General features: G+C 60.7%; 64 protein-coding genes and 1 tRNA gene (2 of these 65 cut by a window edge). 29 read left to right on the top strand and 36 right to left on the bottom strand.

Annotation, left to right across the window (positions count from 1 at the left end; all coding sequences use genetic code 11):
• Window positions 1–522, top strand: partial view of a YoaK family protein gene (locus V3W39_RS26015; protein ID WP_177048974.1) — the 3' portion only. 183 nt of this gene lie to the left of the window's left edge; the window shows 522 of its 705 coding nt (coding positions 184–705); the start codon falls outside the window, past its left edge; it ends in the stop codon at window positions 520–522.
• A gap of 139 nt (window positions 523–661) precedes the next feature.
• Here V3W39_RS26015 and V3W39_RS26010 read toward each other — a convergent pair whose 3' ends face one another.
• Entirely contained in the window at window positions 662–1,015 is a 354-nt protein-coding gene (locus V3W39_RS26010) for a hypothetical protein (RefSeq protein WP_177048973.1), read from the bottom strand.
• A 109-nt stretch (window positions 1,016–1,124) separates the two neighbouring features.
• Between V3W39_RS26010 and V3W39_RS26005 the strand changes: the two genes are divergently transcribed.
• Window positions 1,125–1,385: a hypothetical protein gene (locus V3W39_RS26005; RefSeq protein WP_010171431.1), complete on the top strand. Its 261-nt coding sequence runs from the start codon at window positions 1,125–1,127 to the stop codon at window positions 1,383–1,385.
• 123 nt (window positions 1,386–1,508) lie between these two features.
• Here the strand turns inward: V3W39_RS26005 and V3W39_RS26000 are convergent, their stop codons facing one another.
• From V3W39_RS26000 to V3W39_RS25990, 3 genes are all read right to left on the bottom strand, one after another.
• A complete protein-coding gene (locus V3W39_RS26000; protein ID WP_177048971.1) occupies window positions 1,509–1,820 on the bottom strand; it encodes an AzlD domain-containing protein in 312 nt (103 codons plus the stop codon).
• The gene (locus tag V3W39_RS25995; RefSeq protein WP_177048970.1) at window positions 1,817–2,512 is read right to left on the bottom strand and encodes an AzlC family ABC transporter permease; all 696 of its coding nucleotides are present in this window, start codon (window positions 2,510–2,512) and stop codon (window positions 1,817–1,819) included. Before V3W39_RS25995 ends, V3W39_RS26000 begins: the two co-directional genes overlap by 4 nt.
• A 72-nt stretch (window positions 2,513–2,584) precedes the next feature.
• Window positions 2,585–2,800, bottom strand: coding sequence for a hypothetical protein (locus V3W39_RS25990; protein ID WP_177048969.1), 216 nt, complete (start codon window positions 2,798–2,800; stop codon window positions 2,585–2,587).
• A gap of 176 nt (window positions 2,801–2,976) precedes the next feature.
• Here V3W39_RS25990 and V3W39_RS25985 point away from each other — a divergent pair, with 176 nt between their 5' ends.
• From V3W39_RS25985 to V3W39_RS25960, 6 genes are all read left to right on the top strand, one after another.
• Complete coding sequence (locus tag V3W39_RS25985) at window positions 2,977–3,333, top strand: metalloregulator ArsR/SmtB family transcription factor (RefSeq protein ID WP_177048968.1); 357 nt, start codon at window positions 2,977–2,979, stop codon at window positions 3,331–3,333.
• Between the two features lie 18 nt (window positions 3,334–3,351).
• Window positions 3,352–4,635 carry an arsenic transporter gene (locus V3W39_RS25980; protein WP_330213627.1) on the top strand — a complete coding sequence of 428 codons (1,284 nt, stop codon included), beginning with the start codon at window positions 3,352–3,354 and terminating at the stop codon, window positions 4,633–4,635.
• A 13-nt stretch (window positions 4,636–4,648) separates the two neighbouring features.
• Window positions 4,649–5,119, top strand: coding sequence for an arsenate reductase ArsC (locus tag V3W39_RS25975; RefSeq protein WP_177048966.1), 471 nt, complete (start codon window positions 4,649–4,651; stop codon window positions 5,117–5,119).
• A gap of 9 nt (window positions 5,120–5,128) precedes the next feature.
• On the top strand, window positions 5,129–5,812 hold the full coding sequence (arsH, locus tag V3W39_RS25970; RefSeq protein ID WP_442968429.1) for an arsenical resistance protein ArsH: 684 nt from the start codon (window positions 5,129–5,131) through the stop codon (window positions 5,810–5,812).
• 51 nt (window positions 5,813–5,863) lie between these two features.
• Entirely contained in the window at window positions 5,864–6,655 is a 792-nt protein-coding gene (locus tag V3W39_RS25965; protein ID WP_177115928.1) for an AraC family transcriptional regulator, read from the top strand.
• Window positions 6,656–6,729: 74 nt separating this feature from the next.
• Window positions 6,730–7,341, top strand: a complete 612-nt coding sequence (locus V3W39_RS25960; RefSeq protein ID WP_177048964.1) for a LysE family transporter — start codon at window positions 6,730–6,732, stop codon at window positions 7,339–7,341.
• 864 nt (window positions 7,342–8,205) lie between these two features.
• Here the strand turns inward: V3W39_RS25960 and V3W39_RS25955 are convergent.
• Window positions 8,206–9,513, bottom strand: coding sequence for an MFS transporter (locus V3W39_RS25955; protein ID WP_330213625.1), 1,308 nt, complete (start codon window positions 9,511–9,513; stop codon window positions 8,206–8,208).
• A 412-nt stretch (window positions 9,514–9,925) separates the two neighbouring features.
• Here V3W39_RS25955 and V3W39_RS25950 point away from each other — a divergent pair, with 412 nt between their 5' ends.
• The 5 genes from V3W39_RS25950 to V3W39_RS25930 all read left to right on the top strand — a co-directional run bounded on the left by V3W39_RS25950 (window position 9,926) and on the right by V3W39_RS25930 (window position 14,769).
• Window positions 9,926–10,219 (top strand): hypothetical protein, encoded by a 294-nt coding sequence (locus tag V3W39_RS25950; protein WP_330213624.1) that lies wholly within the window; start codon window positions 9,926–9,928, stop codon window positions 10,217–10,219.
• Window positions 10,220–10,464: 245 nt separating this feature from the next.
• Window positions 10,465–13,179 (top strand): magnesium-translocating P-type ATPase, encoded by a 2,715-nt coding sequence (gene mgtA / locus V3W39_RS25945; RefSeq protein ID WP_177041946.1) that lies wholly within the window; start codon window positions 10,465–10,467, stop codon window positions 13,177–13,179.
• A 59-nt stretch (window positions 13,180–13,238) separates the two neighbouring features.
• The gene (locus tag V3W39_RS25940) at window positions 13,239–13,442 is read left to right on the top strand and encodes a hypothetical protein (protein WP_256348032.1); all 204 of its coding nucleotides are present in this window, start codon (window positions 13,239–13,241) and stop codon (window positions 13,440–13,442) included.
• A 31-nt stretch (window positions 13,443–13,473) separates the two neighbouring features.
• Window positions 13,474–13,821, top strand: a complete 348-nt coding sequence (locus V3W39_RS25935; protein WP_177041945.1) for a DUF2493 domain-containing protein — start codon at window positions 13,474–13,476, stop codon at window positions 13,819–13,821.
• Between the two features lie 144 nt (window positions 13,822–13,965).
• On the top strand, window positions 13,966–14,769 hold the full coding sequence (locus V3W39_RS25930) for a hypothetical protein (RefSeq protein ID WP_330213623.1): 804 nt from the start codon (window positions 13,966–13,968) through the stop codon (window positions 14,767–14,769).
• Window positions 14,770–14,946: 177 nt separating this feature from the next.
• Here the strand turns inward: V3W39_RS25930 and V3W39_RS25925 are convergent, their stop codons facing one another.
• The gene (locus V3W39_RS25925) at window positions 14,947–15,666 is read right to left on the bottom strand and encodes a tellurite resistance TerB family protein (RefSeq protein WP_330213622.1); all 720 of its coding nucleotides are present in this window, start codon (window positions 15,664–15,666) and stop codon (window positions 14,947–14,949) included.
• A 124-nt stretch (window positions 15,667–15,790) separates the two neighbouring features.
• Between V3W39_RS25925 and V3W39_RS25920 the strand changes: the two genes are divergently transcribed.
• Window positions 15,791–16,318, top strand: a complete 528-nt coding sequence (locus V3W39_RS25920) for a DinB family protein (protein ID WP_177076327.1) — start codon at window positions 15,791–15,793, stop codon at window positions 16,316–16,318.
• A gap of 1 nt (window position 16,319) precedes the next feature.
• On the opposite strand, the gene V3W39_RS25915 is transcribed toward V3W39_RS25920, so the two are convergent.
• On the bottom strand, window positions 16,320–16,775 hold the full coding sequence (locus V3W39_RS25915) for a GFA family protein (RefSeq protein WP_177129047.1): 456 nt from the start codon (window positions 16,773–16,775) through the stop codon (window positions 16,320–16,322).
• A gap of 232 nt (window positions 16,776–17,007) precedes the next feature.
• Between V3W39_RS25915 and V3W39_RS25910 the strand changes: the two genes are divergently transcribed.
• Complete coding sequence (locus V3W39_RS25910; RefSeq protein ID WP_177041935.1) at window positions 17,008–17,292, top strand: hypothetical protein; 285 nt, start codon at window positions 17,008–17,010, stop codon at window positions 17,290–17,292.
• Window positions 17,293–17,535: 243 nt separating this feature from the next.
• Here V3W39_RS25910 and V3W39_RS25905 read toward each other — a convergent pair whose 3' ends face one another.
• The 9 genes from V3W39_RS25905 to deoR form a co-directional block, all read right to left on the bottom strand.
• Window positions 17,536–17,727 carry a DUF2188 domain-containing protein gene (locus V3W39_RS25905; protein WP_259199032.1) on the bottom strand — a complete coding sequence of 64 codons (192 nt, stop codon included), beginning with the start codon at window positions 17,725–17,727 and terminating at the stop codon, window positions 17,536–17,538.
• Between the two features lie 87 nt (window positions 17,728–17,814).
• The gene (locus tag V3W39_RS25900; RefSeq protein WP_330213621.1) at window positions 17,815–18,498 is read right to left on the bottom strand and encodes an HAD-IA family hydrolase; all 684 of its coding nucleotides are present in this window, start codon (window positions 18,496–18,498) and stop codon (window positions 17,815–17,817) included.
• 10 nt (window positions 18,499–18,508) lie between these two features.
• Window positions 18,509–19,537, bottom strand: a complete 1,029-nt coding sequence (locus tag V3W39_RS25895) for an ABC transporter permease (RefSeq protein ID WP_177041930.1) — start codon at window positions 19,535–19,537, stop codon at window positions 18,509–18,511.
• Window positions 19,534–21,030, bottom strand: a complete 1,497-nt coding sequence (locus V3W39_RS25890; RefSeq protein ID WP_177076335.1) for a sugar ABC transporter ATP-binding protein — start codon at window positions 21,028–21,030, stop codon at window positions 19,534–19,536. The genes V3W39_RS25895 and V3W39_RS25890 overlap by 4 nt, the downstream gene beginning before the upstream one ends.
• Window positions 21,023–22,009: a sugar-binding transcriptional regulator gene (locus V3W39_RS25885; protein ID WP_330213620.1), complete on the bottom strand. Its 987-nt coding sequence runs from the start codon at window positions 22,007–22,009 to the stop codon at window positions 21,023–21,025. Before V3W39_RS25885 ends, V3W39_RS25890 begins: the two co-directional genes overlap by 8 nt.
• Window positions 22,006–23,526 carry an FGGY-family carbohydrate kinase gene (locus tag V3W39_RS25880; RefSeq protein WP_330213619.1) on the bottom strand — a complete coding sequence of 507 codons (1,521 nt, stop codon included), beginning with the start codon at window positions 23,524–23,526 and terminating at the stop codon, window positions 22,006–22,008. The genes V3W39_RS25885 and V3W39_RS25880 overlap by 4 nt, the downstream gene beginning before the upstream one ends.
• Window positions 23,527–23,625: 99 nt before the next feature.
• Complete coding sequence (locus tag V3W39_RS25875; protein WP_256390366.1) at window positions 23,626–24,642, bottom strand: galactitol-1-phosphate 5-dehydrogenase; 1,017 nt, start codon at window positions 24,640–24,642, stop codon at window positions 23,626–23,628.
• A 95-nt stretch (window positions 24,643–24,737) separates the two neighbouring features.
• The gene (locus tag V3W39_RS25870; RefSeq protein ID WP_330213618.1) at window positions 24,738–25,712 is read right to left on the bottom strand and encodes a substrate-binding domain-containing protein; all 975 of its coding nucleotides are present in this window, start codon (window positions 25,710–25,712) and stop codon (window positions 24,738–24,740) included.
• 171 nt (window positions 25,713–25,883) lie between these two features.
• Window positions 25,884–26,642 (bottom strand): DNA-binding transcriptional repressor DeoR, encoded by a 759-nt coding sequence (gene deoR, locus V3W39_RS25865; RefSeq protein WP_177041920.1) that lies wholly within the window; start codon window positions 26,640–26,642, stop codon window positions 25,884–25,886.
• Window positions 26,643–26,785: 143 nt separating this feature from the next.
• On the opposite strand from deoR, the gene deoC reads away from it, so the two are divergent.
• Window positions 26,786–27,466 (top strand): deoxyribose-phosphate aldolase, encoded by a 681-nt coding sequence (deoC, locus tag V3W39_RS25860; RefSeq protein ID WP_330213617.1) that lies wholly within the window; start codon window positions 26,786–26,788, stop codon window positions 27,464–27,466.
• 129 nt (window positions 27,467–27,595) lie between these two features.
• Here the strand turns inward: deoC and V3W39_RS25855 are convergent, their stop codons facing one another.
• From V3W39_RS25855 to V3W39_RS25830, 6 genes are all read right to left on the bottom strand, one after another.
• Complete coding sequence (locus V3W39_RS25855; protein WP_177041916.1) at window positions 27,596–28,015, bottom strand: TonB family protein; 420 nt, start codon at window positions 28,013–28,015, stop codon at window positions 27,596–27,598.
• 63 nt (window positions 28,016–28,078) lie between these two features.
• Window positions 28,079–28,501, bottom strand: a complete 423-nt coding sequence (locus tag V3W39_RS25850) for a hypothetical protein (protein ID WP_330213616.1) — start codon at window positions 28,499–28,501, stop codon at window positions 28,079–28,081.
• A gap of 103 nt (window positions 28,502–28,604) precedes the next feature.
• Complete coding sequence (locus V3W39_RS25845; protein WP_330213615.1) at window positions 28,605–29,453, bottom strand: sugar phosphate isomerase/epimerase family protein; 849 nt, start codon at window positions 29,451–29,453, stop codon at window positions 28,605–28,607.
• A gap of 1 nt (window position 29,454) precedes the next feature.
• Window positions 29,455–30,696, bottom strand: coding sequence for an NAD(P)/FAD-dependent oxidoreductase (locus V3W39_RS25840; RefSeq protein WP_330213614.1), 1,242 nt, complete (start codon window positions 30,694–30,696; stop codon window positions 29,455–29,457).
• Window positions 30,697–30,714: 18 nt separating this feature from the next.
• Complete coding sequence (locus V3W39_RS25835) at window positions 30,715–31,035, bottom strand: MocE family 2Fe-2S type ferredoxin (RefSeq protein WP_330213613.1); 321 nt, start codon at window positions 31,033–31,035, stop codon at window positions 30,715–30,717.
• Between the two features lie 40 nt (window positions 31,036–31,075).
• Window positions 31,076–32,176 carry a fatty acid desaturase family protein gene (locus V3W39_RS25830; protein ID WP_330213612.1) on the bottom strand — a complete coding sequence of 367 codons (1,101 nt, stop codon included), beginning with the start codon at window positions 32,174–32,176 and terminating at the stop codon, window positions 31,076–31,078.
• Between the two features lie 184 nt (window positions 32,177–32,360).
• Here V3W39_RS25830 and V3W39_RS25825 point away from each other — a divergent pair, with 184 nt between their 5' ends.
• Complete coding sequence (locus tag V3W39_RS25825) at window positions 32,361–33,410, top strand: LacI family DNA-binding transcriptional regulator (protein ID WP_330213611.1); 1,050 nt, start codon at window positions 32,361–32,363, stop codon at window positions 33,408–33,410.
• Here V3W39_RS25825 and V3W39_RS25820 read toward each other — a convergent pair.
• The gene (locus tag V3W39_RS25820; RefSeq protein WP_330213634.1) at window positions 33,390–35,381 is read right to left on the bottom strand and encodes a sigma-54-dependent Fis family transcriptional regulator; all 1,992 of its coding nucleotides are present in this window, start codon (window positions 35,379–35,381) and stop codon (window positions 33,390–33,392) included. The genes V3W39_RS25825 and V3W39_RS25820 overlap by 21 nt on opposite strands.
• A gap of 199 nt (window positions 35,382–35,580) precedes the next feature.
• Between V3W39_RS25820 and V3W39_RS25815 the strand changes: the two genes are divergently transcribed.
• The 4 genes from V3W39_RS25815 (at window position 35,581) to V3W39_RS25800 (ending at window position 39,039) form a co-directional block, all read left to right on the top strand.
• Window positions 35,581–36,603, top strand: a complete 1,023-nt coding sequence (locus V3W39_RS25815; protein WP_177114696.1) for a Gfo/Idh/MocA family oxidoreductase — start codon at window positions 35,581–35,583, stop codon at window positions 36,601–36,603.
• Window positions 36,600–37,388, top strand: a complete 789-nt coding sequence (locus V3W39_RS25810) for a TIM barrel protein (RefSeq protein ID WP_177076345.1) — start codon at window positions 36,600–36,602, stop codon at window positions 37,386–37,388. Before V3W39_RS25815 ends, V3W39_RS25810 begins: the two co-directional genes overlap by 4 nt.
• Before the next feature lie 36 nt (window positions 37,389–37,424).
• The gene (locus tag V3W39_RS25805) at window positions 37,425–38,351 is read left to right on the top strand and encodes a sugar ABC transporter substrate-binding protein (protein ID WP_330213610.1); all 927 of its coding nucleotides are present in this window, start codon (window positions 37,425–37,427) and stop codon (window positions 38,349–38,351) included.
• Window positions 38,352–38,550: 199 nt separating this feature from the next.
• Window positions 38,551–39,039, top strand: a complete 489-nt coding sequence (locus V3W39_RS25800; protein WP_330213633.1) for a DUF2569 domain-containing protein — start codon at window positions 38,551–38,553, stop codon at window positions 39,037–39,039.
• Here V3W39_RS25800 and V3W39_RS25795 read toward each other — a convergent pair.
• The 5 genes from V3W39_RS25795 to V3W39_RS25775 all read right to left on the bottom strand — a co-directional run bounded on the left by V3W39_RS25795 (window position 39,023) and on the right by V3W39_RS25775 (window position 41,289).
• Window positions 39,023–39,223 (bottom strand): DUF1737 domain-containing protein, encoded by a 201-nt coding sequence (locus V3W39_RS25795; protein ID WP_330213609.1) that lies wholly within the window; start codon window positions 39,221–39,223, stop codon window positions 39,023–39,025. The genes V3W39_RS25800 and V3W39_RS25795 overlap by 17 nt on opposite strands.
• A 72-nt stretch (window positions 39,224–39,295) precedes the next feature.
• Complete coding sequence (gene arr, locus V3W39_RS25790) at window positions 39,296–39,712, bottom strand: NAD(+)--rifampin ADP-ribosyltransferase (protein WP_330213608.1); 417 nt, start codon at window positions 39,710–39,712, stop codon at window positions 39,296–39,298.
• 82 nt (window positions 39,713–39,794) lie between these two features.
• The gene (locus V3W39_RS25785; protein WP_177114748.1) at window positions 39,795–40,112 is read right to left on the bottom strand and encodes a hypothetical protein; all 318 of its coding nucleotides are present in this window, start codon (window positions 40,110–40,112) and stop codon (window positions 39,795–39,797) included.
• 5 nt (window positions 40,113–40,117) lie between these two features.
• Entirely contained in the window at window positions 40,118–40,279 is a 162-nt protein-coding gene (locus V3W39_RS25780; RefSeq protein WP_177076347.1) for a hypothetical protein, read from the bottom strand.
• Window positions 40,280–40,389: 110 nt separating this feature from the next.
• Window positions 40,390–41,289: a LysR family transcriptional regulator gene (locus V3W39_RS25775; RefSeq protein WP_330213632.1), complete on the bottom strand. Its 900-nt coding sequence runs from the start codon at window positions 41,287–41,289 to the stop codon at window positions 40,390–40,392.
• Between the two features lie 183 nt (window positions 41,290–41,472).
• Here V3W39_RS25775 and V3W39_RS25770 point away from each other — a divergent pair, with 183 nt between their 5' ends.
• Window positions 41,473–42,483 (top strand): zinc-dependent alcohol dehydrogenase family protein, encoded by a 1,011-nt coding sequence (locus tag V3W39_RS25770; RefSeq protein ID WP_177041891.1) that lies wholly within the window; start codon window positions 41,473–41,475, stop codon window positions 42,481–42,483.
• A 95-nt stretch (window positions 42,484–42,578) separates the two neighbouring features.
• On the opposite strand, the gene V3W39_RS25765 is transcribed toward V3W39_RS25770, so the two are convergent.
• From V3W39_RS25765 to V3W39_RS25735, 7 genes are all read right to left on the bottom strand, one after another.
• Complete coding sequence (locus V3W39_RS25765; RefSeq protein ID WP_177041889.1) at window positions 42,579–43,040, bottom strand: anti-virulence regulator CigR family protein; 462 nt, start codon at window positions 43,038–43,040, stop codon at window positions 42,579–42,581.
• A gap of 52 nt (window positions 43,041–43,092) precedes the next feature.
• Complete coding sequence (locus V3W39_RS25760) at window positions 43,093–43,269, bottom strand: hypothetical protein (RefSeq protein ID WP_330213607.1); 177 nt, start codon at window positions 43,267–43,269, stop codon at window positions 43,093–43,095.
• The gene (locus tag V3W39_RS25755; protein ID WP_330213606.1) at window positions 43,266–44,417 is read right to left on the bottom strand and encodes a PepSY-associated TM helix domain-containing protein; all 1,152 of its coding nucleotides are present in this window, start codon (window positions 44,415–44,417) and stop codon (window positions 43,266–43,268) included. Before V3W39_RS25755 ends, V3W39_RS25760 begins: the two co-directional genes overlap by 4 nt.
• 94 nt (window positions 44,418–44,511) lie before the next feature.
• Entirely contained in the window at window positions 44,512–46,614 is a 2,103-nt protein-coding gene (locus V3W39_RS25750) for a TonB-dependent siderophore receptor (RefSeq protein WP_330213605.1), read from the bottom strand.
• A gap of 313 nt (window positions 46,615–46,927) precedes the next feature.
• Window positions 46,928–47,014: transfer RNA gene (locus V3W39_RS25745), tRNA-Leu, on the bottom strand.
• Window positions 47,015–47,858: 844 nt separating this feature from the next.
• Window positions 47,859–48,467, bottom strand: a complete 609-nt coding sequence (locus V3W39_RS25740) for a LysE family translocator (protein ID WP_177114686.1) — start codon at window positions 48,465–48,467, stop codon at window positions 47,859–47,861.
• 153 nt (window positions 48,468–48,620) lie between these two features.
• Window positions 48,621–48,743, bottom strand: a complete 123-nt coding sequence (locus V3W39_RS25735) for a DUF1993 family protein (RefSeq protein WP_256390365.1) — start codon at window positions 48,741–48,743, stop codon at window positions 48,621–48,623.
• Window positions 48,744–48,841: 98 nt separating this feature from the next.
• On the opposite strand from V3W39_RS25735, the gene V3W39_RS25730 reads away from it, so the two are divergent.
• The 7 genes from V3W39_RS25730 to V3W39_RS25700 all read left to right on the top strand — a co-directional run bounded on the left by V3W39_RS25730 (window position 48,842) and on the right by V3W39_RS25700 (window position 53,837).
• On the top strand, window positions 48,842–49,798 hold the full coding sequence (locus V3W39_RS25730; protein ID WP_330213604.1) for a glycoside hydrolase family 6 protein: 957 nt from the start codon (window positions 48,842–48,844) through the stop codon (window positions 49,796–49,798).
• Window positions 49,799–49,804: 6 nt separating this feature from the next.
• Window positions 49,805–50,125 carry a hypothetical protein gene (locus V3W39_RS25725; protein WP_259199017.1) on the top strand — a complete coding sequence of 107 codons (321 nt, stop codon included), beginning with the start codon at window positions 49,805–49,807 and terminating at the stop codon, window positions 50,123–50,125.
• A gap of 326 nt (window positions 50,126–50,451) precedes the next feature.
• Window positions 50,452–50,757 (top strand): DUF6124 family protein, encoded by a 306-nt coding sequence (locus tag V3W39_RS25720; RefSeq protein WP_177041877.1) that lies wholly within the window; start codon window positions 50,452–50,454, stop codon window positions 50,755–50,757.
• Window positions 50,758–51,005: 248 nt separating this feature from the next.
• Complete coding sequence (locus V3W39_RS25715) at window positions 51,006–51,386, top strand: DUF1090 family protein (protein ID WP_177041875.1); 381 nt, start codon at window positions 51,006–51,008, stop codon at window positions 51,384–51,386.
• A gap of 97 nt (window positions 51,387–51,483) precedes the next feature.
• On the top strand, window positions 51,484–51,756 hold the full coding sequence (locus V3W39_RS25710) for a hypothetical protein (protein WP_330213603.1): 273 nt from the start codon (window positions 51,484–51,486) through the stop codon (window positions 51,754–51,756).
• Window positions 51,757–53,172: 1,416 nt separating this feature from the next.
• The gene (locus tag V3W39_RS25705) at window positions 53,173–53,382 is read left to right on the top strand and encodes a hypothetical protein (protein ID WP_330213602.1); all 210 of its coding nucleotides are present in this window, start codon (window positions 53,173–53,175) and stop codon (window positions 53,380–53,382) included.
• 92 nt (window positions 53,383–53,474) lie between these two features.
• On the top strand, window positions 53,475–53,837 hold the full coding sequence (locus V3W39_RS25700) for a hypothetical protein (protein WP_177076366.1): 363 nt from the start codon (window positions 53,475–53,477) through the stop codon (window positions 53,835–53,837).
• Window positions 53,838–53,845: 8 nt separating this feature from the next.
• Here the strand turns inward: V3W39_RS25700 and V3W39_RS25695 are convergent, their stop codons facing one another.
• On the bottom strand, window positions 53,846–53,929 hold the 3' end of the coding sequence (locus V3W39_RS25695; protein ID WP_330213601.1) for an acyltransferase family protein. 1,053 nt of this gene lie beyond the right edge of the window; only the last 84 of its 1,137 coding nucleotides appear in the window; the start codon falls outside the window, past its right edge; the stop codon is at window positions 53,846–53,848.

Below are 53,929 nucleotides of genomic sequence, written 5' to 3'. Positions count from 1 at the left end.
GCCGTGGCGATCAGCGAAGGTGACCTGGGCCTGACAGGTCGCTTGACCTTGCTGGTGGCGACGTTTATCGCCGGCAACGCGCTGGGGGTGATGGTCAGCCGCCTCAGCCGGCGCCATGCCTTGCCGTTGCTGCTGTGCATCGCCACCTTGCTGTGCGGGGCCGCGGCCTGGCCGTTCGAGGATCAATTGCCGGCGTTGCTCGCAGCGATCATCGCCATGGGCATGCTGAACGCCGCCGTCGAAGAAGTGAATGGATTGCCGGTGGGACTGACTTATGTCACCGGGGCGCTATCTCGGTTTGGGCGCGGGCTGGGCCGCTGGATGCTCGGTGAACGGCGCAACGGCTGGCGCGTGCAACTGATCCCCTGGGCCGGGATGTTTGCCGGGGCGGTGATCGGCGCATTGCTGGAACATCACATGGGGATTCGTGCGCTGCTGGTCAGCGGGCTGCTGTCGGCACTGTTGGGGCTGGTGTCGCTGAAAATTCCCCGGCGCTGGCACCTGGGATATATGCCGCGCTAAAAAAGCTGCCCTCCCGACGCGCCGGCCTCGACGTCCCTGTACCGGTAAAGAGCCGCCACGCCGGGTGAGCACGCAAATACTAAGGCAATGCCCGCGAGGCTGTCCGCAGGGCATTTCTGAATTTTTCTAACGCAATGGACTACAGGCAAGTCGCCAGTGCGGCGAGCCGGCGCTTGGCGGGATAGTCATCCTGGGCCGCGTAATAGTTGACCGTGGCGCCGGCGCCCGCAGTGCGCACGTCGACAAAGTAGTCACCTGCCGTGGTGTAGATGGTGAAGCCGCCGGCCTGTGCAGGCTCCATGAAGCCACCGGCATCCACGCCAAACACCGCTTCGTCCTGCCAACCGAACTGGATGCACTGGGCAACCACCAGTGGGGCCTTGTCCGAGGCCAGGGTTTTGTAGGGCGTACCGGTACGCGCCTCTTTCATCTTCGAGCCCGCGCAACCGGCCAGCGATGCCAGTACCAAAGCGCCAATTACCACCATCCGCATACCGAAGCTTCCTTGGAAAAAACGCGACTGTACCATTAGCAGGCGACACCGAATGATTATTGCGTCACCCTGCCGCCTACTTACGAACCCGCTTTTACCCGGAAACCCCATGACACCCAACGCCGAGCGCTACAACCCCTCCACCGACTACGCCGACAAGCTGATCAGCCGCATTGGCCAAACGCCTTCGTGGATCGCCAAACGCATCGGCGTGACCGACAAGCGCATCCGCTACATCCTCGACGGAATGCGCACCGTCAAGGGCGAAAGCACCCCGATCCAGATGACCTACACCGAGCAGTTTGCCCTGGAATGCCTGGCCGCCGAGGCCAAGGCCAACAAGAAAGCCGCCGCCCCGGTTATCGAATAGCTGACAGATTCATGAACTTTGTTTCACTGTGAAGGGAGACCTTGGCGCCTATAGTCGGCAGGCTCATTTTTAAGAAGTCTCCCTTCTAGCTCGCCCTCCCGCGGGCTTTTTTTTGCCTGTTTTTCAGAGCAGCCAGCGGAACAGATAGAACAGCGCCATGCTCAGCAGCACCGTGATCAGCACGCTGCGGGTCCAGAACATCAATGCCACGGCGCTGATTCCGGCCAGCAGGTAGGGATTGCCCAGGCTCAGGTTGAGTTGGTGATCGGCCAGGAAAATGATCGGGCCGCAGATGGCGGTGAGCATCCCCGGCACGGCAAACCCGAGAAACTCACGCGCCCCGCGATTGAGGCGCACCGGCAGACGCGGCTCGATAAACAGGTAGCGGTTGAAAAACACGATCAGGCCCATGCCAAAAATCATCACGAAGATCATTGCTGCCCTACTCCCAGCCGCTTGCAGGCAAACCCCGCGCTCATCCCCAATACACCCGACACCACCACCGCCGACTCCCAATGCAGGTAGCTCAGCCAGACCGAGCACAACAACGACACGGCCACACAGACGACAGTCGGCACGTCACGCACCACGGGGGTGATCAGGGCGATAAAGGTCGCGGCAATCGAGAACTCCAGGCCCAATTGATCCAGCCCGGGAATGCTTTTGCCGAGCACGATGCCGGCGAACGTAAATACGTTCCAGATGATGTAGAACGTCAGGCCGACGCCCAGGGCGTACCAGCGGTTGAAGGTCTGACGGTCGTATTGGCTGACCAGGGCGAAGAATTCGTCGGTCAGCAAAAACCCCAGGCTCATGCGCCACCGGGCCTTAAGCGGCGACAGCGTGGGACGCATGTGCATGCCATAGAGCAAATGCTGGGAGGTCAGCAGCAAGGTGGTCAGCAAGATGGAAATCAGGCTGGCGCCGCTCTTGACCATGCCGATGGCCACCAGTTGTGCAGCGCCGGCAAACACGATGGTCGACAGCCCTTGGGCTTGCAGCGGGGTGAATTGGGCATCGATTGCAGTGGAACCGGCCAGCAATCCCCAGGGCGCACAGGCCAGGGACAACGGAATAATCGCAATCGCGCCACGGGAAAAGGCGTTTAGAGGCAGAGCATTGGGCATACACAACAGGCTCATCGACAGTCAGTCGACAAGCATGCCAGTGGTATCAGGGATTGTCTTGAACGATCGTGCTCAAGCCAGCTTGACCGACACCCGCTCCACCGCATCCCGGGCTTCGCGCAGTTCGTGGGCGTCCTGGTTGAGACGGTGGATGGTATTGAGCAGGCGCTGGCGCAAAACTTCATCGCTGAGTTTTTCGACGGCACGCATCAGGTCAAAGGCCGCGGTTTCATTATTGTCCGCGACGGCATCGAGGGTCTTGCGCAGGTTGCGAGTGGCACGGGTCACACGTTTTCTTCCTTCATCACCAATGGGCAGGCACTTTAGGACATTTGTGTTTCAGTTTAATTTCAACCACTTGTCGTCGATTGTCGGCCCGTTGACCCAGATCAATCGAAACAAGGTTTGACCGATACATATGGAAATACGTATATTCGTATTTCCATATGTATTAGGCCACGAGCATGCCAGACCTTTTCTCCCCGCCCAACGTCTTCAAGTGCCTGGCCGATGCCACTCGCGCGCGGCTGACGTTATTGATCCTGCGCGAAGGCGAACTTTGCGTGTGCGAGTTGATCCATGCTCTGGACGACAGCCAGCCGAAAATCTCCCGCCACCTGGCGCAACTGCGCAGTTGCGGGTTGCTGCTGGACCGTCGCCAGGGCCAGTGGATTTACTACCGCCTCAATCCGGCCTTGCCTGAGTGGGTGACGGCGGTGCTCGACACCACCCTGCAAGCCAACCAAGCCTGGTTAAAAACAGACGCCCAGCGTCTGCAGACCATGGGTGACCGACCACAACGGGCCAGCGCCTGCTGCTGATCCTGCGGAGAGCTTTTCATGCTTGTAGCCGTTGCTATCTTTCTGTTCACCATCATCCTGGTCATCTGGCAGCCCAAGGGCCTGGGCGTTGGCTGGAGCGCCACGATGGGCGCGATCCTGGCCCTGGCGCTTGGCGTTATCAGCCTGGCGGATATTCCGGTGGTGTGGCACATCATCTGGAACGCCACCGGGACGTTCGTCGCACTGATCATCATCAGCCTGCTGCTGGATGAGGCGGGCTTCTTCGCCTGGGCCGCCTTGCACGTGGCGCGCTGGGGCCGTGGGCGCGGACGGCGATTGTTCGCGTACATGGTGCTGCTGGGAGCGCTGGTGTCGGCGTTGTTCGCCAATGACGGCGCGGCACTGATCCTCACCCCCATCGTGATGTCGATGCTGCTGGCGCTGCGCTTTTCACCGGCGGCCACCCTGGCGTTTGTCATGGGCGCAGGGTTTATTGCCGACACCGCGAGCCTGCCGCTGGTGGTGTCCAACCTGGTGAACATCGTCTCGGCCGACTATTTCAAGATCGGCTTCAACGAATACGCCGCCGTGATGGTGCCGGTGAACCTGGTGAGCGTCGCCGCCACCCTCTTGGTATTGATGTGGTTTTTCCGCCGCGACATTCCGCAAACCTACGACCCGGCAGACCTCGACGATCCCGCCAGTGCGATCCACGACCGTGCGACGTTCCTCGCCGGCTGGTGGGTGCTGGGTATTCTGCTGGTGGGCTGCTTCGCCCTGGAACCGCTGGGCATTCCCATCAGCGCGATTTCCGCCGCCTGCGCCACCCTGCTGCTGGTGATCGCCGCCAAGGGCCACAAGATTTCCACCCGCAAGGTATTGAAGGAAGCGCCCTGGCAGATCGTGATTTTCTCCCTGGGCATGTACCTGGTGGTCTACGGCCTGCGCAACGCCGGGCTGACCAACTACCTCGTTACCTGGCTCGATGCCTTTGCCGGCTACGGCGTATGGGGTGCGGCATTGGGCACTGGCGTGCTGACCGCGCTGCTGTCTTCGGCGATGAACAACCTGCCAACGGTACTGATCGGCGCACTGTCCATCGAGGCCAGCCATGCCGTGGGCGTGGTCAAGGACGCGATGATCTACGCCAACGTGATCGGCAGCGACCTCGGCCCCAAAATCACCCCTATCGGCAGCCTGGCCACCTTGCTCTGGCTGCATATCCTGGCGCGCAAAGGCATCACCATCACCTGGGGTTACTACTTCAAGGTCGGCATTGTGCTGACCCTGCCGGTGCTGTTGATCACCCTCGCCGCCCTCGCCCTGCGCTTGAGTTTCTGACGGAGTCCGCTTAATGAAAGTCCTGTTCATGTGCACCGCCAACAGCTGCCGCAGCATCCTCTCGGAAGCTTTGTTCAATCACCTGGCGCCAGAAGGTTTCCAGGCCATCAGTTCCGGCAGCTTTCCCAAGGGCCAGGTGTTGCCCCGCAGCCTGACGACCCTGGAGGCCGCCGGCATCAGCACCGAAGGTTTGTACAGCAAGGGCAACGACGCCTTTGAAGGCAGCCCGCCGGACATCGTGATCACCGTGTGCGACAAGGCTGCCGGTGAAGCGTGCCCGGTGTATTTCGGCCCGGCGCTCAAGGCGCACTGGGGGCTGGAAGATCCGTCGGATGCTCAAGGCGATGACGCCCAGGTTCATGCAGCCTTCCAGGCCACCCTGGCAATCATCGAACGCCGCTGCCGAGCGTTTTTCGAAGTCCCGTTCGCCAGCCTGAGTCCCATCGAGATCAAGGCCGAGCTTGATCGCATCGCCGCGCTGTAACTGGAGCACCTGATGAGCACCCTGCCCAACCTGAACCACACCCTGTCTGCCCCGCAGAAACTGGAGCAACCGCCGCGCATCCTGCTGCTCTACGGCTCCACCCGCCCGCGCTCGTTCAGCCGCCTGCTGGTGGAAGAAGCTGCGCGCCTGTTGCGCCACTTCGGCGCCGAGACACGCATCTTCAACCCGTCGGGCCTGCCGCTGCCGGATGATGCGCCCAACGATCACCCCAAGGTCCAGGAACTGCTGGAACTGATGCAGTGGTCCGACGGCCAGGTGTGGTGCTCGCCGGAGCGGCATGGCTCGATGTCGGCGGTGTTCAAGGCACAACTGGATTGGGTGCCATTGGCCCTCGGCGCGGTGCGTCCGACCCAGGGTAAAACCCTGGCAGTGATGCAGGTGTCCGGCGGCTCGCAGTCGTTCAATACCGTCAACCAGTTGCGGGTGCTGGGACGCTGGATGCGCATGTTCACCATCCCCAATCAATCGTCGGTGCCCAAGGCCTTTATGGAGTTCGACGATCAGGACCGCATGAAGCCCTCGGCCCTGTATGACCGGGTGGTGGATGTGATGGAAGAGCTGGTGAAATTCACCCTGCTGCTGCGGGACCGCCCGGACCTGGTGGACCGCTATTCGGAGCGCAAGGAGAGCAGCGAAGAACTGTCGAAACGGGTCAATCAACGGTCGATCTGAAGCGTGTTTGCGGCGTATGCTCGCGGCTAACCATCACTGCGAGCCACCTCCATGAGTTCCATGCAGCACGCCTGGCTGGGCAACTACGAAGTCAGCAGCACGTCCTGCACCGGCCTGACGTTTGCCCGCCACAGCCACGATGAATGTGTGATCGGCGTCAACCTGCTTGGCGAGGAACAGGTGTGGCTGGACCGCCGCACCTTCGAGGCCGGCCCCGGCAGCATTACCTTGTACAACCCGGGCCAGATTCAGGGCGGCGGCGCGGCCGAGGGGCAGCCGTGGCGGTTTGTCAGCCTGTATGCGACCGCTGACCAATTGGCGGCCGACCTGGGCCTGGTGCACCTGGAGTTCGACCGCTCGCTGTGCTTCCAGCCGGAATTGGCGATGAAGCTGGCCGGCGCGATCGAAGGCTCATTGAGTGCCGATCCGATCGCCCGGGAGCTCAGTGAAGAAGCCCTGGTGGTGCTGCTCGGTGAAGTGGTCAGTTGCAGCGGCGTACGCCTGCCCGGCAGCACCGCAGTGGGTCGTGGGCTGGTGATCAAGGCCCAGGAACTGCTGGCTGAAAACCTGCATCAGGCGGTAGCCCTCGAGACGCTCGGTGACGAGTTGGGCCTGTCGAAATTCCATCTGCTGCGGGCCTTTCAAAAAGAAACCGGGTTGAGTCCGCGCCAGTGGGCGATGCAACTGCGTACCCGGCGTGCCAAGGGCCTGCTGCGTTCAGGGATTGCAGCGTCGCAGGTTGCCCACGCCCTTGGGTTCGCCGACCAGAGCCATCTCAATCGGCATTTCCGGGCGGCTTACGGCATCACTCCGGGGCGCTATCAAAGCGTGCTCAAAGGCTGAAAAGCGCAATCTGGTTCAAGACGACTCACCTGCCCTCGCGCAAAATGCCGGCCATCACTTGAAGGAAGGCAGGCATGTTGACGATCTTTTTTTCGGCGCTGGTATTTGGTTTTGTGTTTTGCCTGTCACCGGGGGCGGTGTTGGCGGAGACGCTGCGCCGTGGGCTGTTGCATGGGTTTACACCGGCGCTGCTGGTGCAGATTGGATCGCTGGTGGGGGATGCCGTGTGGGCGGTGATTGGGCTGACGGGTATGGCGTTGTTGATCCAGCATGAGTCGGTGCGGGTGCCGCTGACGGCGGTTTGTGGGTTGTATCTGGCCTGGCTCGGGGTTCGCAGCTTGATGGATGCCTGGCGCTTGCCAGAGGCCGAGAGTACGCCGGCCAGGTCCGGGCAGAATGCGCTGGTGGTGGGGGCGGCTATTTCGTTGGCTAATCCGAAGAACATTGTTTATTGGGGGGCGCTGGGCAGTGCGTTGTCGGGGATTGTCGGGGCGACGCCGAGCCATGGGCAGACGTTGATGTTTTTTGCGGGGTTTATGGTGGCGTCGGTACTTTCGTGCTTTCTGATTGCGGCACTGGTGAACCTGCTGCGCCAGAACGCGTCGCCCATATGGCAGCGTGTCAGCTATGGGGCGTGTGGTGGGGTGTTGTTGTATCTGGCGGTCCTGGCGTTGTGTGCGATTTGAGTAGGGGGTGAGTACATATCCGTTATTTAGGTAACGGCTACTTATGGTTCCGCTCTTACAGCGGGTCACTTTTGGCAAACGCCCGGAATGCCGGCCCAGCCAAAAGTAACCAAAAGGTCTTTGCCCCACCACTCGGTGCCTCGCCTAGGCTCGGCATGCCGGAACGAAGGCCCGTCTCCGCGGGCCGCCGCGCCGGGCCATCCATGGCCCGGCGCGGCTAAATCGGCATCCCTGCCGATTTACCCGCTCCACCGTGCCTGCTTGCGGCCATCGTGGTTAACGGGGCCCGCAGATCAAAAGCAAGATCAAGAGCACGGCGGCCTGAAAGCCGACCTGAGTGTTAAAAGCAAGATCCAGAGCGAAAGCAGAGCTGCTTTTCTGTAGGAGCTGGCTTGCCGGCGATGCAGGCGACTCGGTGCATCAGGTACACCCAGTTGATGCCATCGCCGGCAAGCCAGCTCCTACAGGGGATTGTGCTCGCTTTAGATGTTGATTTTGCTTTTGCTTCACCACACTCAAGCCGGCCTGTAGGCCGCTGTGCTCTTGATCTGCTTTTGATCTTGATCTTAGGCGCCCCGTTAAACCACGCTGGCCGAACGCAGGTAGTACGGAGCGGGTAAACCGGCAGGACGCCGGTTTAGCCGCGACGGGGCAGGGACGCCCCGTCGCGGCGGCCCGCTTCGTGCTGCCTGCGTTCGGGCACACCGAGCCTAAGCGAGGTGCCGAGTGGTGGGGCAAGAGCGTTTTGCTTACTTTTGCGCTTTTCAAAAGTGAGCCGCTGTAAGAGCGGAACCCATTTCAGCAACACCCGAAAAAACGGATATGTACCCACTCCCCCCCGGCAAAATCAAACCATACCTCTGATCAAGCCGGCCAACGACGGTGCAGATCATCGATAACATAATCGTGCCCGTGCACCCCGCCATGGTTAAGTGCCAAATGCGGGTGCCCCACCGGCAGATCATCGTGGCGATGCGATACATGGACTTGCTCATGAACCGGCCGCCACAAAACTACACAAGCCATCAGCGCCAACACCGCAATCACCGCCATCGCGCCAAACGACGCCACCAGCCCGACATTGGCACTCAACCAACCCACCAGCGGATACGTGACCAACCAGCACACGTGTGACAGCGCAAATTGCGCAGCAAACAACGCCGGGCGATCCTGCGCATGAGCAGAACGACGCAACAAACGCCCTCCCGGGGTTTGCGCCAGCGAATAGCCAACCCCCAACACACCCCACACCACCAACAACTGGCCGTAACCCGACAGCTGGGTACCGGCACTCAACCCCAGGATCAACAGCCCGACACCCGCCAGCATCGCCACCCGGTCACTGACGTTCTTCAGGAGCCCCGGCAACGCCAATGCCGCAATCATCGACCCCGCACCAAACGCCGCCAGCGCCATGGCCGTAAACCGTTGCGGCAAGGCAAAGTGCGACTGCACCAGCACCACGGTGTTGACGATGACCATGGAACTGGCCGCCGCCACCGCCAGGTTCAACGCCAACAGGCCGCGCAAACGTGGTGTCGCAAGGAAGATCCGTACACCACGGGTGGTGCGCTCATAGATACTGCGGGGCACCGCCGCCCGCGCCTGGGGCAGCAGCACCGAAGACACCAACAGCGCCGACACCACAAACCCCACCGACGTACCGGCAAACAGGCTGTGGAAGCTGATCACCGTCAGCAACGCAGCCGCCAGCATCGGGCTCACCACGCTTTCCATGTCGTACGCAAGGCGGGCCAGGGACAGTGCCTTGGTGTACTGCACTTCATCGGTGAGGATGTCCGGGATGGTGGCCTGGAACGTCGGGGTAAACGCCGCCGAGGCCGACTGCAGCACAAAGATCAGCAGATAGATCTCCCACACCTGCGTCACAAACGGCAACGCCAGCGCCACCAGCGCCCGGGTCAGGTCCAGGGTTACCAGCATCGCCCGACGCGGCAGGCGCTCGGCAAAGGCCGCGGCCACCGGGGCAACGCCGATATAGGCGGCCATCTTGATCGCCAGCGCCGTGCCCAATACCACACCCGCCTGGGCTCCCGCCAGGTCGAACGCCAACAAGCCCAGCGCAACCGTGGTCAAGCCGGTGCCGATCAGCGCGATGATCTGTGCCAGGAACAAATGGCGATAGGTTCTATTGCCGAGAACATCGAACATGGGAAGTTGCCTCGTGCGCACACACATCAGAAGTTATTGCGGCATTGTGACTCCGCGTTATCCACCCAGTACAGATCATTTATCAATAAGTGCACTTGATACTAGAACTTCCCTCCCCCTTTTGTCTGAACGAACTCTGAACCGGTAACAAATTAAGTCATTAAACGTTGACATCCGGCAACTGCCTGAGTAGATTGCCCGTGCCTGCAACTCAGGGCCATTTTTTAACCTCACAAAAGAAGCCAATGGACACAGTATCTAGTCGCTGTCCGATCACCGTGTATGCGGCGAATCGGGCGCAAAACCCAGAGAATATGACGGGACTCGCCTTTCCGGCAGAGTAAGCTGCGCTAGAGCCTGACGCTCCAACGTAACTGCCTCACCGGATACCAGTCCGGTCCCGAGGTGTGTTATGACCTTTCAACTGATTGCTTTGCCTGATCTGCGTACGCTGGCTGCGGCCCTGCGTGCCAAATTGTGCCGCGAGCCCGTTGGCTTTTCGCCTACCCGCAGCGCTTTTGTTACCTCCTCCCCCCGCGTGTGCCCGGCGCCCCTGGCCCACTGGCGTATCTGCCCCACCACCGGCCACCTGGTCCAGCAATGGGACCATGCCGACCCTCAAGACCCGCAGAGACGGAACGTTTCCAGCCTGATCGCGCAAGCGAGCCTGATGCTGAGCCTCTACGTGGACGCTCGCGCGGCGTAAGCCGGCTGGAAACAGCAACTTTCTGATAACTCGTTAATTATTCAGCTGGAGTTCTCTATGGACGAAGCCAGTAGTAGCCCGCTGCGCGCTAGTTAACTAATGCGCTGTTAGCGGGCCTGTAGAAAGTTACCCAACACTTTATTAAACCGATCGCGAAGTCAGCGACTCGGCATGCTTTCGCTCGCCTGTCATCAGGTAAGTACCGGGTATGTTTTGTCGAAAAATTGGCGACAGGAGTACACACAATGAGCGCAGTAAAAAACCCGAAACTGCACAAGAAAAACGGCACCGACACCGACGCCAAACTGTCGATGCGTGCCGCCCGCGAAGCCCAGAACGGCCTCTCGGCAACCCTCGCCAATGTCCGGGCAACCAAGGATGGCCTGACCGAGCTGGATGCCCTTGCTCGCCTGCAACGTGAAGGCTACAACGAAGTGGCGCACGACAAGCCGCCTCACGCCATCGTGCAATTCCTACAAGCACTGAACAATCCGTTCATTTATGTGCTGTTGACCCTGGGCGGCATCAGTTTCGTCACCGATTACTGGCTGCCGCTGCAGGCCGGTGAAGAGGCCGACCTGACCAAGGTCATCATTATCATGACCATGGTCATGCTCAGCAGCCTGCTGCGGTTCTGGCAGGAACACCGTTCGGCCAAGTCCGCCGAAGCATTGAAGGCCATGGTACGCACCACCGCCACGGTGCTGCGCCGTGAGCAAGTGGGCTCCAAGCCGACCCTGCGGGAAGTGCCGATGCGCGACCTGGTGGCCGGCGATATCGTGCAGCTGTCTGCCGGCGACATGATCCCGGCCGACATCCGCCTGATCGAATCCCGCGACCTGTTCATCAGCCAGGCGGTGCTGACCGGCGAAGCCTTGCCGGTAGAGAAGTACGACACCTTGGGCGATGTGACGCAAAAGTCCGCCACCTCCACGGCGGCCGACCAGGGCAACCTGCTGGACCTGCCCAACATCTGCTTCATGGGCACCAACGTGGTCAGCGGCCGGGCGCAAGCCGTGGTGGTTGCCACCGGCCCGCGCACCTACTTTGGCTCCCTGGCCAAGGCGATTGTCGGCTCCCGGGTGCAAACCGCGTTTGACCGCGGGGTGAACAGCGTCAGCTGGCTGTTGATCCGTTTCATGCTGGTGATGACGCCGATCGTGTTCTTCCTCAACGGCTTCTCCAAAGGGGACTGGAGCGATGCCCTGCTGTTCGCCCTGGCGGTGGCGGTAGGCCTGACCCCGGAAATGCTGCCGATGATCGTCAGCGCCAACCTGGCCAAGGGCGCAACCGCCATGGCCAAGCGCAAAGTGGTGGTCAAGCGCCTCAACGCGATCCAGAACTTCGGTTCGATGGACGTGCTGTGCACCGACAAGACCGGCACCCTGACCCAGGACAAGATCATCCTCGAGCACCACGTCAACGCCTTCGGCAACCGTGATGACTCGGTGCTGACCCTGGCCTGGCTCAACAGCCATCACCAAAGCGGCATGAAGAACCTGATGGACCAGGCGGTCGTACAGTTCTCGGAACAGAATCCGAAGTTCCAGGTGCCGTTCGCCTACAGCAAGGTGGATGAGCTGCCGTTCGACTTCATCCGCCGTCGCCTGTCGATTGTGGTCAAGGACGCGCAGAACGATCACCTGCTGGTGTGCAAGGGCGCGGTCGAGGAGATGCTGAGCATTTCCACCCACGTGATGGAAGGTGACGTGGCCGTCGAGCTGGATGATCGTCGTCGCAACGAGTTGCTGGCGATTGCCCAGGACTACAACGAAGACGGCTTCCGGGTGCTGGTGCTGGCCACCCGCAACATTCCCCAGGCGCTTGCACGCAAGCAGTACACCACGGCGGATGAACGCAACCTGGTGATCCGCGGCTTCCTGACCTTCCTTGATCCACCAAAGGAAACCGCCGGCCCCGCGATTGCTGCCCTGCGCGAAATCGGCGTGGCGGTCAAAGTGCTTACCGGCGACAACGCCATCGTCACCAGCAAGATCTGCCGCCAGGTCGGCCTGGAGCCCGGCGTACCGTTGCTGGGCGTGGAAATCGAGGCGATGGACGACGCCACCCTCAAGCTGCGGGTTGAGGAACGCACGGTCTTCGCCAAACTGACGCCGCTGCAAAAGTCCCGGGTGCTCAAGACCTTGCAGTCCAACGGCCACACCGTGGGCTTTCTCGGCGACGGCATCAACGATGCACCGGCCCTGCGGGACGCCGACGTGGGTATCTCGGTGGACAGCGCGACGGACATTGCCAAGGAATCCGCCGACATCATCCTGCTGGAAAAGAGCCTGATGGTGCTGGAAGAAGGCGTGCTGAAAGGCCGTGAGACCTTCGGCAATATCATGAAGTACCTGAACATGACCGCCAGCTCCAACTTCGGCAACGTGTTCTCGGTGCTGGTGGCCAGTGCATTCATCCCGTTCCTGCCGATGCTGTCGATCCACCTGCTGCTGCAGAACCTGATGTACGACATCTCCCAGCTGGCCTTGCCGTGGGACAAGATGGACAAGGAATATCTGGCCAAGCCACGCAAGTGGGATGCGAAAAACATTGGCCGCTTCATGATCTGGATCGGGCCGACCTCGTCGATCTTCGACATGACCACCTTTGCCCTGATGTGGTACGTGTTCTCGGCCAACAGTGTGGAAATGCAGACCCTGTTCCAGTCCGGCTGGTTCATCGAAGGGCTGCTCTCGCAAACCCTGGTGGTGCATATGCTGCGCACCCGCAAGATCCCGTTCTTCCAGAGCAACGCCGCATGGCCAGTGATGATGATGACCTGCATCGTGATCGGGCTGGGCATCTACGTGCCGTTCTCGCCGCTGGGCGCGCTGGTGGGCCTGGAGCCGCTGCCACTGGCGTACTTCCCATGGCTGGTAGGCACCCTGGTCGCCTACTGCTGCGTGGCACAACTGATGAAGACTATCTACATCCGCCGCTTCAAGCAGTGGTACTGATCAACCGCCCCTGAAAACGCTGGCTATCGGTGGATAGCCAGCGCTCGCGGAGACAGACAATGAAAACACTCATGAGCTACCTCGACAACGCCGCACGCGCGGCGCTGGTGTTCGGCCTCGCCCAGGCCGCCAAGACGGTGATGGTGCTGGGCGTGCGGCTTTACGCACGCAACGTGCTCAGCGCCGTGGAAATGCGCTTCATGCTGGGGTTCTCCAGCACCTTGAACAGCACCTGCATTCGCTTGCTGCGCCCGCGTCGATAAATCGCAATACGCAATACAAGGAACCCTCACCATGCGCGTCTTGATCTGTGCAGGCCGTCATTACGCCGATACAAAAATGTCCCGCCAGGTGCTGGATGCCTACCACCGCCTGCGCCCCGTGCAGGTATTGATCCACGGCGGCAGTCAATTCCTGGGCAGCGACGTGGAGGACTGGGCCCGGGAAACGGGAGTGGACGTGGTGCGTTACCCACCCAACTGGCAACGCCATGGCAAGCAGGCCGAGCGTCACCGCAACCAGTTCATGCTCACCGACAGCCGTCCCGACGTGATCATCGCGCTGCCCGGTGGCGACGACACCTCGGAACTGGTGAGCCAGGCCAAGGCCAGCGGCATCCATGTGCTGAGCGTAGACAGCTGAATCAACCCTTATTGGAGCATCCACACATGAAAGAAGAACCCAGTTGTAGCGGTACCCAACTGCACACCCTTTTTTATCTGAATCACGGCGCGTCCCTGCCAAATCCGACCGGGACGCGCCACCGGCTGTTGATCGAGGTTCACCATGTACAAGAAACACACCCCTGACGGTTTCACCAAATACCGCAACCGCAGCACTCACATTACCTTCCACCCCCTGCCCGCCTCCAAGCGACGCGCGGTGCGGCGCAACCTGATCTTCGTCGGCGTCACGCTGAGCGTGGTGCTGGTGTTGAGCCTGATGTCGAATGCCTTTGCGGCCGGCGGTTCCTATGTGGTCGACGACGGCGCGATCAACGCCCCGGGCGAATGCAATGTCGACGCCTGGTACACCGCCAATCGGCACGACGGCTCCACCCACAGTGAAACCCTCTCGCCCGCTTGCACGTTCACCGCGATTCCCTGGCTGCAGTGGACCGCCGCAATGTCGCGGGCCAACCATGATGGCGAGGGTGAAACCCAGGTTAACCCGCAGCTCAAGGCGCAGTTGTGGGCCAGGGAAGACCTGGGCCTGGAACTGGCCGCGTCGGCCGGTGTGCATTACGCGCTGAACCGTCAGCATTCGTTTGATGGTGCGGACTTGAATGTGCCGTTTACCTGGCAACCGATGGAGGCCCTGCGGTTGAACTTCAATGCGGGTTGGAGCCATGCCTATAACGACGGCGACCAGACCCATCGACCGACCTGGGGCACCGGTTTTGAATACACCCTGATGGACTCACTGACGCTGATTGCCGAACGCTACGGCCAGCAAGGCGGCGACCAGGCCTGGCAAGCCGGGCCGAGGGTACACGTTGGCAAAAATGTGGATGTAGACCTGGTGGTAGGACGCAGTTTGATCGGGGATCAGCATCAATGGCTCACGACGGGGGCCACACTGCGGTTCTAATCCGCAGACGATGATCACCTGTGGCGAGGGAGCTTGCTCCCGCTGGGGCGCGAAGCGGTCCTAAACCTACGACCGATTTCTATCTGAAAGCACACGGTCGATTATTTTGGGTCTGCTGCGCAGCCCAGCGGGAGCAAGCTCCCTCGCCACAGGTTTGGTATGACCGTAAATAGCGATTTAAACCTGCCCCTTGGCCTGCTGCTCCAGATGCACTTGCAAGGCGGGATCAATCTTCAACTGCGCCGCCAGTTCATCCAGATAATTGCGCTCCGCCTCCTGCTGGTCATCCACCAGCAGCACGCTGACCAGGTACACCTCGGACGCCACCGCAGGGTCCCCGGCAAACTCGGCAAAATCCGCCGCATTCAGCGGCTTGGCCACCTCGGCATCCAGCCACGCCTGCAATTGCGGGTCATCGGTGTGCTTGCCGATTTCGGCCGAGATCATCTGCTGCTCCCGCTGATCAATCTCGCCATCGGCCTTCGCCGCCGCGATCAACGCGCGCAACACGGCGTGGCTGTGCTCTTCGACTTGCGCGCCAGACAGTTGATCCACCGTTTGCAACGCCTGCTGCGGCGCCGATGCCTGTTGGCGCTGCCAGGCCTGATACGCCTGGAACGCCATCATGCCCAACGACGCCAGCGCCGCGTAATTGGTGCCGCCAGTACGCCCCTGGGGCGCCGCCCGGGTTCCACCCAGCATGCCGCCCAGGCCGCCGAGCAAACCGCCCAGGCCGCCACCGCCGGAGGCAGAAGTACCACTGCCGCCCAGTAAACCACCGAGCAGCCCGCCCAAGCCACCGAGCCCACCCTGGGCCCCCGGTGCAGAGCCGCCCTGCTGGCTCGTCGAGGCCTGGCCAGCGCGCAGCAATTGTTCCAGTAGATCGCCAGTATTCATGGTGTCACCCTCCCAGGGCGCAGAGTTCCAGATCAACAACAATAGACCCGCTGCGCCAGAACACCATGACCGCCCGGCAGGCACGCTTTATCATGGCACCACCGCCCACGGAGGAAGCCCCGACATGACCCGTACCGAGCATATCGCCCTGATGGCGACCTACAACCAGTGGATGAACCGCAAGGTGTACGAGGCGGCCGGCGGCCTGAGCGATGAGAATTTGCTTGCCGACCGTGGCGCGTTTTTCGGCTCGATCCTGGGCACGCTGAACCACCTCGCCCTGGGCGACCGGGTCTGGCTCAAGCGCTTCGCCGAGCATCCGGCGGGATTTACCGCACTGGCGCCGTTAAGCGCTTTGGAGTTGCCGCCACGCCTGAATCAACTGGCCTTCGCCGACATTCGCGAACTGTCGGCCCACCGCGCCTGGCTCGACCGGCTCATGATCGACTGGGTGCAAACGATCACTGAAGCGGATCTGGATCAACCCTTGCAGTACCGCAACATGTCAGGCACGGCCATGAACAAGAATTTTCATGCACTGCTGGTACACTTCTTCAATCACCAGACCCACCACCGGGGCCAGGTGACGACGCTGCTGACACAGGCCGGGCGCGACGTGGGCGATACCGACCTGCTGGCCCTGATAGGTTGATTCAACCGGCGTTGAATTCGGCGTACGCCTGTATCAATGCCGGGAAATTCTCCCGCTCCGGGAGCTGCGCAAAGCTGTGCTGGGCCGGGGTCGTCGCCCATGGCAGCTTTTCACTGGTCCAGGTTTCAATGAACGGCACGTAATCGCTCACGTCATCCAGCATCGTCGGCCGCAGGTTGATCAAGTCTTCCACGCCATTGGGGCGGGAAAACATCCAGCTCATGCAGTGGGGGCAGCAGTAATGGCGGTCTACGCCGTGCAGCCCGCCGATCACCGGGTTGCCCTGGGTGATGGTGAAGCCGCTGCTGGGGATCAGCGCGCTCAGGGAGAACGCGCTGGATGACATCTTCTGGCAGCCGGTGCAGTGGCACGCCATGGTGATCAGTGGTTTTTCCGTCACGATAAAACGTACCCGATCGCAACGGCAGCCGCCTTCCTGGGACTCTTGATTGCTCATCTTCCACTCCAGTCACATTGTGTGTGTGACCGGAGGATAAACGAGCGGTTGCGTCGCGAACAGCAGCAGGCGCTATGGGTGTCGGCGGGCGTGAAATACCCTCAAACGAACGCATGGGACAGCGAACTGTCATAAAAGACAGAGCGGTGAAATCAGCCCATGGCTGGCCGCCCTGCCCGCGCGCATCAGCAGATTACCGGTGCGACGCATCCCCCAAGAAGGAGACGCTTACATGGTCATTCACTTCAAGGTCGCCGGCCATCTTGCCTGCGGTCATCACGGCACCAACCTCCCTTCCAGCACCGAGCTGAAACGGGTCAAGTGCCGTACCTGCCGTAACACCGAAGTCTTCAAGGAAGCCCGCCGCACCCAACGCAACGCCGCCCGGCGCGCCGCGCGCAGGTCCAAAGCCGCCCATGCCGCCGGTGACTGGCGCAGTGCCTGGACCCAGCGCCTGACCGACCTGCCAGGCCGTCAGCGCCTGCCACGCGGATTCCACGGCCAGCCATTCGTTTAGGCTGTGCAGGGCAAACTGTGGCAAGGGAGCTTGCTTTGCCAGGGGAGCTTGCTGTGGCGAGGGAGCTTGCTCCCGCTGGGCTGCGTAGCAGCCCCAAAATCCTGGGAGCGCTGCGCACTCCAGCGGGAGCAAGCTCCCTCGCCACAGCAAGCTCCCCCCCACAGCAAGCTCTCTCCCCTCAGGTACCCATTACCCAATCACATCCCAATAAAAAGCCCCGGACGGACCGAGGCTGTTGAGGGTTCAAGCTTGATTGGCAGCAGGCCTCGACCGCGCCTTGTACCCCGGCAGTGCAGCAGCATACGCCAGTGCCTGCTCACGGGAGCCGAAGGATGCCAGCCGATCAGCTTTGGTACAGACCCGCCACGGCCCGCTGTTGACCTGCACGATGTCGTAGCCGTTGAGATGCAGCTTGTTCAGCATGGGAGTGCTCATAGTCACCTCTCTCTCCAGAGATAATCCAGGTGTTTGCCCGGTCTACCATACACCCACCAACAACGAGGCAACCTACCGAACGTCGAGTCAGCGGTAAGCCGGCAACCCCCATCTCTGCAAGTCAAACGCCTCCAGGCTAAGCAGCCGACCGTCTGCATGCAGGAACTTCTCTTGCGGCATCGCCGGGTCCGGGATCGCCACGGCATACATCCCTGCCGCCTTGGCCGCCGTGATGCCGAATGGCGAATCCTCGAACACCAGACAGTCCGCAGGCGCCACCCCCAGCCGCTCGGCGGCCACCAGGAAGATATCCGGCGCCGGCTTGGCAGCGCCTACCTGTGGGTCATCGGCGGTGACGATGGCGTCGAACAAGGCAAACCAGTCACGGTGCCGAGTAGTTTTCAGCTCGAAATAATGCCGCGACGAACTGGTGCCCACCGCAATCGGCACACCGTGGTCCGACAAGTGCCGCACCAGCTCCTGGGCCCCAGCCATGGCCGCCGCCTGGGGAAATCGTGCATTCATCAACGGCGTGCGTTCCTGCAAGAACGCCTCGGGGCTCATCGGCAAACCTACGGCCTGCACGATGTAGCTCGCCAGCTCATAGGCCCCCAGGCCAATGGTGTTCTGCTTCATGCTCCAGTCAAACGTGCGGCCGTAGCGGTCGGCAATCAACTGGGTGACTTCGGTGTAGATGCCTTCGGTGTCCAGCAGCAGGCCGTCCATGTCGAAGATCACAGCCTTGATCGGCGCGGGTAGCGGTGCATTCATCAAGGTGTCCTCAGGTACGCCCGGCGTAATGGTCGATCAACCGGTTGAGCAGGATCGCCAGCACGATGATCACCCCGGTGATCGCCATCTGGTAGAACGAGCCCAGCCCCAGCAGGTTGAAGATATTGCGCAGCACCTGCAGCAGCATCACCGCCACCGCCGTGCCCACCACACTGCCGCGCCCGCCGAACAGGCTGGTGCCACCCAGCACCACGGCGGCAATCGCATCCAGCTCCAGGCCCTGGGCGGCGGTCGGTTGGCCGACGTGCAGGCGTGAGGTCATCAACAAACCGGCAAACGCTGCCAGGCCGCCGCAGATGGCGAACACTGCAATCGTCACCGCACGCACCGGTACTCCGGACAGCCGCGCGGCCTCCAGGTTGCCGCCGGTGGCCAGCACGTACTCGCCAAACACCGTGTAGCGCAGCACCAGCCAGGCGATGACGGTGATCAGGATAAAGATCAGCCCCAGCACCGGGAACGCAATGCCGGCGCTGGGCAAGATGTCGATCATGGCCGAGCCGAACGACGTAAAGCTGGCCGGCAGCCCGCCAATCGGCGCACCGTCGGACGCCAGGAACGTGGCCCCGCGCAGCGAAACCAAGCCGGCCAGGGTGATGATAAAACTCGGCACCTTGCCAAACACCGTCAGGCTGCCCATCAAGGTGCCGATGGCCAGGCCCACCAGCAAGGTGGCCGGCACCGCCAGCCAGCCGCTGACCTGCTGTTGCAGCAGCACCGCCACCAGGATCCCGCCGAAGGCACACAGGCTGCCCACTGAAAGATCGATATTGGCCGTGAGGATGACGAAGGTCATGCCGATGGCGATGATCCCGACAATCGCCCCTTGCTGGAACAGGTTGGCGATGTTGCCGAAGGTCAGGAAGTCATCCGACAGGAACGTCGCCACCCCCACGGCAAACAGGAAAATGAACACGAAGTTGTAGCGCATCACCCACTCCAGCACCGCACTGCGACGGCGGCTGGCGAGGGCGACAGGCTTATCGAAAACCGGGCTTGGATTGCTCGCAATAGTCATGGTTCTACACTCGTTTTACCGATAAGGATGGCCTGGTCGATCTGGTCGCGGCTGGCACTCAAGGGGTCGAAGCACAGCGCATTGCGCCCCTCATGCATCACCCAGATGCGGTCGCAATTGACGTACAACTCATCCAGCTCGCTGCTGGCCACCAGCACCGCAGCCCCTTCCTGCGCCAGGCTGCGGGCCAGGGCGTAGAGGTCGGCCTTGGCGCCGACATCCAGGCCACGGCTGGGCTCGTCCAGCAGCAACAGGCGCGCGCCGTCGATCACCCACTTGGCCATGACCACTTTCTGCTGATTGCCGCCGGAGAGCTGGCGCACCGGTTGCTCCAGGTTGTCGAGCTTGGTCTGCAAGCGTTGCAGCACCGGGCCGGCGCGGTCCTTGGCCTGGCGATGGGAAAACCAGTTCAGGTGCCGCGTGTGCACCAGGCAGGCGTTGCGGTAGATCGGCGCATCCAGCAGCAGGCCTTCGGTCTTGCGGTTTTCCGGCACCAAACCCACGCCCTGGCGGATGGCCTGGCGCGAGGTTTGCGGGTGATAGGGCTGGCCGAACAGCTCGACATCGCTGTCGTTGCGGCCCACGCCAAACAAGGCCTTGAGCAAGGTGCTGCGCCCCGCTCCGTTCAGCCCGGCAAGCCCGACGATTTCGCCCTGGCGCACTTCCAGCCCTTGTACATCCAGCCCCTGCTCGCCTTGCAGGCGACGAATGTTCAGCGCCAGGTTTTCCCGGGGCGCCTGGCGCGGGCTGCGCTCCAGCAGGTCGCGGTGTTCGCCGACCACGGCGGCGATCAGCGCCTGGTCATCGATCTGCGCCAGCTCATGGGTTTGCAACGTACGCCCGGCACGCAGCACCGTGACCCGGTCGCCGATCTCACGGATTTCATTCAGGCGATGGCTGACATACAGCACCGCCACCCCGGCCGCGGTGATCTCACGGATCACCTGGAACACCCGCTTGAGTTCGGTCTCGTTCAGCGCCGCCGAAGGCTCGTCCATCACCACCAGCCGGGCCTCACAGGTCAGCGCCCGAGCGATGGCCGCCAATTGCTGGTTGGCAATCGACAGGCTGCCCACCCGATCCGTACTCGAAAAATTCGCCCCTACCCGCAACAGCGCGGCCTTGGCCAAGGCACTGCGCTTGCCCCGGGAAATAATCCCGAAGCGCTGGGGCGCGTAACCGAGCATCAGGTTTTCTTCGACGGTCATCTGCGGGATCAGGTCGAGTTCCTGATAGATCATCGCGATCCCGGCCTGGCGTGCCTGTTGCGGGTTCTTCAACTCCACGCGCCGGCCCGCCACCGACATCTCGCCGCCATCCGGACGATGGGCACCGGCGACGATTTTCAACAAGGTACTTTTGCCCGCGCCATTGGCGCCCAGCAGGCAATGCACCTCCCCCGGCCGAACGTCGAGGGACGCGTCGGTCAGCGCCACCACATTGGGCGGAAAACGCTTGCTGACATGACGGATATCCAGGGCCAACTCACTCATGATCCTGCTCCAGCAAATAGCGGGCGGTGGCCGCGTCGGTGGCCAGCACATTGACGTAGCCGGCCTTGACGCTGGCGTGCACGATGCGGTGCTTCTGCGCGCCGACGCACACGGCAATGGACCAGGCCTTGTCGCGCAACGCGGCCAACGGCAGGCCCAGGGTGCGGGCGTCGAGTTCGGGCATCACCGGCTCGCCGTCCATGCCGATAAAGCGCCCCATGATGTCGCCGACGGCCCCGAGGCGCTCCAACTCTTCGAGCAATGGCCGGTCGATGTAACCCGACTCCATCAACACCGAATGATCAGACAACTCACCCAGGCTGAAACACGCCACCGGCGCCTGTTGGCCAAGGTGCAACACCTGGGCGATCACCGGGTCCTGCTCCAGCGCTTCGCGGGTGTAGGCATGCCCGAGAATCGCCGGTACCGGCAGCAACGTGGCCTGTCCACGGGCAGCCTGGGCAAAGCGTTCCGCGACGTTATGACTGGGCTCACCCATCGAGCGCGTATTGATCGCGCCGTTCAGCAACACCACGTTGACCCCTTCGTTCCAGCGCGGCACCAGCCACTGGGCCATCTTGGTCAGGGTGCGGCCCCACGACACGCCAATCAGCGCCGGCATCGGCTGCAAATTGCACAGGTAGCGGGCGGCGGCCTGGGTCACGACGTTCAGTGCGGTGTCGGCATCCTCCACATCCAGCACCAGCGCTTCACGCAGGCCGAAGCGCCGTTGCAAGGCCACTTCCAGCTGCGGCAGGCGCGCCGAGCGGGCGACGATATCGATGCGCACCACCCCGCAATCCCGTGCTTCGCGCAGCAGGCGGCTGACTTGCCAGCGGGTCAGCCCGGTTTCCCGGGAGATATCGCTTTGGGTCTTTTCCAGGTCGTAATACAGCTTGGCCACCTGGACCATCAGGTCATCGCGCTGGGAATCCGCCGACAAGCGCGTGGCGAACGATTCTTCAGGATGGGCGCTCATGCGGCTGGCCTTACGCCGAGCGTGCGGTTCGCCGGCGGCTTGCAACTGATGGGCGCGACACTGTCGGTGGCGGCGCGGTAGCGGCCCAGCAGCTCGATATATTGCTCGTGGGCGTAAGGGTCCGGTTCGATCAGCCGGCCGATGGTGGTGAAGTCGGTAGCGGCTTCCTGCAAGGTGCCGAACTCGCCCAGGGCGCAGGCGGCAGCGGCGGCAGTGCCGATCAGGGTGAGGTTGTCGTGGGGCACCATTTCGAACGGCACACCGGTGGCGTCCACCGTGGCCTGCAACCACAACGGGTTCTTCTGGAAACCACCGGCGGCGACCACACGGGTGATCTCGATACCTTCGGAGCGCCAGGTGTGAAAGATGTTCGCCGAGCCCAGGGCAATCGCTTCTACCGAGGCACGGTACAGGTCATGCCGGTCATGGTTCAGCGACAGGCCCATGATCGCCCCGCGCATGTCCGGCGAGCGGTACGGCGTGCGGTTGCCCATCCAGTAGTCGAGCACCAGCAAGCCGGTGGAGCCTGGTTTGAGTTCTGCGGCCTGACGGATCAGGCGTTGGTGCCCGGCATCGTCGAGGCCGAACATTTTTTGTGCCAGCCAGTTGAGGATCGAACCGGCGGAGACTTGCCCGCCTTCCATCAACCATTGGCCGTCGAGCAACGCACCTGGGTAAGGTCCCCAGATGCCCGGGACATCAATGCGCTGCGGGGTGTGCATCAATTGCACCACCGAGGTGCCGCCGATGAACAACAACTCGCCGGCGCCGGTGGTACCGGCACTGAGCATTGCCATGTGGGCATCGATGCCGCCCTGGGCCACCAGTGTGTCGCGGCCCAGGCCCAAATGGTTGGCCGCATCGGCGCTCAACGGTCCAATGCGCGCGCCGACCTTGATCACTTCCTGAGGGAGTTTTTGCGCCAGTTCCGGCACGCCCAGTTCGGCGTACAGTTCCACCGGGAAACGCTGCTGCAGGGTGTCGTAGTTCCACTTGCAGCTGGCATTCAATTGGGACGCAACCCAGCGCCCGGTCAGTTGAAAGTTGATCCAGTCCACCGCTTCGCAGATACGCTCGGCACGCTGGTACACCTGGGGCTCGTGCTCAGCCAGCCACATGGCCTTGGGCACCAGCCATTCCACCGCGTCACCGCCCTGGTTCATCATCGGGTGGCTGACGTGGGCGGTGCGCGCCGACTCGGCAGCGGCGCGGCAATCCATCCATAACAACGCCGGGGCCAGGGGTTGGCCGTCGGCCTGGGCGACCACCACCGTGGAGGCCGTGGTGGCGACGCACACTGCCGCCACCTGCGGGTGCCCGGCCTGGGCCATCAATTGCCGGCAGGCTTTGCCCAATGCCGTCCACCAATCCGCCGGCGCCTGTTCGGCCCAGCCCAACTGCGGGTATTGCGTGGCATACGGCGCCTCGGCGACGTGTACCAGTTTATGGCTGTGCAGGTCATACAACCCGGCCCGCACCCCACCTGTTCCGAAATCCAATCCCAACAACAAGGTCATCGGTAGTCCTCCTGCGTCTTGTCACGACGACGCTTTTTGTTTTAAGCCCGGCAACGCTCAGCGCTGTCGGGCTTGGCGACACACAATCAACGGCGTGGCTCAGGGGCGAAAAATCACCTTGGCCGCCACTTCACTGCGATCGGCATAACGCTTGAACATCGCTGGCAATTCGTCCAGCGGCAAGTCGTGGGTAATCATGAACTGCCACTGCAATTCGCCGGAAGCCAGCTTGTCGATGGAGGCCGTCCACTCGTCGCCCGGGAACGGTGCCGAGAACGAGTTCCAGGCGCCGTGCAGGGAGATTTCCTGGCGCAGGAAGTGCGAGAACGTCGCTGTGCTGAGGGCCACGTCGCTGGTGGGAATACCGATAAACACCACGTGCCCGCCGGCCTTGGTCAGTTGCACGGCCTGGTTGATCGAGCTTGGATGGCCAGCCGCTTCGATCACCAGTTGGCAACGCGGCAACTCGGCATCCGCCGCGCCGCTGAGCAGGGTGTGGGTAGCGCCGGCCTGGCGGGCCATGGCGAGTTTTTCTTCGGCGATGTCGATGGCAACGATGTCCTTGGCGCCCATGATCTTCAGCCATTGAATCGCAAACAGGCCGATCGGCCCGCAACCCACCACCGCCCCGCTCTGCCCGGCCTTGAAGTCGGCTTTCCAGATCGCATGCAGGGCAATCGCCGCCGGGTCCACCAGGGACGCGGCAATCGGGTCCATGCCTTGGGGCACCTTGATCAGGTTGCTCAGCGGCACGTTGACGTACTCGGCATACGCGCCGTCGCGGCGGCTGCCGAAGTAATCGTAGCGCTCCGATCGGGACGGAAAACCACGGGCATATTGGTCGCTGCTGACGTCCGGGATCATCGGCGGCACGGTTACCAGTTCGCCGATGGCATAGCCTTCGACGCCGCTGCCGATCTCTTCGATGAAGCCTGCGAATTCATGGCCGCAGATCAGCGGCATCACGTGGGCGCCCTTGCTCAGCATGCGCGGGATATCCGAGCCGCACACGCCGCAAGCGGCGACCCGGACCAGCGCATGGCCGGCCTTGACCGCAGGTTTTGGAACATCTTCAACCCGGATATCGCCCGGTTGGTACATGACGGCAGCTTTCACAGTGAATTCCTCTGTTGAATGACGAGTGCGTTCGAACGGGCACCTCCCGCAAGAGGTGCCGGCAAAAAAATCCTTAGGGTGGCGACGCAGATCCGTTAGAGCGCGCCAGGGCGGTATTCGCCGAAGGTAGAGTCATGCTTGACCTCGGCCACGTTGGCCTTGGTCACCACCTGGGTGCCGGCGTCGACAAAGTTCGGCACCGATTTGCCGGCCGCCAGGGCCCGCGCCGCCTCAATGGCGACCTCGCCCAGGTAGCGCGGGTCGTTGAGGGCAGTGGCCACGTATTGATCGCCGTTCTGGATGGCATTCAAGGCTTCGGACAAGCCGTCGATCCCGGCCACCAGCACGTCTTTCTTGCCGCTTTCGGTGAGCACTTGCAGCGCGCCCATGGCCATGTCGTCGTTATGCGCGATCACCGCCTTCAAGTCGGGGTGTGCTTGCAGCAAATCCTGCATCGCCGTGACCGCGTTGGCGCGCATGTATTCGCTGTAGGGGCCATCGATGATCTTGAAATCGGTGCCGGCCAGGGCGGTGTGGAAGCCCTTGCGGCGTTCTTTCATCACGGTGCCGCCGGCGTCGCCCTGGATCTCGATGATCTTGCCCTTGGTCACGCCGCGTTGCTTGAGGGCGGCGAGCAAGGCTTTGCCGGACAACTCGCCCATCTCGGCATTGTTGCGGCCGATAGTGGTGGCCACCGGGGCATTGATGGCGCGGTCGACGGCAATCACCGGCACTTTGGCACGCTTGGCAGCGTCGAGGGCGGCGCCCACGGCGTCGGGGTTCACGGCATTGATGATGAGGATGTCGACCTTGCGGGTCAGCAGGTCCTGGATGTCGTTGTTCTGCTTGCTGATATCGCCGTTGGCGTCGAGGAAGATCAGCTCGTCGCCGCCCTTGGCCGCTGCGGCCTTGGCGCCATCGCGCAGTTGCACATAGAAGGGAGATTGCAGGGTGACCTGGCTGAAACCGATCTTCAGATCCCTGGCCTGGGCGTTCAGCGCCAGCGCCGAGGCCGCGACAGCCAGTGCAAGGGCCAGCACATGAACAGGTTTACGGGCTATCTGGAGCATGGTGATTCCTATTTTTATTGTTGTCAGGATTCGGGCGCGACCTTCAAGGAGGTTGCGCTCACAAATGTGAACCGCGATCACATTTGAAAAACTATGCCTTGCTCCCGAGGGTGTCAAGGCTAATTTGTTAAATTCCAAACAAATGAAATAAAAATCACAATACCGCTTGAATCAGATCAGCAGGATCGCCCCGCTGTCCTTGATCACTTGCTGCTGTGCCGCCTCAAGGCCGGCATCGCTGATCACCCGCTGGAAGTCCGACAGCTCGGCAAAGTGCGCCGCGCGTACCTCGTCGAACTTGCTGTGGTCGGCCACCAGCACGCAGGTCTGCGCCCGCGCCATGACCCGGCGCTTGACCTCCACTTCATTGAGGTTGTAGCAGGTCACGCCGTGGGCCGCGCTGACGCCGGCCGCAGAAATAAACGCCCAGGCCACGCGGATGCCGTCGAGGATGCCCGCCTCGGCATGGCTCTCGAACACCATGTTGCGCCGGTGAAAGGTGCCGCCGCAGAGGATGATGGTGCAGTGGGGCTTTTGCTGAAGCTTGAGCAATACGTTGAGGGAATTGCACAGCGCGGTGAACTCCAGGTCATCCGGCAACGCCTCGATGATAAACGGCGTGGTGGTGCCGCAATCGATAAACACCGTGTCGCCCGGCCGCACCAGGCTGGCGGCGAGTGCGCCGATCTGACGCTTCTCGGCGACGTGGCGCTGATCCTGTTCGGCGACCTGGTAATCCGGCTCCGGCGGCCCGCTTCGGGTCACGTGCCCGCCCAGCAACCGCAGGCCTTGAGGGCTGTCTGCCAGGTCGCGGCGCAGGGTCATTTCCGATACGCCGAGCAACGCGGCCATGTCCCGCAGGTGAATCGCCGACTCGCCCTGCAACGCCTTGTGCATGGCCCGAAATCTTTCGCTTTTCTTTGAATCCACTGCGTTCCAACCCTCGTTGAATGCGCGCCCTTGATCAAGGCAGTCACAAATTCCATTTACAATGTTATTTATTTCACATTTAATGCATCCAACTTAACACAAACCGGCTTTTCCCAGCACCTCCTCCTTACAGGACACTTGCCATGCCGACTGACCCGTTGCCGCTCGCGGCCTATATCGACCACACCCTGCTGGCCGCCGATGCTTCCCAGGCGAGCATTCGCCAACTGTGCGCCGAGGCTCGCGAGCATGGCTTCAAGTCCGTGTGCGTCAACAGCGCCAATGTACCGCTGGCCGCCGAATGCCTGCACGGCGCCGCCCCTTTGGTCTGCGCGGTAGTCGGTTTCCCTCTGGGTGCGGGCTTGAGTGCGGCCAAGGCTTACGAGGCAAAGCTTGCGATCGAGGCCGGCGCTGGCGAGATCGACATGGTGCTGAACATCGGCTGGCTGAAGGACGGCCTGCTGGACCAGGTACGTGACGACATCGCCCAGGTGCTGGCGGCCTGCGGCACGGTGCCGCTGAAAGTCATCCTCGAAACCGGCCTGCTCGATGACCAGCAGAAAACCAATGCCTGCACCCTGTGCCGCGAGCTGAACGTGGCGTTCGTCAAGACCTCCACCGGTTTCGGCCATGGCGGCGCGACATTGGCGGATGTGCGCCTGATGCGCGGTGTGGTGGGTGCCGAGATCGGGGTGAAGGCTTCCGGTGGCGTACGCGACCTGGAGACAGCCCTGGCAATGATCGAGGCTGGAGCGACACGACTGGGCAGCAGTTCCGGGATCGCCATCGTCAGCGGTGCAAAGGCGGCAGCGGGCGCTTACTGAATTGGGTGCAGCACGGGCGCCCTTTCACATCCCTTTCACAGTCGGGCGCCTATGGTCATCTCAGCTCCTGGTGAAAACCTTTAAGCCCGCGCTCCCCATCGCGGGCTTTTCTTTGCCCGGGATTTGCCCTCAGCGCGCGATGACGTTGTTGCTGGAGCTGCGTGGCGCCATGCCGGTGCATGTCTGGTCCAGGCAGAATACAAAGGGCGCCACCACTTCAATTTCGCCTTTAAGCAGCATTGAGGGTGGAGGCGCTGGCACTGGCGATGCCGCCGGAACAAATTTCTCCACGGCCCCTACGAAAAGATCCGAGCCTGTGTGACTGACGATTTCGTGGCGTATCAGGTTGCCCTTGGCATCAACGACAAATTTAACCCTGACCATCCCGGCCAGCCCTTGCAGACGGGCTTCTTCAGGGTAGGACTTGAAGTGGTTGAGGTGAGTGAGCAACTGGTATTCCCATAAGCGTTGCTCGGCCAGTTGTTCCCGGGAGGGGCCACTTGTGCAGGCACAAAGCAGCAAGACAAGTGCGATCCAGCTGTATTTCATAAACGCAGTTCCGTTGACGTTCGTTTGCTGAGTGAGGCTAATCACCCGACGCTATGCTGCGTCTCAGGCGGTGGTGCTGACGATTGAACCGGTACTGCTTCCACCTTCGGCAGTGACGGCTTGCAACAACGCGGCAGACGCCGTCTGCAACGCCGCTGACGTTGCGACAATCTGCGTCTGGGCAGCGGCCACGGCGGCCGCTTTGGCGTCGGCGTTTTGATTGCTGGCCTGAGCCTTCTGCATGTTCTGCTGCTGCTCTTGAAGTTGCTTTTGCAATTCTGCGATTTGCTTCTTCAACTCCTTGACCGTGTCGGACTCCTGCGAGGTAGAAGCCGCCTGGCCGCCACCGGCAGCAGGTGCGCTCTTGGCATCTGCGCCCTGGCTTGCGCTCACGGTCGTGGAGGTTTGCGTCTTGGAATCATCACTAACGCTGGCGGGGCTTGGAGTGCTGGGTACTGAAGCGAGACTGCTGACGTTAGTGATCATGTTAAAGCTCCGTTTGCGGTAGAGGTCTTAATTCATCGGCGCATGAGCGGGTTACTTTAACGTGTTAACCACGCAAATGCCCGTGCTTGAGCCACTGCACGACTCATACAGGCCCCGATGACTTTGCCAGACAGTCTTTCCAGATGTCGCGCATCAGCGCCTTGAGCATCAACGCTTCAGCCCAGCGATCAGTGATATCGAGGCCGTCGGCACCGGTGATGGCATACGGTGGAGGGCCGAGTTCGCAGGTAAAGGACAGGCTTGCCGGCGTGTTGGGGCGGGCCAGCCAGTCTTCGATCCCGTAGCGCCACCAGCCCAGGAAACGCTCCAGCCAAGGGCGATGCTGGGCGAAGCTCAAGGGCACCTGAACCTGTTCGCCGTTGCTGACCCGGCCATGAAACCCCCAGCTGTGGCGCAGGACGGTATGGATCTGCTCATCGTCTTCCATGGCGGCTGACCCGGGCAATTCGCGCCCAACGACATAGTGAGACAAGTCGGCCAAGAGTTTGAGGTCCGGCATTTCTGCGAGCAGGTCGAGGGTGAACGGCAGGTCGCTGGTGAGGCGATAACGATGGGTTTCCAGCAGGATGGGAAAGTCCACCTGTTCGGCCAGTCGCTGCCAACCTTCGATCAGTGTCATCGCTTGGGACAACGTCCGCGGCCGCACGTCTGCCTGAAGCGTAAGGTGATGACAGCCATAGCGGGCGACAGCGTCGAGCGCCATCGCGAGATCGTCCACGGTCTGCGGAAACACCTGCCCCTCGATATGCAGGCCCCGGGCGTTGGCGGCGGCATGCAACCGCTTGGCCTGGGGTGCGAGCCAGAAATGGTCGGTGACCCCGTCGAAGCCTGCGGCGGCGATTTTCTCAAGCAGCGCTTCAATCGTGAGATCGCACTGGCCGCGGTGATCTTGCATCGCCCACAGTGACTGGAATACCAGGAAATCGCGCATGTCAGTTCCTCAATAACTGTTTGAGCGGCACACCGGCATCTGCCAGGGCGTGCACCGGCAGCGGGTTCTGATTGGCGATCAGCCGTTCGCACAGCTTGATGTCCTTGGCAATGCTGTTGCCCTGCCCCCAGCCGCACGCACCTTGCAGGCGTTGATCGGCATCAAGGTAGAACAGCAGGAAACCGCCTCCCGGCGTTGCCCGACTGGCCGACGGTTCTGCGGGGTTGATCACCCCCACGGTTTGCAGTCCCCAGTCGTACTGATCGGACCAGAACCCCGGAATCACCTCGAAGGGCAACTCACCTCCCAGCATGTTCAGGGCGGCGTGACGGCCTTGGGTTTCTGCGTTGCGCCAGGTTTCCTGGCGCTGGAACACGCCCTTGGGGTGCAGCCGAAACTCGCACACATCGCCCGCAGCAAAGATGTCCGACGCGCTGGTGCGCAACTGCGCATCGACACGAATGCCCTGCCCCACCTCCAACCCGGCCGCCACGGCCAACTCGATATTGGATTGCATGCCGATGCCGACGACGAGCAGGTCGCAAGGCAGCACTTCACCGTCAACCAGCTGTACCGACCCCGCCTGCCACTCGCCTTGCACCGACTCAATGCCCACGTTCAAACGTACGTCCACGCCCTGCCTGCGATGCAGCTCCAGCAGCGCACTGGAAACCCGTTCCGGCAGGACTCGCCCGGCCAGCCGTGGCCCAGCTTCCAGCAACGTCACCACGCAACCCAGGGCACTGGCGGTGGCGGCGACTTCAAGCCCGATGAAGCCACCGCCGATGATCACCACCCGCGCGCCGGGTTGCAACGACGCACGCAGTGCCAATGCCTCATCATGGGTTCGCAAATAAAACACATTGGCCAGGTGCACCGGCACACCGGGCAACCGTCGCGCCCTGCCCCCGGTCGCCAGCAACAGGCGGGCGTACTGCAACCCGCTGCCATCGGCGAACCGCAGGCGATGCTGCTGCGGATCCAGGCCTGTCACCGGGTTGCCCGCCAGGTGTTCGACCTCCAGTTCGGCGAGCCGGGCGGGGTCGCACAAACTGCAACTCGCCAGTTCAACCGTGCCCTGCAACAGCCCCTTGGACAGTGGCGGGCGCTCGTAGGGCAGATGAGGCTCATCGCCGATCAGGATCACGCGGCCGCAATAGCCTTCGGTGCGCAAGGTCAACGCCGCACGGCCGCCGGCGTGTCCGGCGCCCACAATAATCAGTGGAGCATTGGCAGGGTTCATGGCACAGCCTCCGGGCAGTTAAACCGCAATCGCGAGCAAGACGCGCCCCGCCTCGACCCGGACCGGATAGGTCTTGAGGTTGACGCACACCGGCGCCCCCAGGGCTTTGCCGGTGCGGAAATCGAACCGCCCGTTGTGCTTGGGACACTCGATCACATGGTCCATCACCAGGCCATCGGCGAGGTGGATGGACTCGTGCGTGCACAGGCCCGCCGTGGCAAAAAACCGGTCCTCGGCAGAACGGTAGACAGCGTAGGTCTGCTGGCCATGGTCAAAACGAATGACGTCTTCTTCGTCTATATCGCCCACAGCACAGACATCGATCCATTGCTCGGTCATGGCAGTTTTCTCTCTTGTAGGGGGTTGGAATCAAAAGCCGTCAGGCGGGTTCTGCCTGAGTGGCAGCGGCAGTTTCTGCGCGCTCGGGCAGAGGGCGACGGATGAAGTACGTCGGGTCTTTACGCTGCTTCCAGATCGCCGGAAAGATTTCCTTCAAGGCCTCGAACAGGCCGTTATAGGGCGGCGGGCAGTCATCACGAATCTCCTCATGCAGCTGCGCCAGGGCATGGAACGGCACCATCGGGTACATGTGATGTTCGAGGTGATAGTTCATGTCGAGGTACAGAAAACGCAGCAGCGGACTCATGTAGATAGTGCGGCAGTTACTGCGGTGGTCGAGCACATCCTCGGCCAGGCCCACATGCTGCGTCAGGCCGAACAGGTACGAAAGCCAGCCGCCGTAGAGCGTCGGCAGGCCGATAAACATCAGCGGCAACCAGCTGTGCAAGTACAGCGCGGCGCCCACCGTCAGCCCGTAGATCAACAGCCAGATACGCGCCGCCGTGAAGATCTTCGGCCACTCGGACTCCGGGATAAACGTGCTCTCTTCTTCCGCCATCCGCCCAGTGGCGTGCCGGCAGACCGACCACATCGTGGTGAACACATAGGGCATCCTGAACAGGCTCAGCACCATGTTGACCAGCCTCGGTGGTCGCGGCTCGACGATCTCCGGATCACGCCCGACGATGATGGTGTCGGTGTGGTGCCGGGCGTGGCTCCAGCGCCACACATGGGGCTCGAACATGAACATGAAGCTCGACAGCTGGTAGATCCCGTCATTCAGCCAACGGGTTTTGAACGCCGTGCCATGGCCGGTCTCGTGCCACCTAGCATTGGAGGCCGTGCCATACAGCAAGCCGTAGACAAAGAAGAACGGCACACAGGCCCAGGAACCCCAGAACCAATAACCACCAAACCCGGTAACGACCAATGCCAGCAACCAGAGGGCGGTGTCCACCAAGGCTGGGCCATCACGGCGCTGCATCAATTCTTTCAGGCGTTTACGCGGGATGGGCGATTGATACCAGGTGGCCGAGGCCAGCCCTTTTTGCACAGCACGGGCAGCTTCCGGGCCGGTCAACCGATAATCCCGAGGCGCGGGGCTACCGGGGTGTTCATAGGCTGCGTGTTGTTCAGGCATTTTATTGTTCTCCGCAAGCTGGGTGGTTTCAGGCACTTGCTTCGATGCGAGGTCGCATCGTTGAGAGAAACGATAGAGAGCCCACTGATTGCCCTCAAGCCCTTGAATACATTCCCTATCAAGCTATCATCCAGCCCCATTGAAGCTTGATAGTTTTCTATCAAGGCATTCGCAGGGGCTCGCCATGAACAACAATAAACGCCCAACCATTGCCACCGTTGCCGCGCACGCCGGCTTGAGTGTCGCCACCGTAGACCGGGTGCTCAACGCCCGGGCGCCGGTCAACCCGGACACCGCCGAGCAGGTGTTCCAGGCAGCCGAAGCCGTCGGGTATTTTGCCGCACGGCTGATCGGCCAGCGGATCCGCGAGCGGCGCCCCAGCTACCGCTTCGGCATCCTCCTGCTCGGTACCGCCCAGGCGTTCTATGGCAACGTTGCCGCCGCCATCAGCGAGGCGGCGCAGCGTGAGTCGGGCGCCAACCTGAGCGTTCAATTCGACTACGTGCTTGACCGCTCCCCCACCGCCATCATTGCCCAGATCGAACAGTTGGCCGTGCAGTGCGACGGCCTCGCCGTGGTCAGCTTTGCCCACCCGCTGATCAATGCCGCCATCGCCCAGATCAGGCACGCCGGTGTGCCGGTGATCGCCCTGCTGTCGGACATCGATGAGGCGGCGCAGGAACCTTACGTGGGCCAGGACAACCATGAGGTCGGCCGCACCATGGGCTGGCTGGTGGCGCACACGGCCAGCGCCCGCAAGGGCAGCATTGGCGTGCTGCTGGGCGGTCACCGTTTTCTGGGGCATCAGGCGCGGCTCGAGGGGCTGCGCGGCTATCTGGAGGAGCACGCCCCGGGGCTGCGATTGCTGGAAGCGGTGATCAACCTGGACAATTGCGACATCACCGAAGAGGCGACCCTGGAACTGTTGGCCCGCCATGAAGACTTGCGCGCTTTGTGCGTGGTCGGCGGTGGCGGCGACGGCGTTATCAGCGCCCTGTCACAGCTGCCGAAACGCCCGTCACTGTGCTGCATCCTCCAGGAGTCAACCGAGCTGTCGCGCAAGGCGCTGGCCGAAGGGTTGGTCAGCCTGGTCATCGATTCCCAGCCACGACTGCTGGGCACCGCCATCGTCGACTTGCTGATCGAATTGCAGTCGTCTCCAGACTTCGATCCGGCCCGGCATCGCCACTACATTCCCTTGCAGATCCTGACCTCAGAGAACGCCCGGCCCTGAGCGAAACGCATCGGCACTCAGCCCGAACCGGTTCATCTTGTTGTACAGCCCGCCACGGGAAACGTTGAGCTGTTGTGCGGCCAGCCGGATGTTGCCGCGCGTGGCTTTGAGGGCGTCAATGATCGCGTTCATTTCATGGGCTCCGAGGTCGAGGGGCGTTCGGGGCTCTGGCGCAGTTGCCGAGGTGGCGGCCGGCTGTCGCGGCTGGATTTCCAGTGGCAGATCACCCGGTAAAAGCTGGTCGCTCACGGCCAGGTTGGTGGCTCGCTCAATGGCGTTTTCCAGTTCACGAACGTTGCCGGGCCAGTGGTATGCCGACAGAATATCCAGCGCATCAGGCGAGATGCCCTGCACCGACTTGCGTAGCGACCGCGCGCAACGGCCGAGAAAGTGAAGCGCCAGCAGCGGTATATCTTCACGTCGCATCCGCAGCGGCGGCACCGTCAAGTTCAATACGTTGAGCCGGTAGTAAAGGTCCTCGCGGAACGCGCCATCGGCCACCGCCTGGCTCAGGTTCCGGTGGGTCGCGGCAATGATGCGCACGTTCACCTGCCGGGACTGCTTGGCGCCGACCCGTGTCACCTCGCCCTCTTGCAAGACCCGCAACAGGCTGACCTGGGCGTCGAATGACATGTCACCGATTTCATCGAGGAAGATCGTGCCGCCATCGGCCAGTTCGAACTTGCCGGCCGACCCGCCGCGGGCCGATCCGGTGAAGGCCCCCTCAACATGCCCGAACAGTTCACTCTGCACCAGGTCCCGCGGAATGGCCCCGCAATTGACCGCGACAAACGGGCCGTTGCAGCGGTCACTGGCGTTGTGGATCGCCTGGGCAAACAGCTCCTTGCCGGTGCCGCTTTCACCCAGGACCAGGGTCGTCGAATCACTGCGACTGGCGATTCGTCCCAGGTGCAAAGCGTCCTGAATCGCCCGGGAACTGCCCTGGATGGTGTCGAAGGTGTAGCTGGCCTGGGTGCCGATGATGCGCCGGGTAATTTCCCGGATGCGCCGGTTCTCGCGCAACGATACCACTCGCCCGCCCTGCTCCAGCGGGCACACTGAGACCAGGCAGGCCAGGTGGCTGCGATCATGCAGCTCAAAGGTGCAGTCCAGGTCCCGCAGCCCTTCCCCACCACGCAGCAAAATCTCATCGGTCAGTTCGCTTTGGCCCAGGCGCTGGAACGGGCTGCCCAGCAGGTCGCGGCCCACGCGAAACAATTGCCGGGCATAGCGGTTGAGCGCCTTGATGCAGCCGCGCTCATCCAGCACTACCAGGCCTTCGTTGAGGACTTCCAGCACGGTTTGCTGTTCTTCCAGCAAGGCCTGCAGCGCCATCTGCCGCGAGACCGCTTCCGCCGCTGCCTGCACGGTGCCCAGTGTATGAAAGTGGAACCAGCCCGGCTCTGCGGTCAGCGTCAGCATCGCCAGCGTGCGGCCCTGGGCATCCCGGATCGGGGCGGCGGCGCAATGCATGCGCCGTTGACGCAGGCCGCGCGCGAAATTCTCTTCGGCCAGCACGTACACCAATCGGTCTTCGCCCAACGCCAGCCCGGTGCAGTTAGTGCCCTGCACCGATTCCAGCAACCGGCTGCCCACCGGCGTGAGGTCCAGCCCGCAAAAATACAGAGTGGTGCCGTGAGCGTCGGTGAGGTTGATATGACCCCGGGGGTTGTAGGCCAGCAATCCGCGCATGACCTGCGCCGCCGCCGCGATCAACACCCGGTTGGCCGCCAGCGTCGCGGCCAGATCGTCGGGGGCGACGAACCGGTAGTCACCGTCGGCGGGATCGATCCCGGCGCTGACACTGCGCCGCCAGGAATCCCAAATCACCTGCCTGACCCCGGCAGGCCGATCGACACCGCCCTTCAGGCACGCTTGCCAGGCCTGCTCCAGTTGCGCAATCGGTCCCTCGCTCAACTGCGCCGGGCCAAGCGCGGTGATGTAGTCGAGGTCTTGTTCGCTGAAGGCCATTGGCTGTGGGATCACGCGCCGCTCCTGTGTTCAGGTTTTAGACATGTAAGCATAGACATGTTTAAAATATGAACAGTATTTTTAAACAAATCATATTAAATCGTTATATATCAAACGCTTAAATATTGGCACAGCCTTTGCTCCCTGACTTGCACCCGCAGGAAACCCCTGCGCAACAACAATAAAAGGGAGTCACCTCATGAACACATCCAAGACTATTCGCCTCGGCCTCATCGGCGCCGGCCGCATGGGCAGCTTTCACGGCCTGACGGCCGCCCGGCATATTCCCGGTGCCTGCCTGGCCGCGATTGCCGACCCCACACCCGGTCAGGCCGCTCGCCTGGCGGCAGAGCTGGGCGTGCAACGGGTCTACACCGATCCCCAGCAACTGCTCGACGACCCGGACATCGACGGCGTGCTGATCGCCGCCCCGGCCCGCAGCCACGCCGAACTGGTAATCAGCGCCGCCCGCGCCGGCAAAGGGGTGTTCTGCGAAAAACCCATGGCCATCACCCTCGACGAAGCCGACCGTGCCATCGCCGCCGCTGCAGATGCGCGGGTGACGCTGCAAGTGGGCTTCAACCGCCGCTTCGCCAAAAGCTTTCGCACCGCCCACCTGGACGTGGTGGCCGGCCGTATCGGCACGCCGCAGCTGCTGCGCTCGCTGACCCGCGACCCGGCGCTGAACAATCCCGCCGCCTCACCGCAATGGGTGATCTTCCTCGAAACCCTGATCCATGACTTCGACACCCTGCGCTACCTGAACCCCGGCGCCGAAGCCGTCGACGTGTTTGTCATGGCCGATGCGCTGATTGCACCGGACTACAAAAGCAAAGGCTTCCTGGACACTGCCGTGGTCACGATACGCTTCGACAACGGCGCCATCGCCACCGCCGAGGCGAACTTCCAGGCAGTGTATGGCTACGATGTTCGCGGGGAAGTGTTCGGCAGCGCGGGCATGCTGACCATGGGCGGCGTCCATGACTCTGACCTGGTCCGCTACGTGGCCGGCGGCATCCAGGCCGATACCCAGCGCCTGGACACCGACCTCCTGCGGGACGCCTACGTGGCCGAACTCAATCACTTCGTCGAGTGCCTGCGCAGCGGCGAAAAACCCCTCGCCAGCGGCGAAGATGCCCGCGCCGCACTGGCCATTGCCCGCGCCTGCATCGAGTCGTTCCAGCAAGGCAAAGTCGTGCGTGTGCAAGGTGGCCGCCCATGAGCTTCGTGCCCTTCAAACTGGCCGTCAGCGCCGAAATGGTCTTCCTCGACCTACCCTTCACCGAACGCGTCAAACGCATTCATGCCCTGGGCTTCAGCGCCGAAATCTGGGGCTGGACCACCAAAGACATCCCGGCCCTGGCCGCCACCGGTGCGGACTTCACCTCGATGACGGGCTACATCTCGGGCAACCTGACCGACCCCGACGAGATTGCACAGCTGCTCGACAGCGCCCGGGAATCCCTGGCCATCGCCGCCCAGCTCAATTGCCCGAGTCTCAACCTGCATGGCACCGGCCTGGGTGACCGGGGGTTGCCGGTAAAACCGGAGGCCCACACCAGCGGACGCATGTGGCTGAGCGCCTGCAAGACCCTGGAAAAAATCGCGCGCCTGGGCGAAGACGCCGGCCGGGTGTTCCTGCTGGAAAACCTCAATACCGAGGTGGACCACCCCGGCACGCCCTTCGCCCGCGCCGACGACACCCTGGCACTGATCGAAGCGGTGGGCAGCCCTCATTTGAAAATGAACCTGGACCTCTACCACGCGCAGATCGGCGAAGGAAACCTGATCGAACTGATCCAGCGTGCCGGCAGCGCCATCGGTGAAATCCAGGTGGCCGACGTGCCGGGACGCAAGGAACCGGGCACGGGCGAGATCCACTACCCCGCCATTGCCAGGGCCCTTTACGACATGGGTTACACCGGTGTCGTGGGCCTTGAAGGCTGGGCCAGCGGCGACAGCGAACTGGCGCTGGCGCGCTTTCGGCAAGCCTTCACCCTGTCTTGATGAATTTCAACTCATAACAACAAAAGGAAAACCATCATGCGTCGCAGCACATTGCTTTTTGCCACGTTGTTACTCGTTTTCAGCCAGTGGGCTACCGCCAGCTATCGCATCGGCGTGAGCATTGCCAGGGTTGACGACAACTTCATGACCTACGTGCGCAGCGGCCTGGACGACGCGGCCAAACAGGCAGGCGTCCAGATCCAGTTTGAAGACGCCCAGGGGGACGTGGTGCGCCAGCTCAATCAGGTCCAGGGGTTTATCAATCAGAAGGTCGACGCCGTGATTGTCTTGCCGGTGGACACCGCCGCCACCGCCAACATGACCCGCGCCGCCGTCGAGGCGAAGACGCCGCTGGTCTACGTCAACCGCCACCCCGACGAGCGCGTACTGCCCAAGGGCGTCGTCACTGTGGCGTCCAACGACATCGAGGCCGGGCAATTGCAGATGCGCTACCTCGCCGAGAAGCTCCACGGCAAAGGTAGCGTCGCGATCATCATGGGCGACCTGGCGCAAAACGCCACGCACGACCGCACCGAAGGCGTCAAACAAGTACTCAAGGACTTTCCCGAGATCAAGATCGTCGAACAGCAATCGGCGGAATGGCAGCGCAGCAAAGGCATGGACCTGACCAGCAACTGGCTGCTGGCGGGCACCCACTTCGATGCGATCGTGGCCAACAACGACGAAATGGCGATTGGTGCCGCGATGGCGTTGCAGCAAGCTGGCAAAGCCAAGGGCGAAATCGCAATCGTCGGCATCGACGGCCTGCCCGACGGGCTGGCCGCGATCAAGCGCGGAATGCTGGTGGCATCGGTCTTCCAGGACCCCAAGGCCCAGGCCACTGCCGCCCTGCAGGCCGCCCTGAAAATGATCAAGGGCGAGCCGGTCGAGACGGATGTGTGGGTTCCGTTTCAGCTGATTAAACCGGAGCAAGTCGCCGTGTTTGAGCAGCATTACAAGTAGCGTCGACCGCCGCTGTTGCCAATCGGGGAACAGCGGCGCTTGCACGAAGACGGCGGCGATTGAAGGAGCGTACTATTACACCCGACGTTACCCACAAATCCCGCGCGAAAAGTCGTGCGCTGTTTGTGGCCTATGGATGCCGGGAAATCACGGAATGAATATGCAAACAAATAAAGATCTGAAGGGGCTGGGTGGCTGACTGATATTAATCGCGCTGGGGTTGATTGTTACGCCCCTGCGCGTGGCATTCGCCTTCGGGCCCTTGTATTACGGCATCTTCACAGACGGCACCTTCACGCATGTCATAACCCCGGGTTCAGAGCTGTATAACCCGGCATGGGCCGCACTGGTGGTGTTTGAGGCGCTCTTCAACTCCCTGTTGATCCTGACGTTCGTCTACCTGATCTATCTGTTTTTCTCCAGGCACTATCTATTCCCGAAAGTGTATATAGCCACACTTATTGTCTCTTTTGCTTTTGTGCCTTTGGACTCGTGGATTGTCTCGCTTATCGTCCCTGACGAGCCAATATTCGACCCCAGCACTACAAAGGAATTTGTACGGGGATTGATTTCCGTTGTCGTATGGGTGCCTTACATTCTGGTGTCCAAGAGAGTAAAGGCAACGTTTGTCGAACACAGGCCTGACGCAGAACCGAAGCCGCGCGCTTCGCTTATTGAGCCGGGCTGATCGCCCGGTTCCAAATGATAGCCTGCGCCACCACGACATACTCACCGTTGAAGGTGGCCGCTGGCGAGCCATAAAGCTGGTAGCCCAGTGCAAGGGCTTCTGAGACTCGGTGACAGAAGGAGGCATCGTCCTTGCCGGTCAGAATCCGATAGACAGGCAAGCCGTCAGGAGGAGAACTTTGCATAGGGGGCACCTGCTGGAAAGGTTGGAAAAAACCACTTGGCTATCGGGCGACGCCCGTTGGTTCCTGATCATATCAATCGATGATGACATCGCGCCCCTCGGCCTTCAAACGGGCGAGGTTGTCCCTCATCTGCTGCAACCGCTCAGGCGGATGCCCTTGCCACTTCGTCACTTCGGCCACGACCCGCAACGGGTCGGTTGAACGATAGGAAAGCGTGGGGTTGCCGGGGAATTTCTTATCCGTCACGTTGGGGTCATCGATGATTGACCCCGTTGGCTCCACCACATAGATCCGTTCCCGCCCACTGCCAAGCGCCAGTTCAGCGCCCCAGATGGCCGCATCCAGCGTGCCCGCGAAATACACCCAGGAAAGTGGTTTGCCTTCGGTGAAATTGGACGGGTAGCCGACGCGGATCAGATCGCCGGGCTCCAGATCGGCACGGGTGCCATGAAAGAACTGACGCGTAAACAGGCCAGCAGTAATCGACATAGGCTCGCGACTCCGTGGTTTTATGAATACTGCAACGACGGCGAGCTGGCCCGGCGTTTGATTGCCGGGCCAGAGGGCTGAGTTAAAGCAATACAGTGGACAGCATGCCCAGGGCGCCCAGGACGAACCCAATCAGTGCGCCACGTCCTGGTGCTTCATGAAACAGAGACCAGACCACCACCGGCTCAAGCAGCAGCAAAGAGGTAACCGAGACCACGGTGACAACCCAGATATCACCGACAGCCATATACCCCAGCCAATACGCTCCCAGCAGGCAAAGCCCTGCAAAACACATCAGCACAACGGGCAGTACGAACGCCTCCCATGAACCATGCCCTGTCTGGGCAAGCCTGGCGGTGACCACCTCACTGTAGATCGCACAAAACTCACCGACCACCATCAACCCTAGAGCAGAAACTCCGAGTAATTCTTTGGACATATCAAAAACTCCTTCGTATTCAGCGCAATATTTTTCAGCTCCCAGCGCGCGATGCCGCGGCCCAGGAGTGCGTTGCAGCGATACGAAGCAGCCTTGAACAGGCCTGAATTACCGAAGTGCTTTTCCATGCTCATGTCCTTCAAAGGGGGTGAGTCTCAGCGCCCGAATAAGGTGCTGTTGCGATCATACGTGCCGCTGCCCCTGGCGAACAACCCGCGCAATCGCGCCTCATGAAGGGTTAATGAGCCTTGAACCAGTCGGGGTGCAGAACCGGAAAATGCTTTTTCAGCCAATCCACGAATGCATCTACCTGGGGTGCAAGATGGGTTCTGCTTGGATACAGCACAGAAACCCGGCGCGGCTTTGGACGAAATGCGCCGAGGACTTCAACCAGTTCTCCGCTGTCGAGAAATGCACCGACGGTAATGCCCGGCGCCTGGATGATGCCGAAGCCTGCAACACCGCATTGAACGTAGGCATTGGACTCGTTCACGGTGATACCGCCACGCGGCGTGTGGGGACGATCTTCGTCCTCCACCGAGAAGTGCCAGGGCAGCGGCCGGTTGTTTTGGCCGGACAGGAAGCCAACACATCGGTGGCCTGCAAGCGCTTGCAGGGTTTGCGGTACCCCGCAGGCCTGGAGATAACCTGCCGATGCACAGGTCACCATGGTCGCGCTGCCAATGTCCCTGGCCACCAGGCTGGAGTCAGGGAGATCACCGATTCGCAATACACAATCGATGCCTTCGGCCACGAGGTCTACCGTACGATCAGTCACGCCGAGTGCCACCTCGATCTCGGGATATGCCTGGGTAAATCGCCTGAGGCTTTCCATGAACCCGTGCTGGGAAAAGGCCGTGGGAATATCGATCCGCAACCGTCCCCGCAACGTCGAACCACTGCGGTCGAACATGGAGGTGGTTTGCGCGATGGTGGCCAAAATCTCTTTGACGCGCTCGTAAAATCGCTCGCCCTCAGCCGTCAGTCTGACTTTGCGCGTGGTGCGCTGGAACAGCCGCACACCCAGCGAAGCCTCCAGTTCCTGAATCGTGCGAGTGACATACGGGCGGCCTGTCTGCATCGCTTCCGCGACTTTGGTGAAGCTCCCCAACTCCGCCAGTTTGGCGAATACCTGCATCGACTGTAGAAGCGCCATGCGTCTGTTCCTCGGGAAGCCTGCGAAGGGATTATTGTTACCACTCAGGATAACAATCCTGTTGGGTTCTGCCCATTTATGCTGCGTGGTGAAAACTAAATAATGGCCCAGGCACACAGGAGGCGCTTGCCTCCCCTACCCCTTCACCGTTGCTGGAGACAGAAAATGAAAGCGTGGCTTCTGAAAGATTTCGGTTTGGACAACCTGGTGCAAGGCGATACCGAGACTCCCGTACCCAAGGCCGGAGAGCTGCTGGTAAAGGTGGGGGCCGTATCCCTCAACTTCCGGGACAAGGCCATCGTTGACGGCATCTACGAGCCCCACAAGGTGCCCAAGCCGCTGATTCCCGTCAGCGATGCAGCCGGTACTGTGGTTGCGGTGGGTGACGGCGTCAGCCGCTTCGCCATCGGGGACCGGGTCAACTCGCATCTCTACTCCCGCTGGCTGGACGGCATGCCTGGCCCGGATGAACCCGACTACTGCTTCGGCTCGCCATTACCGGGCGGCCTGGCGCAATACATGATCATCCACGAAGACAGCGCAGTACGTGCCCCCGACAACATGTCCGATGAAGAGGCCGCGACCCTTCCGATTGCCGCGTTGACAGCCTGGTACGCGCTGGTTGATTTCGGCCAGGTCGAGCCCGGCCAGACGGTTCTGGTCCAGGGCACTGGCGGGGTGTCTGTTTTCGCTGCGCAAATTGCAACGGCCCTTGGCGCCAAGGTCATTGTCACCTCCAGTCGCGATGAGAACCTGGATGCGATGAAAAAACTGGGTGCGGTTGCCGGTGTGAATTACCGCAAGCATCCCGCTTGGGCAGAAGAAGTATTGAAACTCACCGACGGCAAGGGCGTGGACCTGCTGCTGGATGTGGCAGGCGGCGACGGCATCAACCAATCCATCGCCGCGACAAAAGCCGGAGGGCGTATCGCCCAGATCGGTTTCCTGACCGGCCAGACCTCTGCACTGAACCTGATGCCGATGATCTTCCGCCAAACCACGATTCGCGGCATTGCCGTAGCGCCGCGCTCGTCGTTTGACCGCATGAACGCATTCTTGAATGAGCACAGGATTCGCCCGGTGATCGACCGTGTGTACCCCTTCGACCAAGCGCGCCAGGCGTACGAACACCTGGCCAGGGGCGCGTTTGGCAAGGTGGTGATCAAGATTGCGTAAGATGGGGATGGTGGTGCCACACGGGAGTTTCACACTCAACGCTTGAGCGCGTTGAGTGTGATCCGGGCGGCGAAAACACTGATCCCCTGGGCGCCTTAATCAAAGGCGCCATTGAGAACCTCATAAATAATGCCGGAAGCGATTGCGACCAGTATCAGATCAGTGCCTGCCTGTTGCCATTCATAGCCGTCGTAATGGGGCAGCCTGCCCAGCAAGCGGCCATCCAGCTTCTTGGCGATGCCTGGAGGAAGCGGTTTTCCTCTGGCCAGATTCTTTTGTATTCCGGGTGGCAATGAGGGACCTGGGCGCCAATAGTCACGGTAGCCGCCAACCACGCCCAATACGCCGCCCCGGTCAATGCTGGGCCCGCGCTGCCAATCATCTGCGCTGGAACCTTTGCCCTTGTTGCCCTTGTTGCCGTGGCCCTGGTCGCCTTGGGAGTTGTCTTTTCCATTGCCCTGCCCCTTCCCGTTACCGGGGTCGGCCAAGGCTGTGATTGAGCTCATTGCCAAGGCAAGGCAGGTAACAGCGGCTACAAGCGAGCGAGATTTAAACATCACTGTCTTCTCCAAAGGGGTTGCCCTTGAAATGTAGACGGTATTGGCGGCTTTAGCGCCGATGCAAACGTAGCCAAACCACCCCGACCAGCCCCAACGGCATCCCCAGGCTCAGCCATGACAGCAGGTCATAGACGCCATCACCGATCAGTGCCGAGAGCAATCCGAACAGGCTCAAAAAAAACAGCAACAGCGGCCAGCGAAAGATCATCCATAGTCCGCGCCTCATGATCGGCCCTCCATTTGCGGCCCACTGGCATTCAACTCATCCAAACGCTTTTGCAACGGTACCTTGCGACGACTCAGCCAGAGGTAGAGCCCGCTGCCAAGGATTACGATGCTGATGAGATCGAGCAGTGTCCAGATGATCTTCAGCGGCAAGCCGCCGTAATCACCAAAATGCAGCGGCTGCGAAACCAGCAACGTTTTCACGTAGAGCGGCATCACACGCATGTCGGTCAGCTCGCCGGTACTCGCATCCACCAGGGCCGGCTTGAGCAATCGCGCGGTGAGCGGTGTGGTGCCGCGCATGAACACTGCGTAATGGTGCTGGCTGCTGAACTGAGTACCGGGAAAGGCGATAAAGCTGGGTTCCATGTCTGGCGCCGCCTTGCGCGCGGTATCCAGCGCTTTTTGCAACGACCCGAGGCGTTCCAGCGGCGGCGCATCCTTGTAGGGTGCCGTCATCTGCGCCAACTGGTCACTCTGCCAGAAGTCAAAAATGGGCAGTGCCAGCGTATTGATCACGCCTGTCGCGCCCACCACCAACACCCAGGCCAGCGTGGCAATGCCGAGCACGTTGTGCAGGTCCAGCCATTTCAAGCGCGAACTGCGCCCGCTGCGCACGGTGGCGAAGTCCAGCTTGCGCATGAACGGTGTATACACCACCACGCCGGACACCAGCGCCGCGACCAATAGTAAACCCATGAAGCCGAGGAACAGATAACCCGGCAACCCCATGAACAAATCGGTATGCAGCCGCAACATCAGGTTCATGAACCCATCGTCCGGCGGCGCCGAAGGAAATAGCTCCCCGGTGCGCGTATCGAACGATTGCGAATGACCCTCGATCGGTGGCGGCATAATGCTGGTTGCCGTGTACACCGTGCCGAGCGGACTTTCCGGATCGAAGCCGACAAAACGCACGACCTCGCCCGGTTGTGCCGCCAGTGCCCTGGCAATGACTGTGTCGTAGTTGATTCGTGGCGTCTCGGCGGTCAGCACACGCAGGGGCGGAGGCGGTTCGACGTAGTGCTCAATCTCTTCATGAAAGATCAGTGGCAACCCCGTCAGGCACAGCAACAACAGAAAAACGGTAGCGATCAGACTGGTCCATTTGTGGACCAGAAACCAGATACGCAGAGTTCGTGCAGTCATGCGCAGAGATTTTCCTTAAAGAACCAAGCTTGCAGTGCGCTACGAGGGCCCGGTGACGGTGTGAGGGGTAAACACACCGAGCCCTCAGGCGGTATCAGTATTTCCAGGTAACGGAAGCGACCAGGTTACGTGGGGCACCGTAGCTGGCGGTCGTGGCGCTGTTGTAAAGCGATAGCAAGTATTTGCGATCGGTGACGTTGTTCAGGTTCAGCGACGTGCTCCAGTTGCTGTCGATGTCATAGCTGGCCATGAAATCGAGCAAGGCGTAGGCGTTCTGGTGGATAGCACTGTTGGTGTCGTTTTCCACTGCACTCTGCCAGCTTACCCGTGTACCCACCCTGGCTTGGGGCAAGCTCGGCAAGCGATAGGTGAGCATGCCGCGCACGCTGTGGGTCGGCACATATTTACGTGCCTTGTCGCCGTCGTCGTTGTCGATGCGCACGTAGGTATAGCCGGCGAGCAGGTCCAGCCCAGGTAGCGCCTCGCCGGAGGCTTGCAGCTCTACGCCGTGACTCTTGTAATCCATGGGATCGTAGACGGACCGGCCATCGACCAAGCCGACATACTCCGCGACATTATGCTGTTCGGTCTTGAACGCCGCCGCAGTGACGTTGAGGCGCTCATCCAGCAAGCTGCCCTTCACACCCGCTTCCATGCTTTTGCCTTCAAGCGGAGCCAGCAATTTGCCGTCTCTGCCCAGGTTGTACTGTGCGCTATAGATTTTCGTCCAACTGCCGTACACGCTCCACTGCTTGTCCAGATCGTAGACCAGGCCGGTGTAAGGCGTCACCTTGCCATGGGCACGGGTGTAGTAGTCGGAACCATAGCTGTCGCCGGAAGCGTCCAGGCTGATCATCCGCGCGCCGGCGATCCAGTGCAGATCATCGGCCAGACTGAATCGTGCACCGGCGTACACGCTCTTCTGGGTGTCTGTAAAATTCTGAGTATTGGCGTCGCTGGTAAACAGGAACGATGGATGCGCCAAATTACCCGCCAGCACATCCGAGAATGACGTGTCGTAATAGCCATCTGCAGCCGCATCGTATTCGCGGGCTTTTTGATGGGTGCGGCCATAGGCGGCGCCGAAGGTCAATTCATGCTCTCGGCCAAACAGGCTGAACGGGCCGGAGACCTTGGCCTCGCCCAGCAATTGATGAGCCTCGCTGGTGGTGTTGGCGGCAAATACTGAGGCGTCATCACCGCTGACCCCGGCGACATACATCATGTTGGTATCTTGCTTTTCGGTGATGCCAGTGGCCGTGACCGTAGCGTTCCAGCCATTGCCAAAATCATGTTTGAGCTCAGCGAATGTACGCTGGGTACGCAGGTTCCAATAGGTCCACGGCTGGCCGATGCTTGAACTGCGGCTGCCATAGTGAATGGCGTTGCCGTCGTTATCCACCAGCGGCAAGTTGCCCCAGGTGCTACCGTTTGAATCGCTGTCGTGCTGGGAGAAGCCCACGGTCACGGTGTCGGCATCGGACACATCGAACGCCAACAGACCGGCAGCGACGTTGCGCTCATGGCTGTATCGATCCATCCATGAGTTGCCCTTGTCGTGGGAATAAATAAAGCGCCCACGTACGTTGCCGGTATCCGTCAACGGGCCGGAAACGTCCACGGCCACACGACGACCATCCCAGGAGCTGACGCTGGTATCGATTTGCGCCTGGAAGGTCTCGGTCGGGCGCTTGCGTACGAAATTGACCGTGGCCGACGGGTTGCCAGCGCCACTCATCAAGCCATTGGCACCATGCAGGACGTCGATCTGTTCGAACTCGGCCAAGTCCTGATCACCGACCAACACAGTTCCCACGAATGGCATGCCCACGCCGTCGTATTCAAAGTTGTTGATATCGAAGCCCCGCGAGGTGAATTCCGTGCGATCGGTTTCGGTTTGCTCCACGGTCACCGAGGGTGCGGAGCGCAGCGCGTCCTTGATACCAGTGATCTTGAAGTCGTCCATGGCTTGCCGGGTGATGGTGGTCACGGCTTGCGGGGTTTGCTTGTCTGTCAGCCCCAGACGAGTAGTGCTGGACGACGGGTTGCTCTTGTAGCCCACGGTTGGACCGTCAATAGGTTCACTACTCGCTTCGATCTGGGTAGTCGGCAACGTCAAGTCTTCGGCGGCATAAACCAGGGACGCAGCGCTGCAAGCGCCCGCAAGCAACAGACTGGCGGAAAGGTGATGTTTCAAAACGGGAATTCCTACGACAAGTGAGTCAAGCGCGTTAATACTTGAGAACGCTAATAGGAATCTAACTCAATTACCAAATTGAGTTGGACATTTTTTTCACATTTCGAAACATTTACCCTCGTGTACATTTGGCTACATTCTGGTGCTTCGAAAGGAGGAGATGCGCAAGGTCCAAAATTTGCCCTTGAGCAGATTTCAGCCGGGTACGAGGGAGATTTGACGCAGCGCGGAAAGCCGCCGGCGCAGGAGTTGAAATTGCGGAGCGCAAACAAAAAGGACCTGCATGATAAATCATGCAGGTCCTTGAATATGATGGTGCCCGAAGCCGGAATCGAACCGGCACGCCCTTACGAGCGGGGGATTTTAAGTCCCATGCGTCTACCAGTTTCGCCATTCGGGCGGTAGCGCTATGCAGCAAGCCAGGCAGCGTTATAAGCCCTTGAGCGTTGCAGCAGGCTAGGGAATATATAGATCCAGCCCCCTCGATGCAAGGTCGAGAACGGGCTTTTTCAAACAAACAAGCGATGCGCCGGCCAACAAAAAAGCTCGCCAGATCAGTGATCTACAGATTTCGACGGCGGTCGTGAGTCACGACCAGGCACGCCCCGTCGCCAGGCACGACCCCTGCTCCCGGGCGCACTAAGAAAAATAAGTCATTACCGCAATCACCACTGATACCCAAACCAGGGTCATCAAAAACGACAGCGCAGCCAACGTTTTGCCCATTTGCCTATTCGCCCCGATGAAAACACGTCAAGGAACCCACTCCAGCGCCGCTTGAGAATAGCCATCCCCACTGCGCTTTGCCTTCAATTGCGCTGCAAAATCGTGGATACGATACTCAGCGCAAAAGGTTAGTTCCTTGACCGGGCCTTGGGGCGCTCACCATTGCGCTGGAAACGCCACTGAGCTGCTGTTTATTGCCTGATACCCGAAAATCATCATCCCCGGTTTTACGGCTCCTGCGGCACCCGAGGACATCTGATACGCTTTTTTCTTTTGCATCTGCCCCTGTATCGAAACCCGCCCGGCCCTGACAATACAGCCACTCCCGACACGCCCGGGGAGCCCGACAGGAAACGTCCTGCCGGCCCGTTCATTTCGGAGGCCTTATGGCTAAGATGGCATTTTTCCTGTTCGGTTTTCTTGCGCTGACCATCGCGATTGGTCTGCTTGCCACCATCTCACCGGTCTAGGGTTCACAGCCCGCTGACGCCCCCGGCGCCTGCGCTCAGGGGGGCGTTTCAGCCCACGAAAAACATCGGATACAACGACAGCACCAACAACCCCGCCATCGACCAGTTGAACACCCGCAACCAGCGCGGCTCGCGCAGCACATTGCGCAAGCTGCTGCCGCAGCCCACCCATACGCAAACGCTGGGCAGGTTCACCAGGGCAAACACCGCCGCAATCAACAGCACATTGCCGACATACCCTTGCGCAGGCGTGTAGGTGGTGATCGCGCCCAGCGCCATGACCCAGGCCTTGGGATTCACCCACTGGAACGCCGCCGCGCCGAGGAAGGTCATGGGTTTGCGCTTGCCATCGGTGTCATCGGACATCCCGCTGGACGTTGCGATCTTCCAGGCCAGGTACAGCAAATACGCCGCCCCCACATAACGCAATACGGTGTAAGCCCACGGCAGCGCCTTGAACACCTCGCCGAGCCCCAGGCCCACCGCGATCACTAACAACATAAAGCCAATACTGATGCCCAGTGCGTGGGGAATCGAACGGATAAAACCGAAGTTCACCCCGGACGCCAGCAACATCGTGTTATTGGGGCCGGGGGTGATCGAGGACACAAAGGCGAACAGCGCAAAGGCTGACAACAGGCTTGAAGACATGAGCATGGCGCGAGATCCGAACGAAGTACTGTGGCCACGACAGTAGACCGTTATGCCGGCGTGTGCCCCGTACAGCTACGGGGAGATGCAGGCATACACTTCATTCGCGATAGCGCGCCGCACTTGCGGCTGCGTGCTGCAAAGAGCGTTACAGCCTGCCTATCGTCGGCGCACGAAGCCAAACATAGGCGGCACACAATCGGCCTTTACGAGCGGCACGCCGTTATGGCGAAGGATGCTATGAGCGGTCATCAGGTGAATGTAGAACTGTGGAATGCTCACGATTCAGCCGGCTACCCTGCAAGCTTCATCCAGCTTCACGTGACGTGGGCAAGGAGTAGTTCTAACGTGGCGGCCCATGCCCTTTTCTGGTGTAGAGCGTGATCAAGATCGCTACCCTTGCCGCCGGCGTTTTCTACCTGTTAATGCTGCCTGCTGCCCACGCGGGCGATGGTTTCTACGCCAATCCGCAGTCCAGCGCGGCACAATGGGTGCAGCACAACCCCGATACGCCGGCCACAGCAAGGATCCGCTCAGCGATTGCAAACGTACCCAGCGCCCTGTGGCTGACCGGCACCAGCCAGACTGCCGACAGACTCACCGACCGAGTCAGTCGCTACGTCTCGGCCGCCGCCAGCACCGATAAAATCCCGATCCTGGTGGCCTACAACCTGCCTCACCGTGATTGCAGCGGCGGCGCCTCGAAGGGTGGCGCGCCGGATGCGACAGCGTACCGAACCTGGATCGACCATTTGATCACCGGTATTGGAAGCAACCCGGCGGTGGTCATTCTGGAGCCGGATGCGTTGGCCGACATGCAGTGCCTGGGCAGCGACAAACGCGCCGAACGGCTGACGCTGCTCAACTATGCCGTGTCGGGGCTCAAGCAGCGCGCGCCACACACTGATGTTTATCTGGACGCCGGCAATCCAGGCTGGAAATCCCCAGCCGCCATGGCCGAGGCGTTGAATGCAGCCGGTGTAAAACAGGCCCGCGGGTTTGCCCTGAATATTGCCAACTTCTACACCCTCGCCCAGGTGCGCAGTTACGGGGACGCAATCAACAGCAGGTTGTTAAGCGAATTCAGCTATACAAAGGCCATCGCGGTGGACACCAGCCGCAACGGCAATGGTGCGATTCCTGGCGACTGGTGCAACCCGCCAGGCCGCAGGCTCGGCATTGCGCCGCAAGTGCTTTCGCCTCAGTTGGTTGCCTTGTGGATCAAACTGCCCGGTAATTCAGACGGCGCATCGTCGCCAAAAACAAAGTGTCATGGCGGGCCAATAGCAGGCACTTTCAGCGCCGATCTCGCGCTTCGATTGATTGATGGGAACTAAGGGCGAATGAGCCTTGCATCGCCCGGCCTCATTGCTCAGGATAACGCTCTTGAGCTCAACACCGGCAAGGAAGCAGCAGGTTACCGAGGCCGACCCCAGATGACGCTCCATGAACAAAATCCGTTGGAGGTAGAGGCGTGCCAGCGTCAGAGGCCCCTCTGGTTCTGGCTCCCTATTGGGTTTTTGATTGTTTTTTTAACGACAACCTCGATGATATTCCTGGGCACAAACCCAGCTGAGTGGATGTTTGTGGCACTCAACTTTGGCTGGGCAATCGTGGCATTAACGCTGCTGGCGAGACTGTCGGGCGTCCCCAAACACCGTTGAACACCACCCGATTTTTTAAAGGCCAGCAAGGCAAATCGCTTTAACTTGCGGGACGTTTCCTAGAGAATCTTTCGGCCTTGTGCCCGCTGGAACCACTGGCTAGTCTTCGCTCCGTCGCTGCATATCAGCGATCGGGTGTGAGAACCTGGAACCAGTAGGCGCCAAGCGCCACTACCGTCTGTAGCATGCTCTATGGCGGCTGTGTGCGGGCAGACTTCGGTCTGGCCGGAGTCCTACTGTCCGGTTTTCTCACCCTGCACATAGCTGCCACCTTTTGTCGAGTGAGACCGACACGAGGATGGCTCCCCATCAGTAGGAGCTTATGCATGAACAAGATCGTCCCCGACCCGCCCCGCGTCACCCGTGACCGCGAAGCCTTTGAGCGCGCCCTGAGTCATTACCTGCAACCCGATCCCGTTACCCATCCAATATTCACCGTTCACCAGGACGTCAGCTTTGAAGACGCCATTGCCCAACTCTCCGAACTACTGCGCTGCGCAGCCGCAACGGCTGAGGGCACCGCTCAGAATGCAACTGAGGAAAGCCGCGACATGGCGCGCTCCACCCTGCACCTGATCGGCATGGCCAGGACCTTGGCGGATCAGGCGCTGGATTGCTTGAAACCGCACTAACCCACTCCCTCAGGCGTGGCGTCAGGCACCCACAATGTGCACGACGTCGCAGCCTGGGCGACCAGCCAGTCATGAGCAACGTCTGACAAACAACGTGAAACAACGCACACTTATCGAATCCCGGCGTTGAAGGTCAAAAGTCGCCCCCCTATATTTCGCTGCACCCGGGCGCCACCTCTATACGGATATTGTTCTGCGCCGGCTCGGGTTCCCCTCTGTGCGCAGGCAATAAAACATTGAGGTTTGCCATGCGTCTTTCCAAACTCGCACCTGCCGCCGCCCTGTTCAGCCTGCTCACCCTGCCCGTCCATGCTGCCGACCTGTCCGCCCTCACAGGCGCCCTGTCGTCTGCCTTGGGTGGCGCCAGCAACAGCAACAACACTGTCAACGCCAATAACGCCTCCTGCCAGCAACAAGTCCGTGACCTGCAGGCGAATATCAATGCTGCCAATGCCAAGGGCGATACCTTGCGCGCGACGGCGTTCCAAGCGGCACTGACACAAACCAACAAAAGTTGCAGTAACAGCAACTACAACGCCCAGGCGCAAGTGAGCAACAACCCCCAAAACCAGCAAAACGTGAACAAGGCTGCGGATGCGATCAACGCAATTGGCGGCCTGTTCAAGTAAGTCGCCATACGCTGTGAGAAAGGCCCGTACTCGCGGGCCTTTTTTCTGCCACGCCTATCGATGATAGGTCTTTCAGTAAGTTGTGAAGTACCCGCTGATGAATAAAGCCCCAGGTTGGCTACACACAACCCTTTCGATACCGATTTACACGGCGTCAGTTGCGTTCTGGATGTTCACCGCCTACATGATCGTCACTGCTACCGTGAAAATGCTCTCCCGAATTGTGACGCCTGAGCAGATTGGAGAAGGATTTTTTGATTTATTCGTGTCTGTCGTGTTGGCAGCCGCGGGGAGCGGATTATGGATACTTGCCAGATATATCCGGACGTCAAACTTCAAGAAGCAGGCTTCCATCGCGAATCTGCCATAACCTTGCAGCAGGCAGATTGAGGCTTACTTCGTTTTGGTCGATTGAGTGGCCATCCAGCCGAATACGACGATCATCACTATAGGCATGATCATCTTGGTGGGAGGCACCGAGCCCGAATAGGCCTGGAAGCCGAGCAACAGCAACTGCAAGACGTTGCAGATCACGCAAACAAGAAACACCCATCGCAAATACCTTGGAAACATCTGTCCATCCCTAGAGTAAAAGCGCGATGGTAGTCGGATTGGGAGTGGAAGCCAACGTTGCGAGGGCGGTTTGAAGCGCACCACTACGACGCCTTTCCCAGAGGCAATAAAAAAACCCCGTAGACCATTGATCTACGGGGCTTTAGGAGTGGAGGCCGAGGTCGGAATCGAACCGGCGTAGGCGGATTTGCAATCCACGCATAAAACCAGATAAATCAACAACTTAAAACAAATACCTTTCCGCATTTGTAATGTGCCAAAACGGCTGGAGACCTTTGTTTGCGCGACGCTCATTTTACATTGCGGAACTGATTTTCGATCCAATCTTTGTTGGCCAGCATCGTCGCAGTCGCTTCACACACTGGCCCACCGCACAAAAGTAACGACAGGCAGCTATCGGCCAGAAGCAGCCCTTCTAACTAACACGAAGACTCACGTTGGTCTACTTGCTCGGAATGCGCCCTGCCAACGTTTGATGGTGGTCTATCTTTGACTGTTAGAAGTAACCGGACTGTCGAGGGGCGAGTCTCGGAGCGTCAATAGAAGGTGTTTTTTCCAACAAATGGAGATGAATTATGTGGAACCGTAATCAAAGCACCGGCGCAGGTGGAGGCCGTTCTACTGGCGCTGGGGGAGGTATGTCTACAGGTGCCGGAGGCGGTGCTTCAACAGGAGCAGGTGGGGGTATGTCTACAGGTGCTGGTGGAGGCATGTCTACAGGGGCTGGAGGCGGCTTATCTACGGGAGCTGGCGGGGGATTGTCAGCAGGTGCAGGAGGAGGATTATCTACAGGCGCGGGAGGCGGTCTATCAACTGGTGCGGGTGGAGGATTGTCTACCGCTGCTGGGGGCGGGATGTCTACAGGCGCAACTCCCTACATGAGTAACATCCCTCCATGGCCGGTTTTCATTAAAGAGCTTGAGAAACGCGGGTATCATCACCAAGCTGAAATGATCAAGTCGCGGCTCCCTTACAAAGTCTAATTGAGCCACAACAACCACCGCAGATTAGATGATTTAACACAACCGGGGATTAGTACCTCAAGCAAAGCCTGCCGATTGGCGGGCTTTTTTCATCGCAGAACCGTTCGGGCTATGGATCATTGGCTGTCTTTCGCGAAGGGCAGCTTTGGGTCGAGAGCGGACACTTATGACCTTGGGGCGGGCTCCCAACCGCCAACTGCTAAGCTGTTCACTCCATCAGAGGAACGCCGATGCCCAACTCCGACCTGCTCCCTTCCCTGCTCTCCAAGCACTACGAAAACCAGCTGGCCCTTGAAGCCTCGATCATGGAGCTATCGAACTGGGTCGAGCAGCGTGGCTCTGCTGATGTGGCCGAGAACGTGCGCGGCGCACTGCACACCATCGATGAGAACGAAGAGTTCATCAAGCTGACCCTGGCCGTCCTCATGGCGCCTGACTGATCGTCGGGCAAACCTGCAGCTCGTCGCCTCAAGCCTTCAGCTTCGCCAAATCCCGAGTACTGTATACACATACAGCTCTCGGAATACCTACCATGAACATCGACGAAGACACCGACTGGTGGCTTGGCAGCCCCACGCCTCTGGAAATGTGCAGGCAGCACGCACTCATGCTGGAGAACGAGTACCAGGAGCAGAGCCTGCAACTGCGAAAGGCCAGGCAGGACATTCAGGGGCTGATCCAGATGCAAGCTGATGCTCTACGCGATAAGGCCACGGCTGAGCTCAAGCTCAAGAAAGCACAAGCCGAGATTGCCGAGCTAAAAGGCAAAGTGTCAGAGCTTGATGGCCAAATTGGGAGCCTGCTGGTCGTCAAAAACCAGCGGGATATCATTCTCCACCAGAACCAGGAGCTACTACGACAGATCCGCATGGGGCAAACCACAATCAGTAATTGACCCGGCGATTACACAGATCGTTCTTTCGTAATAGCCTTCGTACCATCCGCGTCTAGGCTGCTTGCAATTCTTTTGCCCAGGCGATGCGACGG

This window comes from Pseudomonas sp. Z18(2022) (assembly GCF_036346535.1).
Classification (GTDB): domain Bacteria; phylum Pseudomonadota; class Gammaproteobacteria; order Pseudomonadales; family Pseudomonadaceae; genus Aquipseudomonas; species Aquipseudomonas yamanorum_A.
Note: the sequence above shows the minus strand (reverse complement) of the source record. Positions and strands in the feature narration are given on the sequence as shown.

What these genes read in the sequence shown, in the direction of transcription:
- V3W39_RS26010 (WP_177048973.1), bottom strand. Translation starts at nt 1,015, where the DNA reads ATGCGGATGGTGGTAATTGGCGCTTTGGTACTGGCATCGCTGGCCGGT.
- V3W39_RS26005 (WP_010171431.1), top strand. Translation starts at nt 1,125, where the DNA reads ATGACACCCAACGCCGAGCGCTACAACCCCTCCACCGACTACGCCGAC.
- V3W39_RS26000 (WP_177048971.1), bottom strand. Translation starts at nt 1,820, where the DNA reads ATGATCTTCGTGATGATTTTTGGCATGGGCCTGATCGTGTTTTTCAAC.
- V3W39_RS25995 (WP_177048970.1), bottom strand. Translation starts at nt 2,512, where the DNA reads ATGCCCAATGCTCTGCCTCTAAACGCCTTTTCCCGTGGCGCGATTGCG.
- V3W39_RS25985 (WP_177048968.1), top strand. Translation starts at nt 2,977, where the DNA reads ATGCCAGACCTTTTCTCCCCGCCCAACGTCTTCAAGTGCCTGGCCGAT.
- V3W39_RS25980 (WP_330213627.1), top strand. Translation starts at nt 3,352, where the DNA reads ATGCTTGTAGCCGTTGCTATCTTTCTGTTCACCATCATCCTGGTCATC.
- V3W39_RS25975 (WP_177048966.1), top strand. Translation starts at nt 4,649, where the DNA reads ATGAAAGTCCTGTTCATGTGCACCGCCAACAGCTGCCGCAGCATCCTC.
- V3W39_RS25965 (WP_177115928.1), top strand. Translation starts at nt 5,864, where the DNA reads ATGAGTTCCATGCAGCACGCCTGGCTGGGCAACTACGAAGTCAGCAGC.
- V3W39_RS25960 (WP_177048964.1), top strand. Translation starts at nt 6,730, where the DNA reads ATGTTGACGATCTTTTTTTCGGCGCTGGTATTTGGTTTTGTGTTTTGC.
- V3W39_RS25955 (WP_330213625.1), bottom strand. Translation starts at nt 9,513, where the DNA reads ATGTTCGATGTTCTCGGCAATAGAACCTATCGCCATTTGTTCCTGGCA.
- V3W39_RS25950 (WP_330213624.1), top strand. Translation starts at nt 9,926, where the DNA reads ATGACCTTTCAACTGATTGCTTTGCCTGATCTGCGTACGCTGGCTGCG.
- mgtA (WP_177041946.1), top strand. Translation starts at nt 10,465, where the DNA reads ATGAGCGCAGTAAAAAACCCGAAACTGCACAAGAAAAACGGCACCGAC.
- V3W39_RS25940 (WP_256348032.1), top strand. Translation starts at nt 13,239, where the DNA reads ATGAAAACACTCATGAGCTACCTCGACAACGCCGCACGCGCGGCGCTG.
- V3W39_RS25935 (WP_177041945.1), top strand. Translation starts at nt 13,474, where the DNA reads ATGCGCGTCTTGATCTGTGCAGGCCGTCATTACGCCGATACAAAAATG.
- V3W39_RS25930 (WP_330213623.1), top strand. Translation starts at nt 13,966, where the DNA reads ATGTACAAGAAACACACCCCTGACGGTTTCACCAAATACCGCAACCGC.
- V3W39_RS25925 (WP_330213622.1), bottom strand. Translation starts at nt 15,666, where the DNA reads ATGAATACTGGCGATCTACTGGAACAATTGCTGCGCGCTGGCCAGGCC.
- V3W39_RS25920 (WP_177076327.1), top strand. Translation starts at nt 15,791, where the DNA reads ATGACCCGTACCGAGCATATCGCCCTGATGGCGACCTACAACCAGTGG.
- V3W39_RS25915 (WP_177129047.1), bottom strand. Translation starts at nt 16,775, where the DNA reads ATGAGCAATCAAGAGTCCCAGGAAGGCGGCTGCCGTTGCGATCGGGTA.
- V3W39_RS25910 (WP_177041935.1), top strand. Translation starts at nt 17,008, where the DNA reads ATGGTCATTCACTTCAAGGTCGCCGGCCATCTTGCCTGCGGTCATCAC.
- V3W39_RS25905 (WP_259199032.1), bottom strand. Translation starts at nt 17,727, where the DNA reads ATGAGCACTCCCATGCTGAACAAGCTGCATCTCAACGGCTACGACATC.
- V3W39_RS25900 (WP_330213621.1), bottom strand. Translation starts at nt 18,498, where the DNA reads ATGAATGCACCGCTACCCGCGCCGATCAAGGCTGTGATCTTCGACATG.
- V3W39_RS25895 (WP_177041930.1), bottom strand. Translation starts at nt 19,537, where the DNA reads ATGACTATTGCGAGCAATCCAAGCCCGGTTTTCGATAAGCCTGTCGCC.
- V3W39_RS25890 (WP_177076335.1), bottom strand. Translation starts at nt 21,030, where the DNA reads ATGAGTGAGTTGGCCCTGGATATCCGTCATGTCAGCAAGCGTTTTCCG.
- V3W39_RS25885 (WP_330213620.1), bottom strand. Translation starts at nt 22,009, where the DNA reads ATGAGCGCCCATCCTGAAGAATCGTTCGCCACGCGCTTGTCGGCGGAT.
- V3W39_RS25880 (WP_330213619.1), bottom strand. Translation starts at nt 23,526, where the DNA reads ATGACCTTGTTGTTGGGATTGGATTTCGGAACAGGTGGGGTGCGGGCC.
- V3W39_RS25870 (WP_330213618.1), bottom strand. Translation starts at nt 25,712, where the DNA reads ATGCTCCAGATAGCCCGTAAACCTGTTCATGTGCTGGCCCTTGCACTG.
- deoC (WP_330213617.1), top strand. Translation starts at nt 26,786, where the DNA reads ATGCCGACTGACCCGTTGCCGCTCGCGGCCTATATCGACCACACCCTG.
- V3W39_RS25855 (WP_177041916.1), bottom strand. Translation starts at nt 28,015, where the DNA reads ATGAAATACAGCTGGATCGCACTTGTCTTGCTGCTTTGTGCCTGCACA.
- V3W39_RS25850 (WP_330213616.1), bottom strand. Translation starts at nt 28,501, where the DNA reads ATGATCACTAACGTCAGCAGTCTCGCTTCAGTACCCAGCACTCCAAGC.
- V3W39_RS25845 (WP_330213615.1), bottom strand. Translation starts at nt 29,453, where the DNA reads ATGCGCGATTTCCTGGTATTCCAGTCACTGTGGGCGATGCAAGATCAC.
- V3W39_RS25840 (WP_330213614.1), bottom strand. Translation starts at nt 30,696, where the DNA reads ATGAACCCTGCCAATGCTCCACTGATTATTGTGGGCGCCGGACACGCC.
- V3W39_RS25835 (WP_330213613.1), bottom strand. Translation starts at nt 31,035, where the DNA reads ATGACCGAGCAATGGATCGATGTCTGTGCTGTGGGCGATATAGACGAA.
- V3W39_RS25830 (WP_330213612.1), bottom strand. Translation starts at nt 32,176, where the DNA reads ATGCCTGAACAACACGCAGCCTATGAACACCCCGGTAGCCCCGCGCCT.
- V3W39_RS25825 (WP_330213611.1), top strand. Translation starts at nt 32,361, where the DNA reads ATGAACAACAATAAACGCCCAACCATTGCCACCGTTGCCGCGCACGCC.
- V3W39_RS25820 (WP_330213634.1), bottom strand. Translation starts at nt 35,381, where the DNA reads ATGGCCTTCAGCGAACAAGACCTCGACTACATCACCGCGCTTGGCCCG.
- V3W39_RS25815 (WP_177114696.1), top strand. Translation starts at nt 35,581, where the DNA reads ATGAACACATCCAAGACTATTCGCCTCGGCCTCATCGGCGCCGGCCGC.
- V3W39_RS25810 (WP_177076345.1), top strand. Translation starts at nt 36,600, where the DNA reads ATGAGCTTCGTGCCCTTCAAACTGGCCGTCAGCGCCGAAATGGTCTTC.
- V3W39_RS25805 (WP_330213610.1), top strand. Translation starts at nt 37,425, where the DNA reads ATGCGTCGCAGCACATTGCTTTTTGCCACGTTGTTACTCGTTTTCAGC.
- V3W39_RS25795 (WP_330213609.1), bottom strand. Translation starts at nt 39,223, where the DNA reads ATGCAAAGTTCTCCTCCTGACGGCTTGCCTGTCTATCGGATTCTGACC.
- arr (WP_330213608.1), bottom strand. Translation starts at nt 39,712, where the DNA reads ATGTCGATTACTGCTGGCCTGTTTACGCGTCAGTTCTTTCATGGCACC.
- V3W39_RS25785 (WP_177114748.1), bottom strand. Translation starts at nt 40,112, where the DNA reads ATGGTGGTCGGTGAGTTTTGTGCGATCTACAGTGAGGTGGTCACCGCC.
- V3W39_RS25780 (WP_177076347.1), bottom strand. Translation starts at nt 40,279, where the DNA reads ATGGAAAAGCACTTCGGTAATTCAGGCCTGTTCAAGGCTGCTTCGTAT.
- V3W39_RS25775 (WP_330213632.1), bottom strand. Translation starts at nt 41,289, where the DNA reads ATGCAGGTATTCGCCAAACTGGCGGAGTTGGGGAGCTTCACCAAAGTC.
- V3W39_RS25770 (WP_177041891.1), top strand. Translation starts at nt 41,473, where the DNA reads ATGAAAGCGTGGCTTCTGAAAGATTTCGGTTTGGACAACCTGGTGCAA.
- V3W39_RS25765 (WP_177041889.1), bottom strand. Translation starts at nt 43,040, where the DNA reads ATGTTTAAATCTCGCTCGCTTGTAGCCGCTGTTACCTGCCTTGCCTTG.
- V3W39_RS25760 (WP_330213607.1), bottom strand. Translation starts at nt 43,269, where the DNA reads ATGAGGCGCGGACTATGGATGATCTTTCGCTGGCCGCTGTTGCTGTTT.
- V3W39_RS25755 (WP_330213606.1), bottom strand. Translation starts at nt 44,417, where the DNA reads ATGACTGCACGAACTCTGCGTATCTGGTTTCTGGTCCACAAATGGACC.
- V3W39_RS25740 (WP_177114686.1), bottom strand. Translation starts at nt 48,467, where the DNA reads ATGCTCATGTCTTCAAGCCTGTTGTCAGCCTTTGCGCTGTTCGCCTTT.
- V3W39_RS25725 (WP_259199017.1), top strand. Translation starts at nt 49,805, where the DNA reads ATGAGCCTTGCATCGCCCGGCCTCATTGCTCAGGATAACGCTCTTGAG.
- V3W39_RS25720 (WP_177041877.1), top strand. Translation starts at nt 50,452, where the DNA reads ATGAACAAGATCGTCCCCGACCCGCCCCGCGTCACCCGTGACCGCGAA.
- V3W39_RS25715 (WP_177041875.1), top strand. Translation starts at nt 51,006, where the DNA reads ATGCGTCTTTCCAAACTCGCACCTGCCGCCGCCCTGTTCAGCCTGCTC.
- V3W39_RS25710 (WP_330213603.1), top strand. Translation starts at nt 51,484, where the DNA reads ATGAATAAAGCCCCAGGTTGGCTACACACAACCCTTTCGATACCGATT.
- V3W39_RS25705 (WP_330213602.1), top strand. Translation starts at nt 53,173, where the DNA reads ATGCCCAACTCCGACCTGCTCCCTTCCCTGCTCTCCAAGCACTACGAA.
- V3W39_RS25700 (WP_177076366.1), top strand. Translation starts at nt 53,475, where the DNA reads ATGAACATCGACGAAGACACCGACTGGTGGCTTGGCAGCCCCACGCCT.